Annotated in this window: 45 protein-coding genes and 1 rRNA gene; 13 read left to right on the forward strand and 33 right to left on the reverse strand. The window is 51.8% G+C overall.

The features are described 5' to 3' along the window. Window positions 1-255: 255 nt before the first annotated feature. Window positions 256-1,644, forward strand: a complete 1,389-nt coding sequence (locus T260_RS122990; protein WP_011232925.1) for an amino acid permease — start codon at window positions 256-258, stop codon at window positions 1,642-1,644. A gap of 148 nt (window positions 1,645-1,792) precedes the next feature. Here T260_RS122990 and T260_RS122985 read toward each other — a convergent pair whose 3' ends face one another. Continuing rightward, window positions 1,793-3,172, reverse strand: coding sequence for a DUF8451 domain-containing protein (locus tag T260_RS122985; RefSeq protein WP_023634555.1), 1,380 nt, complete (start codon window positions 3,170-3,172; stop codon window positions 1,793-1,795). 183 nt (window positions 3,173-3,355) lie between these two features. Between T260_RS122985 and T260_RS122975 the strand changes: the two genes are divergently transcribed. Both T260_RS122975 and manA read left to right on the forward strand, forming a co-directional pair. Beyond that, window positions 3,356-4,882: an FAD-dependent oxidoreductase gene (locus T260_RS122975; RefSeq protein WP_023634556.1), complete on the forward strand. Its 1,527-nt coding sequence runs from the start codon at window positions 3,356-3,358 to the stop codon at window positions 4,880-4,882. Window positions 4,883-5,073: 191 nt separating this feature from the next. Next, window positions 5,074-6,036 (forward strand): mannose-6-phosphate isomerase, class I, encoded by a 963-nt coding sequence (gene manA / locus T260_RS122970; RefSeq protein ID WP_023634557.1) that lies wholly within the window; start codon window positions 5,074-5,076, stop codon window positions 6,034-6,036. A 163-nt stretch (window positions 6,037-6,199) separates the two neighbouring features. Here manA and T260_RS122965 read toward each other — a convergent pair whose 3' ends face one another. Next, window positions 6,200-7,354 (reverse strand): glycerate kinase, encoded by a 1,155-nt coding sequence (locus T260_RS122965; protein ID WP_014197022.1) that lies wholly within the window; start codon window positions 7,352-7,354, stop codon window positions 6,200-6,202. 710 nt (window positions 7,355-8,064) lie between these two features. Here T260_RS122965 and T260_RS122960 point away from each other — a divergent pair. After that, window positions 8,065-9,303: a GGDEF domain-containing protein gene (locus tag T260_RS122960; RefSeq protein ID WP_023634558.1), complete on the forward strand. Its 1,239-nt coding sequence runs from the start codon at window positions 8,065-8,067 to the stop codon at window positions 9,301-9,303. Window positions 9,304-9,661: 358 nt separating this feature from the next. On the opposite strand, the gene rlmH is transcribed toward T260_RS122960, so the two are convergent. From rlmH to T260_RS122865, 20 genes are all read right to left on the reverse strand, one after another. After that, entirely contained in the window at window positions 9,662-10,141 is a 480-nt protein-coding gene (gene rlmH / locus T260_RS122955; protein ID WP_011232931.1) for a 23S rRNA (pseudouridine(1915)-N(3))-methyltransferase RlmH, read from the reverse strand. An 84-nt stretch (window positions 10,142-10,225) separates the two neighbouring features. Then, on the reverse strand, window positions 10,226-10,378 hold the full coding sequence (locus T260_RS1000000139190) for a CxxH/CxxC protein (protein WP_011232932.1): 153 nt from the start codon (window positions 10,376-10,378) through the stop codon (window positions 10,226-10,228). Between the two features lie 55 nt (window positions 10,379-10,433). Then, window positions 10,434-11,654: a S1C family serine protease gene (locus T260_RS122950; protein ID WP_011232933.1), complete on the reverse strand. Its 1,221-nt coding sequence runs from the start codon at window positions 11,652-11,654 to the stop codon at window positions 10,434-10,436. 101 nt (window positions 11,655-11,755) lie between these two features. Continuing rightward, entirely contained in the window at window positions 11,756-12,550 is a 795-nt protein-coding gene (locus T260_RS122945) for an MBL fold metallo-hydrolase (protein WP_011232934.1), read from the reverse strand. Between the two features lie 6 nt (window positions 12,551-12,556). Next, window positions 12,557-13,339 (reverse strand): two-component system regulatory protein YycI, encoded by a 783-nt coding sequence (locus tag T260_RS122940; protein ID WP_011232935.1) that lies wholly within the window; start codon window positions 13,337-13,339, stop codon window positions 12,557-12,559. After that, window positions 13,326-14,654, reverse strand: coding sequence for a YycH family regulatory protein (locus T260_RS122935; protein WP_023634560.1), 1,329 nt, complete (start codon window positions 14,652-14,654; stop codon window positions 13,326-13,328). The genes T260_RS122940 and T260_RS122935 overlap by 14 nt, the downstream gene beginning before the upstream one ends. Beyond that, window positions 14,647-16,476: a cell wall metabolism sensor histidine kinase WalK gene (gene walK, locus T260_RS122930; RefSeq protein WP_011232937.1), complete on the reverse strand. Its 1,830-nt coding sequence runs from the start codon at window positions 16,474-16,476 to the stop codon at window positions 14,647-14,649. Before walK ends, T260_RS122935 begins: the two co-directional genes overlap by 8 nt. 6 nt (window positions 16,477-16,482) lie before the next feature. Continuing rightward, window positions 16,483-17,196 (reverse strand): response regulator YycF, encoded by a 714-nt coding sequence (gene yycF / locus T260_RS122925; RefSeq protein ID WP_011232938.1) that lies wholly within the window; start codon window positions 17,194-17,196, stop codon window positions 16,483-16,485. A 188-nt stretch (window positions 17,197-17,384) separates the two neighbouring features. Continuing rightward, window positions 17,385-18,671 (reverse strand): adenylosuccinate synthase, encoded by a 1,287-nt coding sequence (locus tag T260_RS122920; protein ID WP_011232939.1) that lies wholly within the window; start codon window positions 18,669-18,671, stop codon window positions 17,385-17,387. A gap of 217 nt (window positions 18,672-18,888) precedes the next feature. Beyond that, a complete protein-coding gene (gene dnaB / locus T260_RS122915) occupies window positions 18,889-20,253 on the reverse strand; it encodes a replicative DNA helicase (protein WP_011232940.1) in 1,365 nt (454 codons plus the stop codon). A gap of 77 nt (window positions 20,254-20,330) precedes the next feature. Next, the gene (gene rplI, locus T260_RS122910; protein ID WP_011232941.1) at window positions 20,331-20,780 is read right to left on the reverse strand and encodes a 50S ribosomal protein L9; all 450 of its coding nucleotides are present in this window, start codon (window positions 20,778-20,780) and stop codon (window positions 20,331-20,333) included. After that, window positions 20,777-22,753 carry a DHH family phosphoesterase gene (locus tag T260_RS122905; protein ID WP_011232942.1) on the reverse strand — a complete coding sequence of 659 codons (1,977 nt, stop codon included), beginning with the start codon at window positions 22,751-22,753 and terminating at the stop codon, window positions 20,777-20,779. The genes rplI and T260_RS122905 overlap by 4 nt, the downstream gene beginning before the upstream one ends. A gap of 46 nt (window positions 22,754-22,799) precedes the next feature. Further along, entirely contained in the window at window positions 22,800-23,726 is a 927-nt protein-coding gene (locus T260_RS122900; RefSeq protein ID WP_011232943.1) for a YybS family protein, read from the reverse strand. A gap of 135 nt (window positions 23,727-23,861) precedes the next feature. Continuing rightward, on the reverse strand, window positions 23,862-24,098 hold the full coding sequence (gene rpsR, locus T260_RS122895; protein WP_008880812.1) for a 30S ribosomal protein S18: 237 nt from the start codon (window positions 24,096-24,098) through the stop codon (window positions 23,862-23,864). A 97-nt stretch (window positions 24,099-24,195) separates the two neighbouring features. Continuing rightward, window positions 24,196-24,690 carry a single-stranded DNA-binding protein gene (gene ssb / locus T260_RS122890; RefSeq protein ID WP_011232944.1) on the reverse strand — a complete coding sequence of 165 codons (495 nt, stop codon included), beginning with the start codon at window positions 24,688-24,690 and terminating at the stop codon, window positions 24,196-24,198. A gap of 30 nt (window positions 24,691-24,720) precedes the next feature. After that, a complete protein-coding gene (rpsF, locus tag T260_RS122885) occupies window positions 24,721-25,008 on the reverse strand; it encodes a 30S ribosomal protein S6 (RefSeq protein WP_011232945.1) in 288 nt (95 codons plus the stop codon). Between the two features lie 214 nt (window positions 25,009-25,222). Then, window positions 25,223-26,323: a redox-regulated ATPase YchF gene (gene ychF / locus T260_RS122880; RefSeq protein ID WP_011232946.1), complete on the reverse strand. Its 1,101-nt coding sequence runs from the start codon at window positions 26,321-26,323 to the stop codon at window positions 25,223-25,225. A gap of 239 nt (window positions 26,324-26,562) precedes the next feature. Further along, window positions 26,563-28,584, reverse strand: coding sequence for a molybdopterin-dependent oxidoreductase (locus tag T260_RS122875; protein ID WP_023634562.1), 2,022 nt, complete (start codon window positions 28,582-28,584; stop codon window positions 26,563-26,565). A gap of 57 nt (window positions 28,585-28,641) precedes the next feature. Next, window positions 28,642-28,839: a DUF951 domain-containing protein gene (locus tag T260_RS122870; RefSeq protein ID WP_011232948.1), complete on the reverse strand. Its 198-nt coding sequence runs from the start codon at window positions 28,837-28,839 to the stop codon at window positions 28,642-28,644. A 12-nt stretch (window positions 28,840-28,851) separates the two neighbouring features. After that, on the reverse strand, window positions 28,852-29,757 hold the full coding sequence (locus T260_RS122865; RefSeq protein ID WP_011232949.1) for a mechanosensitive ion channel family protein: 906 nt from the start codon (window positions 29,755-29,757) through the stop codon (window positions 28,852-28,854). Between the two features lie 186 nt (window positions 29,758-29,943). Between T260_RS122865 and yyaC the strand changes: the two genes are divergently transcribed. Further along, window positions 29,944-30,567: a spore protease YyaC gene (gene yyaC, locus T260_RS122860; protein WP_011232950.1), complete on the forward strand. Its 624-nt coding sequence runs from the start codon at window positions 29,944-29,946 to the stop codon at window positions 30,565-30,567. Window positions 30,568-30,639: 72 nt separating this feature from the next. On the opposite strand, the gene T260_RS122855 is transcribed toward yyaC, so the two are convergent. The 11 genes from T260_RS122855 to rpmH form a co-directional block, all read right to left on the reverse strand. Beyond that, entirely contained in the window at window positions 30,640-31,341 is a 702-nt protein-coding gene (locus tag T260_RS122855) for a DUF554 domain-containing protein (protein ID WP_011232951.1), read from the reverse strand. 54 nt (window positions 31,342-31,395) lie between these two features. Continuing rightward, window positions 31,396-32,265 (reverse strand): ParB/RepB/Spo0J family partition protein, encoded by an 870-nt coding sequence (locus tag T260_RS122850; protein ID WP_011232952.1) that lies wholly within the window; start codon window positions 32,263-32,265, stop codon window positions 31,396-31,398. Continuing rightward, entirely contained in the window at window positions 32,258-33,019 is a 762-nt protein-coding gene (locus tag T260_RS122845) for a ParA family protein (RefSeq protein ID WP_014197033.1), read from the reverse strand. Before T260_RS122845 ends, T260_RS122850 begins: the two co-directional genes overlap by 8 nt. Before the next feature lie 125 nt (window positions 33,020-33,144). Next, window positions 33,145-33,990: a nucleoid occlusion protein gene (gene noc, locus T260_RS122840; RefSeq protein ID WP_011232954.1), complete on the reverse strand. Its 846-nt coding sequence runs from the start codon at window positions 33,988-33,990 to the stop codon at window positions 33,145-33,147. Window positions 33,991-34,149: 159 nt separating this feature from the next. After that, entirely contained in the window at window positions 34,150-34,866 is a 717-nt protein-coding gene (rsmG, locus tag T260_RS122835) for a 16S rRNA (guanine(527)-N(7))-methyltransferase RsmG (protein ID WP_011232955.1), read from the reverse strand. A 23-nt stretch (window positions 34,867-34,889) separates the two neighbouring features. Further along, entirely contained in the window at window positions 34,890-36,779 is a 1,890-nt protein-coding gene (mnmG, locus tag T260_RS122830) for a tRNA uridine-5-carboxymethylaminomethyl(34) synthesis enzyme MnmG (protein WP_011232956.1), read from the reverse strand. 18 nt (window positions 36,780-36,797) lie between these two features. Then, complete coding sequence (gene mnmE, locus T260_RS122825; RefSeq protein ID WP_011232957.1) at window positions 36,798-38,186, reverse strand: tRNA uridine-5-carboxymethylaminomethyl(34) synthesis GTPase MnmE; 1,389 nt, start codon at window positions 38,184-38,186, stop codon at window positions 36,798-36,800. A 344-nt stretch (window positions 38,187-38,530) separates the two neighbouring features. Then, a complete protein-coding gene (gene jag / locus T260_RS122820; protein WP_011232958.1) occupies window positions 38,531-39,187 on the reverse strand; it encodes an RNA-binding cell elongation regulator Jag/EloR in 657 nt (218 codons plus the stop codon). Next, window positions 39,184-39,948, reverse strand: coding sequence for a YidC family membrane integrase SpoIIIJ (gene spoIIIJ / locus T260_RS122815; RefSeq protein ID WP_011232959.1), 765 nt, complete (start codon window positions 39,946-39,948; stop codon window positions 39,184-39,186). Before spoIIIJ ends, jag begins: the two co-directional genes overlap by 4 nt. 72 nt (window positions 39,949-40,020) lie before the next feature. Further along, window positions 40,021-40,386 (reverse strand): ribonuclease P protein component, encoded by a 366-nt coding sequence (gene rnpA, locus T260_RS122810; RefSeq protein ID WP_011232960.1) that lies wholly within the window; start codon window positions 40,384-40,386, stop codon window positions 40,021-40,023. A gap of 79 nt (window positions 40,387-40,465) precedes the next feature. Next, window positions 40,466-40,600 (reverse strand): 50S ribosomal protein L34, encoded by a 135-nt coding sequence (gene rpmH, locus T260_RS122805; protein WP_003253900.1) that lies wholly within the window; start codon window positions 40,598-40,600, stop codon window positions 40,466-40,468. Window positions 40,601-41,078: 478 nt separating this feature from the next. Here rpmH and dnaA point away from each other — a divergent pair, with 478 nt between their 5' ends. The 8 genes from dnaA to T260_RS122765 form a co-directional block, all read left to right on the forward strand. Next, complete coding sequence (dnaA, locus tag T260_RS122800) at window positions 41,079-42,431, forward strand: chromosomal replication initiator protein DnaA (protein WP_011229517.1); 1,353 nt, start codon at window positions 41,079-41,081, stop codon at window positions 42,429-42,431. Between the two features lie 172 nt (window positions 42,432-42,603). Continuing rightward, window positions 42,604-43,740 carry a DNA polymerase III subunit beta gene (gene dnaN / locus T260_RS122795; protein ID WP_011229518.1) on the forward strand — a complete coding sequence of 379 codons (1,137 nt, stop codon included), beginning with the start codon at window positions 42,604-42,606 and terminating at the stop codon, window positions 43,738-43,740. 188 nt (window positions 43,741-43,928) lie between these two features. After that, window positions 43,929-44,159, forward strand: coding sequence for a S4 domain-containing protein YaaA (gene yaaA / locus T260_RS122790; RefSeq protein ID WP_012820418.1), 231 nt, complete (start codon window positions 43,929-43,931; stop codon window positions 44,157-44,159). An 11-nt stretch (window positions 44,160-44,170) separates the two neighbouring features. Beyond that, a complete protein-coding gene (recF, locus tag T260_RS122785) occupies window positions 44,171-45,289 on the forward strand; it encodes a DNA replication/repair protein RecF (protein WP_011229520.1) in 1,119 nt (372 codons plus the stop codon). Between the two features lie 46 nt (window positions 45,290-45,335). Continuing rightward, a complete protein-coding gene (gene gyrB, locus T260_RS122780) occupies window positions 45,336-47,258 on the forward strand; it encodes a DNA topoisomerase (ATP-hydrolyzing) subunit B (protein ID WP_014194553.1) in 1,923 nt (640 codons plus the stop codon). Between the two features lie 150 nt (window positions 47,259-47,408). Beyond that, window positions 47,409-49,865 (forward strand): DNA gyrase subunit A, encoded by a 2,457-nt coding sequence (gene gyrA / locus T260_RS122775; protein ID WP_011229522.1) that lies wholly within the window; start codon window positions 47,409-47,411, stop codon window positions 49,863-49,865. Window positions 49,866-50,010: 145 nt separating this feature from the next. Next, on the forward strand, window positions 50,011-51,078 hold the full coding sequence (locus tag T260_RS122770) for an HD-GYP domain-containing protein (RefSeq protein WP_014194554.1): 1,068 nt from the start codon (window positions 50,011-50,013) through the stop codon (window positions 51,076-51,078). Window positions 51,079-51,405: 327 nt separating this feature from the next. After that, window positions 51,406-51,985, forward strand: a 16S ribosomal RNA gene (locus tag T260_RS122765); the annotation flags it as partial.

Below are 51,985 nucleotides of genomic sequence, written 5' to 3' on the forward strand. Positions count from 1 at the left end.
CTCACGCTCCATTCCAACGATTTTTCTTCCTTTTTCGACATAAGCCCCCTAAATCCCTGCCTCAGGGTGTACTTTTTTCACCGGCCTTCAAGGCAATTCATGTATTTTTAAATACTATTCAGATTATTAAATATATAATAACTTGAAAACATTGCTCATTTACAACCTCTTTATCCATCGGTTAGTATTATAATGTAAGCGCTTCAAAAATACTTTTTCAAAAAATATTATTTATTATCAAAAGGAGGAGAAACAATGGAGCAAAAACAGCCGCAATTGCATCGAGGCTTAGAAGAACGGCATATCTCGCTCATGTCGCTGGGTGCGGCGATCGGCGTCGGCTTATTCCTCGGTTCGGCGTCCGCGATTGAAATGGCTGGGCCGGCGATTTTGCTCGGCTATGCAGTCAGCGGCGCCATTATGTTTTTCATCATGCGCGCGCTGGGGGAAATGGCCGTCGAACACCCGGTCGCTGGTTCGTTCAGCCGCTATGCTTATCAATATTTAGGTCCGCTCGCTGGCTACTTGACAGGCTGGAATTATTGGTTTTTATGGGTGGTCACATGCATCGCTGAAATTACGGCTGTCGGCATTTACATGCAGTTTTGGTTCCCGGACACGCCTCGCTGGGCGTGGGCGCTTGCCGCCCTGGTGCTCATGACGTTCATCAACTTTCTCGCGGTGAAAGCGTACGGGGAGTTTGAATTTTGGTTTGCGTTAATCAAAATCGTGACGATCGTCGCCATGATCATCATCGGCCTTGGCATGATCCTCTTTGGCATCGGCAACGGCGGCGTCGCCACCGGCATCAGCAATCTTTGGAAGCACGGCGGCTTCTTCCCGCACGGGATCAGCGGCGTTTTGATGTCGCTGCAAATGGTCATGTTTGCGTATTTAGGCATCGAAATGATTGGCGTAACGGCTGGGGAAGTGAAAAACCCGCAAAAATCGTTGACAAAAGCGATTAACAGCGTCTTTTGGCGCATTTTGATCTTCTACGTCGGCGCACTGTTTGTCATCATGTCCATTTATCCTTGGAACGAAATTGGCGAAAAGGGAAGCCCGTTCGTGCTGACGTTTGAAAAAATCGGGATTCACGCCGCGGCTGGCATCATCAACTTTGTCGTCTTGACCGCCGCCTTGTCGTCGTGCAACAGCGGCATTTTCAGCACCAGCCGGATGCTGTTTAACCTTGCTGAACAGCAAGAAGCGCCGAGCGCATTCGGTCGGCTGACAAAGCGCGGCATTCCGGGCGCGGCCTTGATCGCCACTGCGCTTGTCATGCTTGTCGGCGTATATTTGAACTACGTATCGGAAAAAGTGTTCCAATGGGTGACAAGCATCGCCACATTCGGCGCCATTTGGACGTGGGCGGTAATTTTGCTGTCCCAGCTGAAATTCCGCAAACAGTTGAGCGCGGAACAAGCACAACGTCTCACGTTCAAACTTCCGCTTTATCCGTACAGCTCATACGTGTCGCTTGCCTTTTTGATCGGCGTTGCCGCCCTAATGGCGTATTTCCCGGATACGCGCATCGCTTTGATCATCGGCCCAGCCTGGCTGCTGCTTTTGACGGCAGTATACTTCGCCAAAGGAATGCATCGTCGCCAGCATGGCCAAGCCGAAGAAAAGCAAGCTGGATGACAAGTCCGATCAAAAGAGAGGGTGTCCCCATCCTTGCGGGACACCCTCTTTCTAAAACAAAAAGCAGGAAATGTGCAATCGCAGACCCCATCCTTCCGATCGGTCTATTTCCGTTTGGATCATGACTCGCTTTCACCCTCCAATCCTTTCATTCATCAACCGCTATGTAGGCTTGGCGCGGATGATTCGGCTGATCCGGGTATTTTAAGCGGATTTTCCCTTCCTCCAACAGCTTTCCTAAATAATTGTTGCGCAATCCATCCGGCGTCCGTTCGAGCAGCTCTGCCAGCTCTTTCAGACGCAGCGGCCGCTCGCGGCATAACCGAACGATCAATTGTTCCATGACCGCTGGAGCCAACCGTTTTTTTCGCCGTGCCAATTCTGCCATCTTCCATAGCCGTTCGTCGATCGTTTCCCCTTTTTCGTTGCTGTCATGCATACTGATGTCGTTGTTTACGGAGCTAAGCAAGCTATTTACGAACTTCAACTCTTTATTTATAGAGATCGACGCTCTATTTACGGAGTCAGACTCATTTTTTATGGAGTTCGACCCGATGTTTACGGAGTTTTTGGTTATATTTTCGGAGTTTTCTTCGTTGTTAACGGAGTTAGTGTCTATACTTACGAAGTTTAGTTCGTTAGTTATGAAGCTCTCGGTTTCCTGTCCACTGTCCGGATCCAGCCATTCGGGTTCCGGCTGTTCCAGCTGTCCAGCCGGTTCTGTTTCCATTGTTGCGCTAATTTCAGCTGGAAATTGCAGCGGACACAACACAACGATTGTACGGTCTGGATTCGTTTGCTGCGAGATATCGATCGGGCAAGCAAGCGCCTGTTCCTGCATATCGCACATTCGCTTGAGGCCCGATCCCGCGCGTTTGCATACGTCGATCAGCAAAAACATTTTAAAAATATTCGGGTTGCGCAAATTGCTCGTATGCCCCGCCATTGCCGCTTCAATCGGGATGCGAAACCGTCCCGGGTTGGCAAAGCGAAATGAACGATCCTCTTTTTCGACGGTGATGCCGCCTTCCTCCCCATAATCGGCATGAACGAGCGCATTGACGAGCGCCTCGCCAAGCAGAGCGCGCCCTTCATCCGACCAAACGTGACGCTCCAGCTCAGCCAACACGCGAAAATAAAAATCGTAAATGTTGCCCGACCATGTGCCGTCTTGTGATGTGAACCGCTTCGTCCATCCTGCCGCTTCACCGTCAGTGTGCTCTCGATATTCCAAAAAGTATTGCGGCAGCACCTCGGTGATGATCCGCTCCTCACTGAACATCAACAATCCCGCGAGCGTCAGCCCTTCTTTGCTGCTGTCGCGCAGCTTGCCCCACGCGCCGATTTTGTATAAAAATTCTTTTGTCTCGAGCCCGTTCCACGGATGGCCCGGTTTCACCCGAGCAAACCGCTCGCGGTAATGGCTGACGGTCTCGAAATTGAGCTCACTTAAGCTGTAATGCTCTAAAATCAGGCTGTCTGCCAGCGCATGGGGGCGTTCATGAAACGAATTTGTATATTTATTCACTCCCGATCTTCCTTTGACGTTATTTTTGCAAAACAGTTTGATTCTCTTTTTCTATTGTACCATCTTTCCTTCTCCTTGCGGATAGTTGCCAAAAAAAGAAAACGGTTGTGGATATGTGGAATAGTTCGCCCGATAAAAGGAAAACTACAGAAGACAACATTGACATGCAAGGAGGAGGTAATCATGTCGTCCCTTCCTTCCACCGTAGAGCCTTACTGGCGCGACTCCGTTTCGCTTCCGTCGTTTCCGAAGCTCGATGCGGACATTTCCGCCGACGTCGCAGTCATCGGCGGCGGCATTTCCGGGATTACAACAGCGTATTTGTTGTCGGCGCAAGGGGCGCGCGTCGCCCTTCTGGAAGCCGACCGGCTCCTGAACGGCACGACCGGCCATACGACAGCGAAAATCACCGCCCAGCACGATCTCGTCTATGATGAATTTCTCAACCATTTCGGTGCAGAAAAGGCGCGACTCTATTATGACGCCTGCATGGACGCACTCCAGTTTATCCGCCGCACGATCGAAGAACAACAAATAGACTGCGACTTTTGCGAGCAAGATGCCTATATTTATACGATGTCTTCCTCTTCTTTCCAAAAACTAGTGAAAGAATGGGAAGCGTACGAACGGCTCGGCATTGACGGCGCCTTCGTTGAGTCGATCCCGCTCCCGCTGCCGGTGGCGGCAGCGGTCGTGATGAAGAGGCAGGCGCAATTTCATCCGCTCAAATATTTGGCCAAGCTCGTCGATTCGATCACACAGGCTGGCAGTGCCATTTACGAACACACACCAGCGGCGGATATTGAACAAGGAAAAAGGATGACAGTCATTACGCGAGACAAAAAACGGGTTGAGTGCGACCATGTCGCCGTCTGTTCTCACTTTCCGTTTTACGACGGCGGGTTTTACTTTTCGCGCATGTACGCTGAACGGTCGTACGTATTGGGAGTGACGATCACTGAACCGTACCCGGGCGGCATGTATTTAAGCGCCGATGAACCGAAACGCTCGATCCGCTCCGCAGCGGCAGGCAGCGATACGCTTATCCTGATTGGCGGCGAAAACCATAAAACCGGCCAAGGCGTGCCGACGATGCGTCATTACGAGGCGCTGTCCTCGTTCGCTTCGCAGCTGTTTACGGTGAACGACATCCGTTACCGTTGGTCCGCCCAAGATTTGACGACGCTGGACAAAGTGCCGTACATCGGCCCGATGACGGCAGGGACGCCAAACATTTATGTCGCGACAGGGTACCGGAAGTGGGGGATGACGAACGGGACGGTCGCCGGGATGCTTTTGTCTGACCTCATCCTCGACCGCGACAACCGATACCGCGACTTGTACTCCCCGTCGCGCTTTTACGCTGATCCAAGCATGAAGCAGTTTTTCACGACAAACCTTGACGTCGCCAAACATTTGCTGGAGGGAAAGATCGAACCGGTTGTCCGCCGGCCGCAAGATTTGACGCATGGCGAAGGGGCGGTTGTCTCGGTCAACGGAAAGCGGGCTGGCGCCTATAAGGACGAAGCCGGGGTGCTCCATGTCGTCGACACAACGTGCACCCATATGGGTTGCGAGCTGGAGTGGAACAGCGGCGACCGGACATGGGACTGCCCATGTCATGGCTCGCGCTTCTCGATCGATGGCGATGTTATCGAAGGACCGGCGAAACAGCCGCTCGCGCGCATTGAACTTGATGACGCGAAGTGACGCGCTGACGCAGGACGGCGGCGCGTGCAGAACATCGTCGCAATCGGCATGTCGACCTTGAGTTCCAATGGGGGTTGGGAGCGTATGTTCCTAACTCCCTTATCGTTTTCATTTGCCGATAGCGCATTTCATGATAAGATGAAAATTAGAGTGGACTGCATGTTGTATGATGTTTTCGGGAGGGATGACGCATGGACCTTGAACCGATTTTTCTCACCCCTGTCTTCCAAGAACGGATTTGGGGCGGCACGAAGCTCGCCGAACGATTCGGCTACGACATTCCGTCTTCGCAAACAGGGGAATGCTGGGCGGTGTCCGCCCATCCGCACGGGCAGACGGTCGTCGCCCGCGGACCGTTTGCCGGGATGACGCTCGGACAATTATGGGAGGAACGCCGCGATTTGTTCGGCCACTTCCCGTCTGACCGCTTCCCGCTGTTGACCAAAATTTTGGACGCCAACGCCGACTTGTCAGTCCAAGTCCACCCGGACGATGAATACGCCAAAACGCATGAAGGCGGAGAACTCGGCAAAACAGAGTGTTGGTACATCATCGACTGCAAGCCGGGCGCCCAGTTGATTTACGGCCATTATGCAGAAACGAAAGGAGAGCTGCGCGCGATGATGGAAGCGGGGGAATGGGATCGTTTACTTCGGAAAGTGCCGATCCGCCCCGGCGACTTCTTCTATGTCCCAAGCGGCACGATCCACGCCCTTTGCGAAGGGACGCTCGTCCTTGAGACGCAGCAAAGCTCAGATACAACCTACCGCGTCTACGATTACGACCGCGTCGACAGCCAAGGGCGGAAGCGCGAGCTTCATCTCGAGAAAGCGATTGACGTCACGACCGTCCCGCATCGCGACATCGATGTCCACCCCCATGTCGCCGAATTTCCCGGCGCGACGGTGACGACCTTCGTGGAAGGAGACTACTTCGGCGTCCAAAAATGGGACGTCCATGACGCGTTCGCGTCAGAACAGACGAAACCGTTTCTCATCGTCAGCATCCTAAAAGGTGAAGGTGAGCTCGTTCATAATGAGCGGATATACGCGATCCGCCAAGGCGGCCACTTTATTTTGCCGCACCAATTTGGCCGGTTCACGATCCGTGGGATGCTTGAGGCGATCGCCTCATGGCCGCGGGCAGGCAAATAAACGACTGACTTCCTCAACCAATGGGTTGCAACATACAAAAAAGGTGTCCTCTTGCCTTTGGGACACCTTTTTCTATTGTCCACCCGAGAAGGGGACGGCTGAACAGAACATGCCGTTCAACAATAGGATTTCACCCATGAAGAAATCCCATCATCTTCCCCGCTTAGGAGAAAGATGTCCCTTTCATTTGACCGAGACGATACACAGAGGCAATATGCCGCGCCGTTTGTGTCACATAATGTTCTGCCTGCTCCAACGCTTTTTCAAGCGGCACGACGCCGGGCACGATCGTAAACAGCGCGTCGATGCCATGATCCAACACGACGGCGCTGTCGTCGCCCAACGACCCGGCGATGCCGATGACGGGGACGCCGAACTGTTTCGCTGTCTTGGCGACGCCGATCGGCGTTTTGCCGAACACCGTCTGTCCGTCAATCCGCCCTTCGCCGGTGATGACCAAGTCAGCGTCTTTGACGCGCTCCGCGAGCTGAACCGTCTCGATCACAATCTCTACGCCGCGCTTTAGCTCGGCCGGGAGAAACGCGAGCAGTCCCGCCCCCAACCCGCCGGCCGCACCCGCTCCCGGGATGTCGCCGACTTGTTTGCCGAGATCGCGTCGGATGACATCTGCGTAATGCGCCAAATTCCGGTCGAGAACGGCGACCATGTCCGGTGTCGCCCCCTTTTGCGGACCGAAAATGGCCGACGCTCCGTTCGGACCGGTAAGCGGGTTGTCGACGTCGCACGCCACGTCAATGCGGACTCCCCCAAGACGCGGGTCGAGACCGGAAAGGTCAATCGCATGCAAATCGGCCAGCGCGCCGCCGCCCGGACCGATGTCGCAGCCGTCTTCGTCCAAAAGCCTTCCCCCGAGCGCCTGCACCATGCCGGCCCCACCGTCGTTCGTCGCGCTGCCGCCAATGCCGATGATGAGGTGGGTGGCGCCGGCATCCAGCGCTGCAAGGATCAACTCCCCTGTCCCTCGCGTCGTCGTCACCAATGGGTTGCGCCGGTCGCGCGGGACAAGGTGCAGCCCTGAGGCGGCGGCCATCTCAATCACCGCCGTCTTCCCATCGCCAAGCAAACCAAAAAACGCCCGCACCGGCTCGCCGAGCGGCCCGGTCACTTCCGTTTCGACGATGCGGCCGCCGGTCGCATCAACGAGCGACTGCACCGTCCCTTCCCCGCCGTCGGCCATCGGCACCTTAACGTATTCCGCCTCCGGAAACACCGTGCGAAACCCACGCTCGACCGCCTCGGCGACTTTGAGCGCAGAAAGACTTTCTTTAAATGAATCAGGGGCAATAACGATTTTCATTCTTTTTCCCTCCTCTTTTGTCTCCATCCAAACCTTGGAAACGAAAAGTCATCGGAAACGGCTGTCTTGGCACAAACGATGACAATAGCCTCCACTATAAGTTGTTCGCCAACCGAAGCGCTGCTTCCTTTGAGCGCAAACAAATCGCCAACATACTTACGCCACGAACAAGTCATGGCTGCTCGTAGCCGCCATAAGCGGGAAAAGAGAAGCGCCAAACACCTCGGCCGCCGCAATCGTATTCGGATTCGGCGATATGATATTTCCGTCCTTTCCGTCGCCGACAACGCCGCAATCGCGCTAGCTGTACTGGAAGAACCACCTATGCTTTATCTGCTTCCCTTTTCATTCAGCGAAACAAGCACGATCCAGCTGTATGGTTCACGAAAGAATCGGCATCGATTGGAACCAACTTTCACTCAATATGTGTCAAATTTTGTGGAAAAAAGGCGAAAAACAATGCCATTTCGTCTATTTTCACAATTGTGTATATAGTACTATAATAGATGTAACCATATGTTCGTTTGTTCCAATTGGGAACATCTTGATTCTATAAAAAAGACGGTTTCCAAATTCACCGTTCGCCATCGGCGGCTATAATCCGTATTTTTGCTGAAAGCCACTGACATGTGAGCGGCCTTCCTCTTTTTGGAATCACTTCATCAACGCCGAAGTTGTCAGAGGTCAGATTTATAGGAGAGAGAGCTGTGATGTTACTCCGAGCACGACCGATGATTTTTGCTGTTTTTTCCGCATCCATTGTTGTTGTTTTTGTGTCAGAACCGCCTTCCTTCGATCGCACCTATGTCATCGCTTTGCTGTTTTATTGGCTGTTTTCCAGCTTGTATTCACACTTGCGCGTCATAGACAAAACGAAAAACAATATTCCCGTTGATTACGGCATTAACTACAGTTTATCCTTCTCCTTATTTGCCGGCCCGTTCGGGCTGTTTATCTTTGAAGCGTTGTTTCGCTTGACTGAACATATAGCAAAAAAATATTTGAAAACAGCGGAACCCGATGAATGGCTGCACACATTGTACAACATCGGCTCGTTTGTGACGTTCAATTCGCTCGCGTTTGCCTTATACAATCTCCTTGGTCCGCTGTTTCAGTCTATTCCGTTCATTGGCTTCTGGCTGCTTTTATTCCTGCTCGTCATCGTCGTTTCCTTTTTGACTGACTGTTGCCTGATCATCATTTTTTATATAACCGGCGACATTCAGACACAGCGCGAGGCGTTGGATTTTATTAAGACGAGAAGCTGGATGGACATGGGAAAAACGGCGCTGACAAACGGTCTGTTATTTCTCTTTTTGCAAGAACAGCGGTGGGATATGCTTTTGAGCTTATTTTTGCTCAATTACTTCGTCAGCCGCTCGTTCTTTTCCAAATCGCAAAGCATCCAGCATAAACTAGAACGCGACCACTTCGAGAAAATGGCCTACACCGACTTTTTGACCGGCATCCATAACCGCGCCTACATGGATCAAACGATCGCCAAGCTAAACGGATCCGGTGAATGGATTGGCGTCGTCGTCGCCGATATCGACAATTTTAAAACGATCAACGACACGTATAACCATGCCGTCGGCGACGAGGTGATCCGCCATTTCGCCTCAACCTTGAAACAGTTTCTCAAAGAGGGCGATTTTTTGTTCCGCAGCGGCGGTGAAGAATTTACGATGTTTTTGCGTAATCGCACATTTGAAGAGAGCGTCCGGCTTGTCGAGGAGATTCGAGAAGCAGTGCGCCATAGCACTGTGTTGGTCGATTATATGGCGGCAAAACGTCCCATTGCCTATACGTCGTCGTTCGGTCTTTACTTTTGTCAAGCAGAAGGAACGATGTCAATTGAAAAAGCGTACATTTATGCCGACCATTTATTGCTCCGTTCGAAAGAAAGCGGCAAAAATAAAGTATCAGCCCAATGCGGGGGAGTTGCATAAATTAGGCGGCTCTCCCCTGACTTTTCCTTAGCGCAACCCTCTTTTCCTGCTATATTTCCCTAAACGTCATTTGGCATAACACCTTAATCAAGATTCGCGATCTGTCAAACCAATGCGGCGCCCCTTGAGTGAATAACCTAAAAATTCCTTAATTGAAAAAGATTTCCATAAAATAATGAGACCGCTTCATCATTACACAAACGGTGATTGATGAAGGATAGCCGTTGTGCTGCATTGGCGGCAACGGCTATTTGAATCAAATGTCTCATACTTTATCCCCCATATTCAACCGTAATGGATAAATCTGCGATAGAACGTCTTCATCCCATCATGAAACTAAGAAATGGAAAAACCCCATTTACTTATGATACGGTTCCCCGCGGTTAATGCGAAATGCGCGGTAAATTTGCTCGAGCAAAATGAGGCGCATCAGCTGGTGTGGAAACGTCATTTTCGAAAACGACAGCGTCTCATCGGCGCGCGCCATCACTTGTTTGCTTAAGCCAAGCGAGCCGCCGATGACGAACACCACTTTGCTTTTGCCGTAGGTGGCGAGCTCATCGAGACGGGCGGCGAATTGCTCGGACGATTGCATCTTCCCTTCAATCGCGAGCGCGATGACGTGAGCGTCATGCGGAATTTTCGCCAGCAGCCGTCCTCCCTCGCGCTCTTTGATTTGTTCCTCCTCAAGTTCGCTCGCCCGCTCCGGCGTTTTTTCATCAGCGACTTCGATGATGTCGATTTTGGCGTATGCGGACAGACGCTTTGTATATTCATTAATTCCAGCGATTAAATATTTTTCCTTCAATTTACCCACAGCGACAATGGAAATATGCACAAACAACCCCTGCCTTATAAACAGCTTATCAACAAGATTTATCCACATATACACAACACATATCCACATGTTGTGAAAAAACTGTTATCCTCCTACGACATATACAGCTTGTTTCGAGCAAAAATAGCACTGTTTTTCGCTGTTGTCCACAGGCAGGAGATCCGGCGCCTGTTCCGTTTCATCTACATATTGATCAATGGCGATGTCGACATGTTCTTCACATGTGAATATCATCATTCTCGCCCCTCTCCTTGTGGAAAAAAGAAGGAGCGTTTTCGCTCCCTCCATTCGTTTAATACGACTCACGCGCCAGCTTCATCGTGACCGTGCGTTTTTTCCCATCACGATAAAACGTGACTTCCATCCGGTCGCCGATCGATTTTTTCGTATACAAATATTTGCGCAAATCAAGCACGTTGCGGATTTTTTCGCCGTCAAGCGCCACGATGACATCAAACTGTTTTAAACCCGCCTGTGCGGCCGGCGACATCGGCACGACTTGAATGACCGCCGCTCCTTCCGTTACGTTCGGCGGCAAATGGAGCGTCGCCTGCAAATGGTACGATGGGATGTCGCTCAGCGAGCGAAGTTCAACGCCCATGTACGGACGGCGCACTTGTCCGTATTTTTCCAAGTCCGAAATGATCGGAATGGCCGTGTTGATCGGGATCGCGAACCCGATGCCTTCAACCGCCTCTTGGGCGATTTTCATCGAGTTGATGCCGATGACTTGCCCTTTGATATTGACAAGAGCGCCGCCGCTGTTGCCCGGGTTGATCGCCGCATCTGTCTGCAATACTTCTGCGTTCCAGTCTGGAGCGCCGTCTTGGTCCAAATCGACTTCGACCGTCCGGTTCGTTCCGGAAATAATGCCTTGTGTCACCGAGCCGGCAAACTGCAAACCGAGCGGGTTGCCGATGGCAATGACTGGCTCGCCTGGCTTCACCGTATCGGAGTTGCCGAACTGGGCGACTTTTTTCACATGCTTCGCGTCAATTTCCAAGACGGCTAAATCCATAAGCACATCACTGCCGAGCAGCTTCGCCGGCACTCTCGTCCCATCTTTGAGGCTCACTTCGAGCTGACTGGCGTTTTCAACAACATGATGGTTCGTGACGATAAACGCCCGGCCTCCCGCTTTCTTGTAAATGACGCCCGATCCGACGCCAGCCTCGCCTCCTTGCGACCAGAAGCTGGCTTCTTGAATGTTGACAACGCCGACAACCGCATCCGACACTTGGTCGATCGCCTTTGTCACCGCCGTCGTCACATCTACGGAAACACTCTGCCGAATCGGTGGAGTTCCATTTTCCTCTGTTTTTGGCTCTTCCTCTGCTCTTTGATTCGGCACAACATCATACGGGAGGATATCCCAACGGGAAAGCGCCGGAATGGACATGAGGACGAGCAGCCCTCCTAACACGGCGCCGACAAGCGCGGAAACAAACGATCCGCTTCGCCGCTTCCTCCTCGTTTGTTCGTACGGCTCATAATGGTCGTCGTAGTATCCCATGCTCACCCTCCTTTCCACATTCGTCTCCATCCCTCATTATAATCATGAACAGGAGAAAAAATCCAACAAATGTGTCTCCCTCAGTTTCGGCAAAACGGGCTTTATACATACGCTAGTGCCGTCGCCCGACGCGGATCGGTATCATACAAACGAAAGCGGGCGCCGACCGCTAAGCCTTTCTGTTCCAACACTTGCGTCACGGTCATGCGCGCCAGCTCTTTCATATTGTTATCTTGGCTCAAATGGGCCAAATAAATTTGCTTTGTCCGGTCGCCGATCACGTCAGCAAGCGCCAAACCCGCTTCCTCATTCGAAATATGGCCGACATCGCTTAAAATGCGGCGCTTGACGCTCCATGGATATCTCCCCATCCGCAGCATGCCGACGTCATGATTGCTTTCAAACACGAACACATCCGCGTTTTCAATCGTCTTTTTGATCCGCTCGCTCACATAGCCGGTATCGGTGAGCAACGCAAGCTTTTTCCCTTCATAGTGGAAAACGTAAAACATCGGCTCGGCGGCGTCGTGAGAGACGCCGAACGATTCGACGTCAACATCGCCGAACGTCCTTACCGCGCCGAGCGGAAAGACAAATTTTTGCTCGGGCGGAATGTCGCCGACCGTTTGTTCCATCGCCCGCCACGTTTTTTCATTGGCATACACCGGCAGCCGATACTTGCGGGCAAGCACCCCGAGCCCTTTAATATGGTCGCTATGTTCATGGGTGACAAGCAGCGCATCAAGCTGCTTTGGATGGCGGCCGATCTCAGCAAACAACTCCTCAAGCTGCTTGCCGCTCAAACCGGCGTCAACAAGCAGGCGCTGGCGGTCTGTCTCAATGTAAAAGGCATTGCCGGTGCTGCCGCTGGCCAGCACACTAAATCGCATCGTCATGTTCTTTCACTCCAGCACATTTCCTTGATCATTGATCACTTGCCCTTCAAACGCATTGACGAAATAGTCTTCCTTCCGATTGACAACAATATGCCAAGTTGGAGTCAACACTTGGGATGCAGTAAATTGAACAAGCCCGTAATAGCCAAGCTCCACTTTCGTGACGCGGTCGCCCGGCTGCAAATGCCCTTTTCGGTACAACGTCTCAATGGCTTTAATCGCCGGGACGATATCTTGCTTCCGCTCGTACTTTTCCAAGTCGCTGAGCATCGTCTGTTCATACGACAGCGCTTCCCGTCTCCCGTTGACATGGATGACGAGCTTGCTGTTTTCATTGCCGTAAATCATCTTGCCGTCATACATTTGGTAGCAGGTCAAGATTCCTTGTTTTTCATCAAACGACCAAAAGGCATATTGCCCGCCGCCGATGATGTAGCGCTGCAAAAACTCACGCAGCTGGTATGGATCGTCAATCGGCAGCGCAACCGGATCGATGAACGTCCCTTTGACTTTCGTTTCTCCTTCGATTTTCACTTTTTGCCCGGGCAGCTTTTTTACATCCGCCATGGTGAATGAGCGGCTTTTGCCGCTGACATACGCCGCTTTCGTCACTTCTTTAGGCAGATCCACATACGTAATGCCGTTCGCCTCAAGCTGCTCTTCAATCGTCGTTTCCAAAATGACATCGAGCTGGCTGCTGTTTCGTTTTTCCATAAACTGATAGCCTAAAAAGCAGTCGAGGATGAGGAACACGATAATAAAAATCGTCTTCGTTTTACTCCAGTCCATTTGTTCCCCCTCCTCCCGCCTCATCGCCCATGTTTACCTTTTTCCACGTTTGTCCGTACAAGTAGAACCATGCCGGTTCAAGGCGGATGACTTTTTCCCGCTCCGGATCTTTGATGAGCTCATAGCCGATGGCGATATCTTTGATGAGCGATTTGCGAACGCCTTTCGTCTGTTCGAACCAGTTGACGACCTCATGGCCGGACGGCAGCGTTTTTGGTGTGCGGTTGCGATCCGCGATTTCAAGGCGGAAGAGCGGACGCTGGTATTTCATCAAATCGGACGCTCCCCACGTCTCCACGATTTCTGACATGCCGTATTCATTAAAGACTGGATAGCCGTTGACGACAAGCCGGAACGTGACTTTTCGATCCTCCTCGCTCCAGCGGGCGAAATGATACAGATCCGTCCAACCGCCATGCTCATTGACGAAATCAATGCTTTTTTGGATGATATGGGTTTCTTGCTCCGTTTGTCCCATATTCGAGACGCGCGCCGCTGGATTCACATACAGCAGCATCCGTTGAAGAAAATCGACGTCCATCAGCCGCGAACCGTCTGTATATTCTTCGCCAAACGGAATCAAATCTTTTTTGACAAAGCTTGGATCGCTAAAGAGCGCTTCTTTAAACTTGTCTGCGTCCAGCTCGTCGGTATAATATTGCAGACTGCTGAGCACCACTTCTTTTTCCGGCAAATACAACTGCTTCGTTTCGCTGACCGGATAAGCGAAATAACGCGGAAAATGGCTCGCTTCTTTCGCCAGCCGACCGATCGCCGATAAGGAGGCATCGCTGGCAATCGCTTTGTAAATTTTGCGCTTGTCGGTCGCGATGAAGTGGATGGGGAACTCGTCCTTCCCACCGAGCGGGACGAGCAGGCGGTCAAACGCCAAGCCGTCGAGCCCCCTGTCATCGATCGTGAAAATCAATCGGTATATGTCGATCGGCACCTCATCGGGGTAAATGATCTCAAGCCGCTCTTTGCCGTTTAAAAACGATAAAAACTTCCCTTGCGGAACAGAAGACGAAACATCTTCGAAATCATCAAGCGTCCATCTTCTCATTTCTTTCAGCACTTCATTTTTCTCTTCGTCTTTCGTCACAGCATAGGGGACGCCGTTTTTATGAATGAGAATCTGCTTTGGCTGCACGACCATCGCTGTATCCACTTGCGTATTGCTCACGGAGACGTGTTGAATGTATTCGTCGTTTTGCAGCACGTCGTATTTCGGATGATATGTCCATAAGGCAAACGTTAAGGTAATGCTGATGAGCACAAGCAACGTCAACACGATGGTTTTGATCGTTTCATACATCGCACCAGTCATCCTTTTGCTCGCGTTCTAGCGGCAGCGTAAAATAAATCGTCGTTCCTTTATGCTCCTTGCTTTCTGCCCAAATCGTCCCGCCATGGGCAAGAACGACTTCTTTGGCAATGGCCAGCCCAAGCCCCGTACCGCCCAATTTTCGCGACCTGGCCTTGTCGACCCGGTAAAACCGTTCGAAAATTTTTGCCAAGTCGGCTTTCGGAATGCCGACTCCTTCGTCGCTGACGCTGACAATAATTTCATCAGCAAGTTTGCGGACGCGAAATGTAATCGTCCCTCCTTGCGGAGAGTACTTCAAAGCGTTCGAAATAATGTTGTCTAACACTTGCGTAATTTTATCTTCATCAACTTCAATAAAAATCGCCTCGCGCGGAATTTTGCGAACGAACCGGATGTTGTCGCTTTTCGTCAACTCAAATCGGTCAATGACTTTATGGAAATAGGCTGAAAAATTGATCCACGTTTTCTTCAGCTTGTAGTCTTTGCTGTCAAGCTTGGACAGATGGAGCAAGTCGTTGACAAGCCGAATCATCCGTTCCGTTTCATTTTGCACGACTTGAATGAACCTCGGCGCGATGTCTTTATCTTGCCAAGCGCCGTCAGCGAGCGCTTCTAAGTAGCTTTTCATCGTGGTGAGCGGCGTGCGCAATTCATGCGACACATTGGCGACAAACTGCCGCCGCTCGCGGTCGATTTTTTCCTGTTCGGTAATGTCGTGCAAAACGACGATCAACCCGTTGACAAATCCGCCCTCTTTTTGAATCACCGACAACGACGCGCGCAAAATATACAGTTCCTCATCCGTGCTGAAATCTAAAATGAGCGAATCGCGCTCCTCAAGCAGCGTTTCAAACGTATACTGGTCGGCAATGCCAAGCACGTCGACGATCGAACTCGACAGCACTGTTTCACGTGAAACATTCAAAATGTTTAACGCTGCATCGTTAATGAGAATGACGCGCCCGCGACGGTCGGTCGCAATGACGCCATCAGTCATATGCGTCAAGACGGACTCGAGCTTGCGCCGTTCCCCTTCCGTCGTCGCCTGCGCTTCCTGCAGTTTTTTGGTCAGATTATTGAACGTCATCGCCAATTGGCCGATTTCATCATAGCCGTACACTTTGACCTTGCGGGAGAAATCTCCCCTCGTCATCGCCAGCGCTTGCCGGCGCATATCGGAAATCGGCCGGGTGATCGTGCGGGACAAAAAAATGCCGAGCACGGCGGTAATGGCGAGAGCGATCCCCGTCCCGGTCGCCAAAATCATATTGATTTGCCGCATTTGCGAAAAGACGTTTTCCATCGAGGCGATGACGTAAATGACACCTTTGATTTCGCCGCTCGTTTTGATCGGAGTCGACGAAATGTACATGCGATGACCTGTTTTCGAATCGAGCAGCATCCGGTCGACGATTTCGCCGGTGACGAGGGAACGTTTTACATAAATCTCGGTCGTCCGCTTTCCGACGATGTTTTGCATATACGGATTGGATGTCGCAAGCACTTTCCCTTTCTCATCGATGACGCGCACTTCGGAAATGTCTTGGGAAACGAAATCATGAAGAAGCGAACGGATGTCTTCTTCCAATGTCGGGCTTTTTTCATCGCGCTCCCGATTCATCGCCTGCTCGACGTTATAGGCGAGCAAGGTCACCCGTTCGTTTAATGAGTTTTTAAAGTTCTGCACAAGCTCCGTTTCCAGCTTGCGAACGAAGTACACGCCGATGATTTGCATGGCGACGAGAATCAGTAATACATAAATGATGACAAACTTAAAATGAATCGAACGGAATGGACCTACTTTTTTCATGCTGGCTCATGACTCCTGTTCCGGATTGCGCAAGTAATAGCCGACTCCCCGTCTTGTGACGATCCAATTCGGGTGGGAAGGGTTGTCCTCAATTTTTTCACGCAGACGTCTTACCGTCACGTCCACGGTGCGCACATCGCCATAGTAATCGTAGCCCCAGACGGTTTGCAGCAAATGCTCGCGCGTCATCACTTGGCCGATATGCTTCGCTAAGTAATGAAGCAGTTCAAATTCGCGGTGGGTCAGTTCAATTGTTTCCCCCCGCTTTTGCACGACATACGCGTCCGGACGGATGACGAGCGGGCCAATGACGATTTCATTTGTTTCGTTTTCTCCTTCTTCTTGGTTGGCCGTTTGCGCATGGCGGCGCAAGTTTGCCTTCACCCGCGCCAGGAGCTCGCGCGTGCTGAACGGCTTTGTCACATAATCGTCCGCACCAAGCTCCAACCCAAGCACTTTATCAATCTCGGAATCTTTCGCTGTCAGCATAATGATCGGCATATCATACTTTTTCCGCACTTCACGGCATACTTCCATGCCATCTTTTAACGGCAACATAATATCCAATAAAATCAAGTCCGGCATCGTTTCTTCAACTTTTTGCAGCGCTTCTTCGCCGTCGTAGGCGCAAATGACTTCATATCCTTCTTTTTGCAAATTAAATTGCAAAATATCGGCAATCGGTTTTTCATCATCAACGACTAAAATGCGTTTTTCCATCTCGCTCACATCCTTCCTTTTGCGATGGAATCCTATCATTACTAATTTACCATGTTATGAACATGAAATCATCCTTTGCCGATTGCCATTTTGAGGAGCCTATCAAAGAAAAAAGCATAGACGCGCGCGCATCTATGCCTGTCGTTTGCCTTGTTTATACGCTGCCTGCCACCGTCCACTGTTGCCGCTTACGCGTAGACGCTGCGGACGACGTTCGTTTGCGAACGGTCCGGTCCGACGGAGAAAATCGAAAGAGGGATGCCGGTGAGCTGGGAAATGCGCTCGACGTAATGGCGGGCGTTCGCCGGCAGCTCGTCTAGACTTTTCACCCCGGTGATATCTTCCGTCCAGCCAGGAAGTTCTTCATAAATCGGCTCGCATTCGGCCAACACTTTTAAGCTGGCTGGAAATTCTTCGAGCACTTGGCCGCGGTAGCGATAGGCGACGCAAATTTTCAACGTTTCAATGCCGGTCAACACATCGATCGAGTTAAGCGACAAGTCCGTAATGCCGCTCACCCGGCGGGCATGACGGACAACAACACTGTCAAACCAACCGACGCGGCGCGGACGGCCGGTCGTCGTCCCATACTCGCGGCCGACTTCGCGAATGCGGTCGCCGATTTCATCGTGCAGCTCTGTCGGGAACGGCCCGTCGCCGACGCGCGTCGTATAGGCTTTCGCCACCCCGACGACATGCTTGATTTTCGTCGGCCCGACACCGGCGCCGATCGTTACCCCGCCAGCGACTGGATTCGACGACGTGACAAACGGATACGTTCCTTGGTCAATGTCAAGCATGACGCCTTGCGCTCCTTCGAACAAGACGCGGCGCCCTTCATCGAGCGCATTGTTCAATACGACCGATGTGTCGCAGACGTATTTGGCGATGTGCTGGCCGTACTCGTAATACTCCTCAAAAATGTCCTCCAACCGGAAGCCTTCGACCCCGTACACTTTTTCAAGCAGCGTATTTTTCTCCCTCAAGTTGCGCTCCAGCTTTTCGGCAAACACGTCGCGGTCAAGCAAATCAACAATGCGGATGCCGATGCGCGCCGCCTTGTCCATGTACGCCGGCCCAATTCCTTTTTTTGTCGTGCCGATTTTGTTTGCCCCTTTCCGCTCTTCCTCAAGCTCGTCCAATTTCAAATGATACGGCAAAATGACATGAGCGCGGTTGCTGATGCGCAAATTATCAGTCGAAATGCCGCGCTCGTGCAAATACGAAAGCTCCGCAACGAGCGCCTTCGGATCGACGACCATCCCATTGCCGATGACGCAAATTTTATCTTTATAAAAAATGCCCGACGGGATCAAGTGCAGCTTATACTTTTCCCCGTTGAACACGATCGTGTGTCCGGCATTGTTTCCCCCTTGATACCGGGCAATCACTTCCGCATTTTCCGATAAAAAGTCCGTAATTTTCCCTTTCCCTTCATCGCCCCATTGCGTGCCGACAACAACGACTGACGACATGGCGAGCACCTCCAGTTTCCTCGGTCTAAACATTGTCAGTGTACCAGTTTTCAGCCATAAAGTCAATGAAACACGAACATTAAAAGAAAATATCGTCTTTTTTATTCGTTTATCAATGATCAGGAAGGCTCCCTCTTTAACGCCGCGGGTGTAAACGAGGAAATAGTCAAAGGCCAAAAGAACAAAAAGGCGCCCGCCGCCGGCAGCGCGGTCCGTCTTACGCCCCCGGTGGAATTTGCGCCTCATCGAAACGGCGCTCTAAGTTGACGAATTTATTGTACTCTTTAATAAAGGCGAGCTGCACCGTCCCGACCGGGCCGTTCCGCTGTTTGGCGATAATGATTTCGATGATGTTTTTGTTCTCGGAATCTTTGTTGTAGTAGTCGTCGCGATACAAAAAGGCAACGATATCAGCGTCTTGCTCAATGCTCCCCGATTCGCGAAGATCGGACATCATCGGCCGCTTGTCCTGGCGCTGCTCAACGCTGCGCGACAGCTGTGACAAAGCGATGACCGGCACTTCGAGCTCGCGGGCGAGCGCCTTTAACGAACGGGAGATTTCCGACACTTCCTGCTGGCGGTTTTCCCGGTTGCGCCCACTTCCTTGAATGAGCTGCAAATAATCGATCACCACCATGCCGAGGCCGCTTTCCTGTTTCAAGCGGCGGCATTTGGCGCGAATGTCGCTGACGCGGATGCTCGGCGTATCGTCAATATAAATGCCGGCGTTTGACAAACTGCCCATCGCCATCGTCAGCTTGCCCCAATCTTCCGGCGTCAGCTTGCCAGTGCGCAAGTTTTGGGCGTTGATGTTGCCTTCGGCGCAAAGCATCCGCATCACAAGCTGCTGGGCGCTCATTTCCAAGCTGAAAATCGCGACATTTTCGTTCGTCTTCGTCGCCACATTTTGGGCGATGTTTAATGCGAATGCCGTCTTCCCGACCGATGGCCGGGCGGCGACGATAATCAAGTCGCTGCGCTGAAATCCGGACGTCATCCGGTCGAGTTCAGTGAATCCGGTCGGGATGCCGGTGATGTCCCCGTTCCGGTTATGGAGCATTTCAATGTTGTCATACGTCTGTACGAGAACATCTTTAATATTTTTAAAGGCGCCTGAATGTTTCCGTTGGGAAACCTCCATAATTTTCCGTTCCGCTTCATCGAGCAAAACGTCAATTTCATCTTCCCTTGTATAGCCATCTTGGGCAATCGATGTCGCCGTGCGAATGAGGCGGCGAAGCAATGATTTTTCTTCAACAATGCGGGCGTAGTATTCGACGTTGGCCGCTGTCGGCACAGAATCGGCAAGCTCGCTTAAGTAGGAGACACCGCCCACTTCCTCCAGCTGCTCCAAAGCGGCCAGTTCCGCCGTCACCGTCACTAAATCGACCGGCTCGCCTTTATCAGCGACGCGAAGCATGGCGTGGAAAATTTTTTGATGGGCCGCGCGGTAGAAGTCTTCGGGAATTAATCGTTCCGAGGCGAGCGTCAGCGCAGTGGGATCCAAAAACACAGCGCCAAGCACGGCCTGCTCGGCTTCAATGCTTTGCGGAGGAATTCGTTCTGAAAAAAGTTCGCTCATCGTCTCACCGCCTTTCCCCCGTTTCATCTCCGTCGATAATGCCCCCGCCATAGCGGGCGGGGGCATCATTGCTGCCGTTATTTTTGTTCCTTGACGTGCACTTTTAAGGTCGCTGTCACTTCCGGATGGAGCTTCACCGGCACATTCGTATATCCGAGGGAGCGAATGGCATCAGCAAGCTCGATTTTCCGTTTGTCAAGCTTCAAGCCGTGCTGGGCCTGAAGCGCCTCAGCGATTTGCTTGCTCGTGATTGAACCAAACAAACGGCCTCCCTCGCCCGCTTTCGCCGGAATTTCCACCGTCAGCTTCTCGAGCTCTTCTTTCAGTTTTTTCGCATTGGCCAGTTCTTCCGCCGCTTGGCGCTGCTCTTTTTGTTTTTGCGCCTCGAGCGCTTTGATGTTCGCCGGCGTCGCTTCAATGGCGAGCCCTTGTTTGAACAAAAAGTTGTTTGCGTAACCGTCGGCGACGTCTTTGATTTCCCCTTTTTTCCCTTTTCCTTTCACATCTTTTAAAAAAATGACTTTCATGATGGCTTCCCCCCCTCGAAATAGTCATGAATGGCTTCACGCAGCTGCCGCTCCGCCTCTTCCACCGTCACTTCGGACAATTGGGCAGCGGCGTTTGTCAAATGTCCGCCTCCACCAAGCCGTTCCATAATGACTTGCACGTTGACATCGCCGAGCGAGCGGGCGCTGATGCCGACCGTCCCGTCGGACCGCTTGGAAATGACGAACGAAGCAACGACGCTGCTTAAAGTGAGAAGCGTATCGGCCGTTTGCGCAATCAACACTTGGTCGTGCACCTCGTTCTCGCCCCCTTTGGCGATGGCGATGCCATGCTCATCGATCACCGCCCGTTCGATCAATTTCGCCCGTTTGATGTAGTTGGCGATGCTTTCCCGCAGCAATTTTTGCACAAGCACCGTATCCGCTCCTTGGGCGCGCAAGTATGACGCGGCGTCGAACGTCCGCGAGCCGGTGCGGAGCGTAAAGCTTTTCGTGTCGACGACGATGCCGGCAAGCAGGGCGGTCGCTTCGAGCATCGTCAGCTTCATCCGTTTCGGTTGGTACTCTAACAGCTCGGTGACGAGTTCCGATGTCGAAGAAGCATAAGGCTCCATATAGACGAGAATCGGCGCCTCAATGAACTCTTCGCCGCGGCGATGGTGATCAATGACGACGATATGGTCGGTGCGATACAATAGCCGCTCTTCAATGACGAGCGACGGACGATGCGTATCGACGACGATCAAAAGCGTATCCTCGGTGACGAGCTCAAGCGCCTGCTCCGGCTTTAGGCATCTTGACCATAATTCAGCATGTTTTTTCATTTCCTCAAGCAACCGTTGCGCCCCGGCATCCGTTTTGGCCGGATCGACGACGATAAACCCTTCCTTTTGGTTCGATTGGACGACTTTTAAAACGCCGATCGCCGCTCCCATGGCGTCCATATCGGGATATTTATGGCCCATGATGAGCACTTTGTCGCTTCCTGCAATCAGTTCGCGAAGCGCATGGGAAATAACGCGGGCGCGGACGCGCGTCCGCTTTTCCATCGGGTTCGTTTTGCCGCCGTAAAACTTCACTTTTCCATTTCCTTGCTTAATCGCGACTTGATCGCCCCCGCGCCCCAACGCTAAGTCCAAGCTTGATTGAGCGAGCGCCCCGAGCTCCGGGAGCTGGGACACGCCGGCGCCGATGCCGATGCTCAGCGTCAGCTGGGCATGATGTTTTGCCGTCTGCTCTCGCACTTCGTCGAGAATGGAAAATTTGCTTTTCTCGAGCCGCCCAAGAATATGTTCGTTCAATACGGCAATAAATCGGTCGGATGACGTCCGCTTCAAAAAAATGCCATAGTCGTTCGCCCACCGGTTCAACACGGAAGTGACGAGGCTGTTTAGTTGGCTTTTTGCCTGATCGTCCATCCCTTGCGTAATTTCATCATAATTGTCAAGAAAAATAATGGCGAGCACCAGCCGTTCCGCTTCGTACTGCCGCTTCAATTCCAAATGCTCAGTAACATCAAAAAAGTAAAGAAGCCGTTCAGGGCGGCGAATGACCACTTTCAGCTGCTTTCCGTTCAATTCGACGATCTCTTCGTCCGTTTTTCCCCTTTTCACAAAAGCGGCCAACGATTCGGAAAGCTCGGCGAGAGAGCGGCCGACAAGCGTCTGTTCCTTAAAGCAGGCGGCCAAAAAACGGTTCGACCACTCGATTTCTCCCCCTTCATCGATGAGCATAATGCCGATCGGCATTTGCATCAACGCTTCCTCGCCTACTTTTTTCACCCGGTGCGACAAATTGGAAATATAGTGCTCCAACTCTTTATGCAAGGAGCGTTGCGCCCCAATGACATAATAAAGCACAAACCCGACGCCAAGAAGGGCGACGAGGCCAAGCAGCCATTGGAAGTAAAACAAGCCAATCGCCATAAGCACCGCCAGGGCGGCTAACGCATATAACGGATAGCGATACGCTTTCCTTTCATAAAAATGGGACATTCAAGTCAGCTCCTACACTGAAGAAATGACTCGCCTTATCCAATTATCATATGCGGCGGCGCAAATCAAATCCTAAATCAATTATACCGAATATCGCCACAAGATAAAGTAGAAAAGGCAGGAATAAGCAAACGACCGTCCCTGCCGCCACCACACCTTTGCCAACCCCTTTTTTGTAAGCGGCGTAGTAAAGAAACGAAAATCCTTGCACAATCATCGCCAGCTGCAACACATACGATAAGTTCAACACGGCGATATAGGCAAACGATCCTTCTTTGAACGGGAACAAGGAGAGAAGGAGCACAAAGACATACAACCACAATACAGTTTTCGGCCACATAAGCTCGCGAAACGGCGGCCATGAACCGACCGGCAGCTTCAGCCTCTTCATCACCGGCAGCGAGACGATGATCGTCGCGTACGCCAGCGCAAACGAAGCGATGACAAACAGCGTCGGAACCATATAGCCGATCAGCTTCAGCCCTTGTTCGAACTGCCTTTGCATCTCCAAAGGCGGCGCTTGTCCCATTCCCTTCATTAGATTCATTGCCGTGTCAAACGATTCTCGCACGAGCGCAAGCGTATCTTGGATCATATCGACGTGCAAAAATTGAATCGAGATGATGTAATCAAGCACGATATTCGCCAAAAATACAAGCGCGCCGACAAGAAGAACAAGATAACGGTTTTTCTGTTTCGAAAGCATCGCGCCGACTGCCATGCCGACGGTGCCGAACATAAGCGCCATCGGCAGCGACAAAAGCGAGCCGATCAAACCGGAGATGACAAGGGCCGCCGCCAGCAGCAACATAGCTGGAATCCACCCATGGCGCATCGTAAACACCATAAACGGAAGCGCTAAAAACAAAGCGGCGACAATCCCAATGACCGGCGCGTACAGCGCAAGCAAAAACAAAACAGCAAACAGTGCGAGCTCAATCGCCGCTTCGGTGAGGGCGTGCGTTTTTCGCAATGGACGTTCCCCTTTCTTTGTTTTTTGGTGATTTGACCTCCTTCCCCACTTTCACTCTGCTTGGGAGTGGGAGTCCGCTCAGTCAGAGGAGATAAAAAAAGCAGTAAGGATCCCCCCTTACTGCTTGCTTTCGGCTCACTCGTCCGCAACGTACGGCAGAAGCGCCATTTGGCGCGCGCGTTTGATCGCGACCGTCAATTTGCGCTGATATTTCGCGCTCGTTCCCGTTACACGGCGCGGCAAAATTTTACCGCGTTCAGAAATGAACTTTTTCAGCAAATCGACATCTTTGTAGTCGATATGCGTAATGTTGTTCGCCGTGAAGTAACATACTTTGCGGCGTTTGCCGCGGCCGCCTTTCCGTCCTGCCATGCTATTTCCTCCTTTCCGTTGCCATCGTTTCCTCATCGGTGGAATGGCCCGCTGCCTGCGCGTTGTTTAGAGACAGGGGCTTCAAGCGACTTGTTTATTAAAACGGCAAATCATCATCAGAAATATCGATCGGCTGGCCGTCATTGGCGAAAGGATCGTCATCGATGCGGCCAAACCCTTTTTCGTTCGGATATTGGTGGTTCTGATCTTGCCCGAATGGGAATGGATCCCCATAGTAGCCGCCTGCTGTTGCCCCTCGCTGCTCGCTCGTTCCTTTCGGCTCAAGAAATTGGACGCTATCAGCCACCACTTCCGTCACGTACACGCGCCGACCTTCTTGATTTTCATAGCTGCGGGTTTGCAGTCGGCCATCGACACCAGCCAAGCTCCCCTTTTTCAAAAAGTTGGCGACGTTTTCCGCCTGGCGGCGCCAAACGACACATTGAATAAAATCCGTTTCCCGCTCGCCCTGCTGATTTGTAAACGGACGGTTGACCGCGAGCGTAAACGTGGCAACAGCCACTCCGCTTGGAGTGTAACGCAACTCCGGATCTCTCGTTAACCTGCCGACCAAAATGACGCGGTTAATCATCAGAACCACCTCTTAATCATGTCGAAAAGATTATTCTTCTTCTTTGACGACGATATGACGGATGATGTCTTCGCTGATGCGCGCTAAGCGGTCGAATTCTTGCACCGCTTTCGGCTCCGATACGACATTGACGATCATGTAATAGCCGTCGCGGTATTTTTGAATTTCATAGGCTAAGCGGCGCTTGCCCCAATCCGTCACGTTCGTAATCTCCGCGCCGTTTTCTTTCAACACGTTGTTGAACCGTTCCACGAGAGCTTGTCTCGCTTCATCGTCCATGTTCGGGCGGATGATGTACATGATTTCGTACTTTCTCACGCTCGTCACCTCCTTTTGGTCTAAGCGGCCCTTCCATTCGAAGAGCAAGGAGCAATCACCATTACTCACATTTGTTGATTATACCATGACCGACAACGATAAGCAAGGCAGTTTGCCGCATTCCGTCGGCGCAAACATCTTCCATCCGTATGACCAAGCCAAAAACGGCCCCATGCCGTGACCTGCTGCATCCGCCCTGCCCTCGAACCGATGGTTACACGTTGAACCGGAAATGCATAATGTCGCCGTCTTGCACTTCGTAGTCTTTTCCCTCCAAGCGCACTTTTCCGGCTTCGCGCGCCGCCGCCATCGATCCAGCCGCGACAAGGTCATCGTACGACACCGTTTCCGCGCGAATAAACCCTCGCTCAAAGTCGGAATGGATGATGCCGGCGCATTGCGGCGCTTTCATCCCTTTGCGGAACGTCCACGCCCGCACCTCCTGCTCGCCGGCGGTGAAAAACGTCGCCAATCCGAGCAAGCTGTAAGCGGCGCGGATAAGCTGGTCAAGGCCAGACTGCTCGATGCCGAGCTCCTGTAAAAATTGCCGTTTTTCCTCATCGCTGAACTCAGCGATTTCCTCTTCGATTTTGGCGCAGACAACAATGACTTCAGCGTTGTCGCGCTTCGCAAACTCGCGCACGTCCTTGACAAACGGATTGCCGCTAGGGTCAGCGATATCTTCCTCGCCGACATTGGCGACGTAAAGCATCGGCTTTATCGTCAACAAATGCAGCTGCTTGACGACTTTCATCTCTTCATCAGTGAACTCGAGTGTGCGCGCCGGCTTGCCGTCTTCGAGCGTCTCCTTCAACCGCCGCAAAATGTCGTATTCAAACGCCGCCTCTTTATCCTTTTGCTTGGCGATTTTGCCGACCCGCTCGATTCGTTTGTCAATCGTTTCTAAATCAGCCAACACGAGCTCCAAATTGATCGTTTCGATATCGGCGAGCGGGTCGACTTTGCCCGCCACGTGGGTGATGTTTTCATCACTGAAGCAGCGGACGACTTGGCAAATTGCATCGACTTGGCGGATGTGAGACAAAAACTTGTTGCCAAGCCCCTCTCCTTTGCTCGCCCCTTTGACGATGCCCGCGATATCGGTAAATTCAAAAACAGTCGGCACCGTCCGCTTCGGCCGAAACATTTCCGTCAATACATCGAGCCGCTCATCGGGCACTTCGACGACACCGACGTTCGGCTCAATTGTGCAAAACGGATAGTTGGCTGACTCAGCACCTGCTTTTGTAATGGCGTTAAACAGCGTCGATTTGCCGACGTTCGGCAATCCGACGATTCCTGCTGTCAATCCCATTCGTTCCACTCCTCTTTCCCGTTCACATCTTTCCTCATTATATGGGCTGGCGCAGAAAATGACAAGCGCGCCGCAAGCGGGGAATGTTTCCTCTCCCACCCGCTTCAAAAAAGGCGGAAGTTTGCGCCCTTTTCCCAACACTTGAATGACAAAATCATCTTTTCGGATCAACAGCCTCAAACCGCATTTTGTCGTCGACCATATCTTTTTTCTACTGATCCGAAGCAACTGTGAACCGCTTACTTTGCTTCCGACGTGACTTTTTCAATATTGACCAAACAGTCATACAGCGCGCTGCCGCAGCCGTTATCCGACTCCAAATCGGACGTGAGGACGTTGACCGGCCCGCCGAACACTCCCCATTGTCCTTCGTCAATGTTGATCGTGCCTGGGTAGGCGCCATCAAGCACCTTGACCGTTCCCACGAGCGATCCACGGTCGTTGTAAACACGCGCCCGGTCGCCATCGGCAAGACCCTTTGCCGCAGCAACATCAGCCGCTACCTCAATGCGGACTGTCTGAAGCGCTGGGATGAGCGGATAATGTTGCGAATGATTCGAACGGAGCGGATGGATCGTCAACAGCCGATACGGATATTTGGCGGCTAGTGCCGGATTGGACTCCTCCGATTCGGCCGGATACATGATTTGCAGCCGGCCATCCATCCCTTTTTTCTTGGCGATGGTTGACGTAAATTCGTATTTTCCGCTTGGCGTTTGAAACCGGCGGTCGCGCCATGGCACCGGTTCGACAGGCAAAAGGACGCGGTGTTCTGTTTTCAATCGCTTCAGCGTAATGCCGTGATGCTCCAACGGCCGGAGCGCCATCGCAAGAAACTGCTCACGCGTATAGGCAAAATCATCCCCAAACCCGAGCCTTTTTGCCAGCTCCGTCCAAATCCACAAGTCCGGCTTCGCCTCACCCGGCGGGTCGACAAGCTTCGGCCCGTAGTTCAAATACGCATGGTACATCGATGAACAATAGACGTCTTCCTCTTCAAACGAAGCCGCTACTGGCAAAACATAATCAGCCATTGCAGCCGTATCGGTCATGAACTGCTCAAACACAACCACCGTTTCAACGGAAGCGAACGCTTTTTTCATCAAGTTCGTGTTCGGCACTTGAGCGAGCGGGTTGCCGCACGTGACGATCACCATGCCGATCGGAGGATCATTCGCCCGCAATATCTCTTCTCCCTGCTTCATCATCGTCCATGTGCGCGATGCCGTTTTCCGCTCTGGGAGCGTCAATGCGGCTTTATCAAAACACTCGCCCACCTGCAAGTTGCCAAAATTCGCCCCTCCACCCGGAATGCCAACGTTGCCGCTTGCGGCGACAAGGGCATCGATCCATCGGATTGTATTGCCGCCGTTCGCATAGCGTTGCATGCCAAGGCCAAGATACGTTGCGGTCGGCCGGTCCCCGTAAAGCCGGGCCAGCTCCGTCATTTGATCGCGGCTAACACCGGTATGCCGCTCAATCTCCGCCAACGAAATTGTCTGCAATAGTTGTTTGACATCATCAAACCCAATTGTGTGTTGCTTGATAAAGGCCCGGTCCTCCAACCCGAGTCGAAGCAGCTCTTTCATAATGCCCATCGCCAAAAAAGCGTCCATTCCCGGCTTGATGCATACGTACTGATCGGCGATGCGCGCCGTCGGGCCAAACAGCGGATCGATGACCACAATTGTCGCCCCGCGTTTTTTCGCGGCAAGCAACCGCTCGAATAAATGCATGTTCGTGCGGGCGACGTTTCGCCCCCAAATGACGATGTGGCGGCTGTTGTCGATATCTTCTGGCGCATGGCTGTAGGCGTTGCCAAAATCCCATGTCTGCGCCTCAATGCCCGCGCCCCAGCAAAGGCTGCCGATAAGCTCTGTTGCCCCACCATAACAATTAAAAAAACGGCGGTCCAGGTTTTTCAGCAGCCCGTTGTTGGCGTAATCATGGCTGTGAAGCACGGCTGTCGGCCCAAATTGTTCTTTCAACTTCCGCATTTTCCCGGCGATGTCATCAAGCGCCTCTTCCCAAGAAATGCGAACGAACTGCCCGCTTACTTTTTTCAACGGATAGAGAAGGCGTTCTTTGGCGTTTACCCGCTCTTTCAACATCCGCCCGCGTCCGCAAATGTTCCCTTTCGTGATGGGATGGTGTTCGTCGCCGTCAACCCGTACGACTTTCCCCTCGTTCACCGTCACCTTCAGCCCGCATACGTCCCAGCAGTTGAGCGGACATGATGTTACATGCGTCGTTTCCGTCATTTTCTCCCTTCCCCTTCGCAACAAAAGAGCATGGCCTCGCCACCATGATTCATTTGCTTATTCTTCATGCTTGACGAGCACTTTTTTCATTTTGCGGATAAACTCTTTGCGCGGCAACAAAACGCTATGGGCGCACCCTTCGCATTTAATGCGGATGTCAGCGCCCAAGCGAATCACTTTCCAACGATTCGTTCCACATGGGTGCGGCTTTTTCATTTCGACGATATCGTATAGGCCGAACTGTTTCTCTTCCATCGATCCACCTCCCTATGACAACGATTGCTCCCGTTGCGGCTTTGCCTCGGGCTGCTCTTGTTCGTCGCGGCGATGCAGCACAAGCCGTGGGTATGGGATTTCGATTCCCCGTTCGTCCAACAGCAGCTTTACTTCCTTGCGGATCGCCCGAGCGACCGCCAGATGGCGCATCGGCTTCGTTTCGCACGTGATGCGCAATATGACTTCCGAGCTGGCTAAATTTTGCACGCCAAGCAATTCCGGCGGGGCGACCATGTCTTCATACTTCGCCGGCAGCTGCGGAAGAAGCTCGCGGATGGCTTCCTCCGCCTCTTCAATGTCTTCTTCATAGGCGATGCTGACGTCAACGACAGCGAGGCTGTTGTGCAGTGAATAGTTCGTCACTTGAGTGATGCTGCCGTTTGGCAAAATGTGCACTTCCCCGGTCCAACTTTTAATTTTCGTCACCCGAAGCCCAATCGTTTCAACATACCCTTCAAAATTGCCAATGCGCACATAATCGCCGACCGCAAACTGGTCTTCAAAAATGATGAAAAATCCAGTGATGATGTCTTTCACTAAGCTTTGTGCGCCAAAACCCACGGCCAGCCCGACGACCCCAGCCCCGGCGAGCAGCGCTTTGACGGGAACGCCAAACGTATCTAAAATCATCAAGAGCGCAATAAAATATAGTACGTACGTAATGACGTTGTCGAGCAGCCGAACGAGCGTCGCCTCCCGCCGTTCGGAAATGCGGATCGGCGCCTTCTGTCGCACTTTGAACATGTTATGAACGGCAATTTTCAACACTTTCACCGCAATGGCGCATATGAGTAGGATAAGAACAATCTTCAGCGTCCCTTTTCCGATCTGGAGCCACAATTTCTCATCTATCAAAAATGCGAACAATCGGCTCATCGTTTTTTCCATCGTGTTCAACGTTGGCGACACCTCAATCTTTTTTCTTGTTCTGCGCTTTTATTTTAACAAGACCGGCCGCTGATTTGTAGCCCGATATCCCGTTATCGCGAAGAAAAGGCAAGAAAACGAACAATGAAATGTATATCATTCTTTTATTTTCCGTATACTGTTAATACTTTTGAAACGAAAGTAGGAGTGAAGCGAATGAGCATACCATCGATATTTTACTCATCCAAGGAGGAAAGGGACCGCGTGTTTTACGATGAGCAAGGGGCGGTGTCGTCGATCGCTTGGCGGGTCGCCTCACTGCTTCCCGACCCGCTCGCTCAGCCGGTCGCTATCGTTTGCATCGGCACAGACCGCTCGACCGGCGATTCGCTTGGACCGCTCGTCGGCACGATGCTCAAAGAGAAGCCGTTGGCTCGCTTCCACGTGTACGGAACACTCGAAGAACCAATCCATGCCGTTAATTTGGAAGAAAAGGTAGAAGCCATTCGACTCATTCATAACGATCCGTTCATGATCGCGGTCGATGCCTGCCTCGGGCGGCTGAAAAGCGTCGGCGCCATCACGATTGCCAAAGGACCCGTCCGCCCTGGGGCTGGGGTCAACAAACAGCTCCTTCCCGTCGGCGACGCCCATATTACTGGGGTTGTCAATGTCAGCGGGTTTATGGAGTTTTTCGTCCTGCAAAATACGCGCCTCCATCTTGTCATGAATATGGCGAAAACGATCGCCAATGGCATTTACGAAGCGGAGCGGTTCATCCTCCGAAAAGAGCGGCTCGCTGCCCCTCCGCTCTCAACAGACCGGCATTCATTATGGTAGGCAGCAAATCCCCCTCTTGGTCAGCTGTTCAAGGAGGGGATTTCTTTTCTGTCCGGCCAAAACAACCGGTCGTTAAACGAGTGAAAGAATGAAAACGGCGGCTGCCGTAATGAGAATGCTCGGCAGCAAATTGGCCACGCGAATGTTCGTCAAACCGAGCATATTGAGTCCAATGGCCATAATTAAAATGCCTCCGGTCGCCGTTGATTCGGCGATGAACGAATCGAGCACTTCCTTCGGCACAAACCGTTCGATTTGCGTCGCCAACAGCGCGATGCTCCCCTCATAAACAACGACCGGCAAGGCGGAGAAGATGACGCCGATGCCGAGCGTCGTCGTCAAAATGACACTGGCAAAGCCGTCTAAAATCGATTTCGTATACAAGACGCTATGGTCGCCGCGCAGCCCGCTGTCAAGCGCTCCGACGATGGCCATCGCCCCGATGACAAACAACAACGTTGCGCTGACAAACCCTTTAGCGATGCTTCCTTGCCCGTTTCCGCTCACTTTCACCTCGAGCCATTGACCGAGCCGGTTCAGCTTTTCCTCCCAGTTCCACCACTCCCCGAGAATGCCGCCGAAAACAAGGCTGAAAATAACAACGAGAAACTGTTCGCTTTTCATTCCCATTTGTATGCCAAGCAGCGCCACCGCAAGCCCAATCCCCCCCATCACCGTTTCCTTCACTCGCTCGGGGATGCGATGAAGCCATTTTCCAATCAACGCCCCGGCGATAATGCTCACTCCATTGACAATCGTTCCTAACAACACCATGATGTCCAACCCTCTCTTGCAAAAAAATAAACCGGCCTTGATCAAAGGGCCGACTTACTCGTCGAACCGCACATCGAGCAGTTCTAATATTCTCTCTAAATCTTCCGGAGAAAAAAACTCAATTTCAATTTTTCCTCTTTTCCTCGTTTGTTTAATCGTGACGTTCGTCCCGAATTTTTCGCGCAGCAACGATTCGCTTTCCCGAATAAACACGCTTTTTTCCGGCGGTTTCCGCTTCGATGTTTCACGTGAAACATTTTCGTTCGCTTGTTGGATCAGTTTTTCAAGCTGGCGGACGTTCAACCCTTCGCGAATCGTCCGTTCCACGATCGATTTCATTTTGCTTTTTTGTTTCAGCCCTAAAAGCGCGCGGCCATGTCCCATCGAAAGTGTGCCATCAATGAGCAGCTTTTGCACATCTGAAGGGAGGGACAACAAACGCAAATGATTAGCGATGTGCGGACGGCTCTTCCCAACACGGCTCGCGACTTCCTCCTGGGTTAAGTGCAGCTTGTCCATCAACATTTTGTACGCCATCGCTTCCTCGATCGGGTTCAAATCCTCGCGCTGCAAGTTTTCAAGAAGGGCGAACTCCATCATTTGCTCATCAGTCAACTCGCGCACCACGACCGGCACTGACGGCAAATTCGCCTCTTTGGCCGCCCGATAGCGCCGTTCACCAACGACGATTTCAAATCCGTTCGGTACACGGCGGACGATGAGCGGCTGCAAAATGCCGTGCTGCAAAATCGATTGCTTCAACTCCTCAATCGCCTCAGGCTGAAACGTTTTCCGCGGCTGGTACGGGTTTGGATGAAGGTCGTGAATGCTTACTTCCCGCACCGTTTCCTCTTTCCCATTAAGTTCATTGAGAGAAAGGTTGTCAAACAGCGCACTGATGCCTTTGCCGAGACCTTTAGCCACGTTCAAGCACCTCCTTCGCCAGTTCCAAATACACTTCCGCCCCCCGCGATTTCACATCGTACAAAATGATCGGCTTGCCATGGCTTGGCGCCTCACTCAGCCGCACGTTTCGCGGGATGATCGTCTGGTACACCTTTTCGCGGAAATACTTTTTGACTTCTTGAATGACCTGCAAGCCTAGATTCGTCCTTGCATCAAGCATCGTCAACAGAACGCCTTCGAGGCGCAAATCATAGTTTAAGTGCCGCTGCACAAGCCGGATCGTGTTAAGCAGCTGGCTGAGCCCTTCTAACGCATAATATTCGCATTGGACAGGGATGAGCACAGAATTGGCCGCTGTCAACGCGTTGAGCGTCAGCAAGCCGAGCGAAGGAGGACAATCGATAATAATGAAGTCGTATTTGTCTTTCAGCGGCTCGATCGCGTTTCTCAGCCGGATTTCGCGGGAAACGACCGAGACGAGCTCAATTTCTGCGCCGGCGAGCTGGATCGTCGCTGGAATGACGTATAAATTTTCGATGTCCGTCGGTCGAATGACATCTTTTGCTTTCATGTCGCCAATGATGACATTGTAAATGCATTCGTCCACATCGCCTCGCTCAATGCCGATGCCGCTCGTCGCATTTCCTTGCGGATCGGCGTCAACAAGCAGCACTTTTTTTCCAAGATGCGCCAAACATGCCGATAAATTGACCGCCGTCGTCGTTTTTCCAACTCCGCCTTTTTGGTTTGCAATAGCAATGACTTTTCCCACGATGCCACCTACCTCTATCTCTTCCTCAATCCATTTTATTTTAGCACGAAAACAGGAAAATGACTTTGTTTTCTGAAAGAAAAAACCCCATCAGCAGTGCTTGATGAGGCAAAAGGTGACTTTCGTTATTTTTTCGCGATTCGAATCGTAATTTGATAGTAGTCATCGAATTCTTCTTCTTCCGATTGAACGGACACCCCGCTGCTTTCGACCATGGAAAGCGACTGGCGGATCGTGTTGACGGCGATGCGCATATCGCGGCTGAACGCCTTTCGCTTCGGTTTTGGCTTCCGTTCCCCCGCCTCGAGCAGCTTTAACACCCGATCTTCCGTCTGCTTGACATTCAACTGTTTGTCGATGATTTCTTGCAGCAGTTTCAGCTGTTTTTCTTTATCTTTCAAGGCAATCAATGCGCGCGCATGACGTTCCGTAATCGCCCGTTGCAAGAGCGCCTCTTGCACCTCTTGCGGGAGTTTCAGCAGACGCAGCTTATTGGCGATCGTCGACTGTCCTTTGCCGAGCCGCTGAGCGAGCGCTTCTTGCGTCAAATCATGGAGCTCGATCAATTTGGCGTACGCCATCGCCTCTTCAATCGGCGTCAACTCTTCGCGCTGTAAGTTTTCAATGAGGGCGACGGAGGCGGTTTCTTTGTCATTTAAGTTTTTGATGATCGCGGGGATTTCCGTCCAGCCAAGCTTTTGCACCGCTCTCCATCTCCGCTCGCCCGCGATGATTTCAAACCGTCCGTTCCCGCATTCGCGGACGACGATCGGCTGGATGATGCCGTGCGTGCGGATCGTCAGCGCCAACTCGTCGATCTTCTCTTCATCAAACATCGTGCGCGGCTGAAAGCGGTTCGGAATAATGCTTTTGACCGGAATGTGGCGAACTTCCTCCCGCTCTTGCTTTTCCTCCATTTCTTCCTGTTCTTTTTCTCCAAAGCTGAACAAGCGCGAAAATGGATGCTTCATCCCCCTACACCACCTTTGGACATACTTGGCCAAAATGTCTCTGTCTCGCCCGGCATACGCCGCCTTACGGTCGGTTTTTTGGCGCGGGACGAAGGCGGGGAGCGAAACAGCTTGTTTCTCTCTTTCAGCCGGCAAAGCCCTCCCCCGCCCGCAAAGACGCTACTGAATCGGTTGTTTGTTCGGCGTTCCCGGTTTGCGCGGGTATTGGTTCGGCGTTTTTCTCATTTTTTGGATGAAAATGATCGTTCGTTCGCCTTCGTCAAACGGCAACGTGAACGTTTCCGTCGCCGTCACTTCTCCGCCAAGCACAGAAATCGCCTTGTTTCCCTCTTTCAGCTCCTCGAGCGCCGAAGCAGCTTTCATCGCAATGAATGTCCCGCCCATTTTCACGAGCGGAAGGCAAAGTTCGACAAGCACTGGCATGCGCGCCACCGCTCTGGCCGTGACGACGTCAAATGATTCGCGCATCCCCTTTTGACGGGCGAACGTCTCAGCGCGTTCGTGGTAAAGCGCCACGTCCGCAAGCCCGAGCTCGGTGATCAGATGCTCTAAAAAACGGATGCGTTTTTGCAGCGAATCAACGATGGAAACGCGCAAATGCGGAAAACAAATTTTGAGCGGAAGGCTCGGAAATCCCGCCCCGGATCCGACGTCGCAAAGCGCAAGCGGCGCTGAAAAGTCGTAGTAAAAAGCCGGGGACACCGAGTCGAAAAAGTGCTTCACATAGACGCCGGGCTTGTCCGTAATAGCGGTCAAATTCATTTTCTCGTTCCACTCAACGAGCAGTTCGTAATAGCGCTCAAACTGCGCAAGCGCCCGGGAAGAGAGGAGAATTCCCCTCTCTTCGAGCATGGTTTGAAATTGTGTCGCCTCCATAAGCCAATCCTTTCCCTCATTGTTTATTCATTCGACACGCGCGCGATTCTTCCTTGTTCCAAATACACTAATAATATCGAAATATCGGCCGGATTGACGCCGGAAATGCGCGACGCCTGGGCGATCGAAAGCGGGCGCACTTGTTTGAGCTTTTGCCGCGCCTCGGTTGCAAGCCCTTGGATGGCGTCGTAATCGATATCTTCCGGGATTTTTTTGTTTTCCATTTTTTTGAGCCGTTCGACTTCTTGCAACGATTTTTGGATGTAGCCCTCGTACTTGATTTGAATTTCGACTTGCTCAGCCACTTCCGGAGCGATCTCCTCGTCAGCCGGCGCCAGTTTTCGGATGTGCTCGTACGTCATCTCCGGGCGTCGGAGCAAATCGGCGGCGCGAATGCCGTCTTTCAGCTCGCTTCCACCCGCTTCACGGATGACTTCCTGCACTTTTGGCGTCGGTTTGATGATCACCGTTTGCAGCCGCTTTTTCTCTCGTTCGATCGCCTCTTTTTTCGCCAAAAATTTTTGATACCGCTCTTCGGAAATGAGACCGATCCGATAGCCGAGCTCGGTCAGGCGCAAATCGGCGTTGTCATGGCGAAGCAAAAGCCGGTACTCGGCACGCGACGTCAGCAGGCGGTACGGCTCATTCGTCCCTTTCGTCACCAAGTCGTCGATTAAAACGCCGATATAGGCATCAGAACGGCTTAAAATGATTTCTTCGCGGCCGAGCGCACGGTGGGCGGCGTTAATGCCGGCCATAATGCCTTGGCCCGCCGCTTCTTCATAGCCGGACGTGCCGTTGATTTGCCCTGCGGTATACAAGTTTTTCACAAGCTTCGTCTCGAGCGTCGGCCATAGCTGCGTCGGCACGATGGCATCATACTCGATCGCATAGCCAGCCCGCATGAGCTGCGCCTTCTCAAGTCCCGGGATCGTCTCGAGCAGCTTGCGCTGGATATGTTCCGGCAAACTTGTTGACAACCCTTGCACGTACACTTCTTCTGTTTCCCGCCCTTCCGGCTCGAGGAAAATTTGATGGCGCGGCTTATCGTGGAACCGGACGACTTTATCCTCGATCGATGGGCAATAGCGCGGCCCGGTTCCTTTGATCATGCCGGAGTACATCGGCGACAAGTGCAAGTTTTCATCGATGATGCGGTGTGTTTCCTCCGTCGTGTACGTCAGCCAGCACGGCAGCTGATCAGTGATGTATTTTGTCGTCTCGTACGAAAACGCGCGCGGCTCCTTGTCCCCCGGCTGAATTTCCGTTTTGCTGTAGTCGATCGTCCGGCTGTTGACGCGCGGCGGCGTGCCCGTTTTGAAGCGAACAAGCTCAAACCCAAGCTCTTCTAAATGCTCGGACAGCTTAATCGACGGTTGCTGGTTGTTCGGGCCGCTCGAATATTTAATGTCTCCGATGATGATTTCCCCGCGCAAAAACGTCCCGGTCGTAATGACGACCGCCTTGGCGTAATAATGCGCCCCCGTGTGAGTGATGACACCTTTGCAAACGCCGTCTTCGACGATCAGCCGCTCGACTTTTCCTTGCAGAAGCGTCAAATTTTCTTGATTTTCGAGTGTTTTTTTCATTTCCCGCTGGTACAGCACTTTATCGGCTTGCGCCCGAAGCGCGCGGACGGCTGGCCCTTTGCCGGTGTTTAGCATCCGCATTTGAATGTATGTTTTGTCAATGTTTTTTGCCATTTCCCCGCCGAGAGCGTCGATTTCGCGCACGACGATTCCTTTCGCCGGGCCGCCGATCGACGGGTTGCACGGCATGAACGCGATCATATCGAGGTTGAGCGTAATGACAAGCGTCTTCGCCCCGATGCGCGCCGAAGCTAATGCCGCTTCGCAGCCGGCATGGCCAGCGCCAACGACAATGACGTCATACGTTCCTCCATGGTAATCCATATGGCATTTCCTCCTCGCTTATTTTCCTAAACAAAACTGAGCAAACAGCTGATCAATCAAGCTTTCATGGACCGTATCACCAATGATTTCGCCAAGCAACTCCCATGCCCGGCGCAAATCGATTTGGACGAGATCAACCGGCATGCCGGCGTCAATGCCGGCCAAGGCATCCTCGATCGCTGTTTTCGCCTGCTCGAGCAAGGCGATATGGCGAGAGTTTGAAACGTACGTCAAATCGCCGGCTTCCAGCTCACCCCCAAAAAACAGGTCAGCAATCGCCTTCTCCAGTTCATCAATTCCTTGTTCATGCAACAGGGATGTCCCCACGACCGGCCGGCCGGCCGCCAGCTCCTTGACCCGCTCCATATCGATCCGCCGGGGCAAATCGGTTTTATTCACAATGACGATGGCGTCCATTCCCTCGATCATGGCAAACAGCCGCTCGTCCTCTTCCGTCAGCGGTTCATGATAATTCAAAACGAGCAAAATTAAGTCGGCCCGCTTCAACATTTGCTGCGAGCGCTCGACGCCGATCCGTTCGACGACATCTTCGGTTTCGCGGATGCCAGCCGTATCGATCAAGCGAAGCGGTACGCCCCGGACGTTGACATATTCCTCGATGACGTCGCGCGTCGTCCCCGGAATATCGGTGACGATCGCCCGATTTTCATGGGCGAGCGCATTCAAAAGCGACGATTTGCCGACGTTCGGCCGCCCGATGATGACCGTTGCCAGCCCTTCGCGCAATATTTTTCCTTGCGCGGCGGTCGACAGCAGCTTTTCAATTTGCCCGCGCACATATTCCGCCTTTTCCCGCAAAAGGCGCGGCGTCATTTCTTCGACATCATCGTATTCCGGATAATCGATATTGACTTCAACATGTGCCAGCGTCTCCAAAATCGTCTGCCGCAACTCGCGAATCAATTTTGACAGGCGCCCTTCCATTTGCTGTAGGGCGACGTTCATCGCTCGGTCGGTTTTGGCGCGGATCAGGTCGATGACTGCCTCAGCTTGAGATAAATCGATGCGCCCATTTAAAAACGCCCGCTTCGTAAACTCCCCCGGCTCGGCGAGCCGCGCCCCGTTTGCCAGCACGAGCTGCAGCACCCGATTGACGGAAACAAACCCGCCATGGCAGTTGATCTCGACCACGTCCTCGCGCGTAAACGTCTTCGGTGCGCGCATAACTGATACCATTACTTCTTCAACGACCCGTCCGCTTTTCGGATCGATGATATGCCCGTAGTGGATCGTGTGTGATGGAACGTCTTTGAGCCGCTTTCCGCTCGGGCTGCGGAAAAGCCGGTCAGCGATCTCAACCGCTTGATCTCCGCTCAACCGAACGATGGCAATCGCCCCTTCGCCCATCGGCGTCGAAATGGCGGCGATCGTATCAAATTCCGTCAAAGCTGTTCACCTCTCTTTGCTCCGCTTTCTCTATATCCACAGCCCGTTTTGGCCGCTTTTTTTCCTTGTGCATATTCACTTAGTTCAATTTTAACTTATCCACATGTGAATAACAATACAGCGCGCTCAACGCGGTTGTTGAAAAATATAAGCGGCGGCCGTCAAAAAAAAGTTGGTGGAAACTAGTGATTGCTTCACAATCATCTGGACGGATAGGCAAAAAAGACCGTTGCTGCGCTGTTTCCCCATTTGAAGAAGCTCTTGCTGGAGCGTTTCCCCCATTTCCATCGCCAATCTTCCAGGCGGCGCCAATACCGTAAAAAAAGAGGCCGCCTCTCTACAGTTTAGCGAGGCGCCTCTTTTTTCGGCGACATTTTGCCTGTTTTCGGAGCGACGACAATCGAACGGTGCGGATCAACGCCAACGGAATAGGTCAAGACGTGCTTGTTGTCAGCCAGCGCTGCATGGATGATCTTCCGTTCATGCGCCGGCAACGGCTCCAACCTTACTTCTTTTCCCGTCTTCACCGCCCGGGCGGCCAGCTTGTGCGCCAGTTCGATCAGCGCCTTTTCCCTTCGTTCGCGGTAATTTTCGACATCGACGGCAATCGACACGTATTCGTCAGCATGGCGGTTGGCGACGAGCTGCGCCAAAAACTGAAGAGCGTTTAACGTTTGCCCGTGCTTGCCGATCAATAGACCGACCGGCCCCCCGTGCACATGAAGCGTCACCTGCTTGCCGCGGCGGACGGCTTCGATGCTTGCCCCTTCCGCCCCCATTTGCGCGATGACTTGCTGCAAAAAGCGAACCGTCTCCTCAACCGGGTCGATTTTCAGCACGGCTTTCACAACCGCCGGCCGGCCGCCAAACAAGCCAAACCAACCTCTTTTCCCTTCATCGAGCACAACAATAACCGCACGCTCTCGAGGCACGCCAAGCTGCGCGAGCGCCAACTGCACCGCCTCTTCGACTGTCCGGGCAGTCGCGGTCACTTCTTTCACTTTTTCGCTCCTCCTGAATGGGCGGCAATCTCCGGCCCTTTAATGAGATACGTTTGCACAATGGAGAAAATATTTCCGACGACCCAGTAAAGCGACAAAGCAGCTGGGAAGTTGATCGCGAAAATGACGATCATAATCGGCATCATCCAAAGCATCATCGCCATTTGTGGATTTTGCTGAGCGGAGCCGGCCATCATGATTTTCTGCTGGATGAACGTCGTCACGCCGGCAATGACCGGCAAAATGTAGTACGGGTCTTTTTCGCCAAGGTCAAACCATAAAAAATTATGTTGGGCAATTTCTCTCGTCCGCATGATGGCATGGTAAAATCCAATTAAAATCGGCATCTGGATCAAAATCGGGAAGCAGCCGGCCATTGGGTTGACGCCGTGCTTTTGGAATAAGAGCATCATCTCTTGCTGGAGCTTTTGTTGAGTTTGCGCGTCTTTTGAGCTGTATTTTTTGCGGAGCGCTTCAATTTCCGGCTGAAGCGCTTGCATCGCCTTCGCGTTGCGCGTCTGTTGAATCATCAGCGGCAAAATCAATAAGCGGATCAAAATGGTGACGACAATGATGGACAACCCAAAGCTTCCGCCGAGCAGCCCGGCGACATATTTGATCAGCCAAGAAAGCGGATAAACGATATACTCGTTCCAAAACCCCTTGCTTTCCGGGGTGATCGGTTTGTGAATTTCCGTGCATCCGGCCAGCACAGCCGCTAACGCACCGAACAAAATGATGAATCTGATTCGCCTTTTCACCTTCTTTTTCCTCCCACATATACAAGTTCACGTATGTATTTTACCATTTTTTTTGCCGCGTGGAGCATTTTTTCAAGCCGAATGCGACGGTTGGCCTCCTTTTTTCAGCCCTCCGGATTTCCGGAGCACATGGATTAAACTTTTTTTTACTTCCGCATAATTCATCTCCGCCACCGGCTGCCTAGCGATAACGACATAGTCTTTGCCAGGGGCAATCTCCTCTTTCAATTCGAGGAAGCATTGGCGGATGTAGCGCTTGATTCGATTTCGGACGACAGCCTTGCCAAGTTTTTTGCTGACAGACAGCCCGATGCGAAAATAAGGCTGCTCCGGGCGGTCAAGCGTGTAGATGACAAACTGGCGGTTGGCCGTTGAAGCGCCCCTCTGAAACACTTCCTGGAACTCTTCGTTTTTCTTGATCCGATACTTTTTTTTCATTCTCCCCAAACACTCCATTTGCCTAATTTCCCGGCGGCAAAATATTGAGAAAAAAGACCACTGAAACTTCAGTGGCCTATTATGCAGACAAAACTTTTCTTCCTTTGCGGCGGCGGCGCGCCAACACTTTTCTGCCGTTTCTCGTGCTCATGCGCGCGCGGAATCCGTGCACTTTGCTTCGTTTCCGTCTATTCGGTTGATACGTCCGTTTCATCTATGACACCTCCCTAGGGAATAACAGTTACGGGCAGTCTTTCTCATTATATTGAACAATCTTAGCAAATGTCAACCGCCTCTTCGTTTTTCCAACTCTGATCAGCGCTGTGGATAAATTTTTTCTCCCTATCAACAATCCACAACATTTATCGACATTTTTTTCACATATTCAATGGTGTGGATAATGATTTTTTCACATCCCGTCCATTTTGTGGATAATCAAAAAAATCCCGTTGCAACAAGCCGCTTTATTTGCTATTATTATTGTGTTTTCACTATGGATAATTATGTGGATAAGAGGAGTCTATCCACATTTTGTGGATAGATTGTGGATAGTTTTTTCACAACGCGTTAATAATGTTACCCACAGATGGTGGATTTTGTCGAAAAGCTTCTTTATTTCCTTAATATGCTTTTTCCACAAACTTATTTTTTTAAACAAACGATCATCCTCTGACTTAAGGGAGGGGCAACGGGTGGAAAATATCCATGACTTATGGGATCGCGTGCTCGCGGAGATTGAACAAAAAATCAGCAAGCCGAGCTTTGAAACTTGGCTCAAGTCAACAAAAGCCCACTCTTTACGAGGTGACACGCTCGTCATCGTAGCCCCGAACGAGTTTGCTAGAGATTGGCTTGATTCTCGCTACTCTCATTTGATTGCGGAAACGATCTACACCATCACGGGCGAAGAATTGGCCGTCAAGTTTATCATTCCGCCAAATCAGGATGATGAAGAACTAGAGTTCCAGTCATCTAAGAAAAAGCAACGGAAACCGTATGAAGAGACAAACGATTTCCCACAAAGCATGTTAAATCCGAAATACACGTTCGATACGTTTGTCATCGGCTCCGGCAACCGGTTCGCCCATGCCGCTTCACTGGCGGTCGCTGAGGCTCCGGCCAAAGCATACAACCCCTTGTTTATCTATGGCGGCGTCGGACTTGGAAAAACACACTTAATGCACGCGATCGGTCATTACGTGATTGAACATAACCCATCGGCGAAAGTGGTCTATTTATCTTCAGAGAAATTTACGAATGAGTTTATTAACGCCATCCGAGACAACCGCCCTGACGACTTTCGCAACAAGTATCGGAACGTTGACGTCCTACTGATCGATGATATTCAGTTTTTGGCCGGAAAAGAACAAACGCAAGAAGAATTTTTCCATACGTTTAATACGCTGCACGAGGAGAGCAAGCAAATCGTCATCTCAAGCGATCGACCGCCGAAAGAAATCCCAACACTCGAAGACCGCTTGCGTTCGCGCTTTGAGTGGGGGCTCATCACCGACATTACGCCGCCTGATTTGGAGACGCGGATCGCTATCCTCCGCAAAAAGGCGAAGGCGGAGGGGTTTGACATTCCAAACGAGGTAATGCTTTATATCGCCAATCAAATTGACTCGAACATCCGCGAGCTTGAGGGCGCTCTCATTCGCGTCGTCGCTTATTCGTCGCTCATCAACAAAGAGATCACCGCTGACTTGGCAGCAGAGGCATTGAAAGACATCATCCCGAGCGCAAAGCCGAAGGTAATCACGATTCAAGACATTCAGCGCGTTGTTGGACAGCATTTCAACATCAAGATGGAAGATTTTAAAGCGAAAAAGCGAACAAAATCGGTCGCGTTCCCTCGGCAAATTGCCATGTATCTCTCCCGCGAACTGACCGACTGTTCGTTGCCGAAAATCGGCGATGAATTTGGGGGACGCGATCATACAACCGTCATCCACGCCCATGAAAAAATATCAAAGCTTTTGCAAACCGATACGCAGCTGCAAAGGCATATACAAGAGATTCAAGAAAAGCTGAAGCAACTGTGAACAACTGTCTCGGTTTTATGCACAGCTTATCCACATGTGGACAGGCTGTGCTTGCTTCGCTTTTTTTGTTTATCCACATACTAACAAGCCATACGACTAGTACTACGGTTTTTATTTTTATATTTTTATAATTTATTTCCGACGATCTAAAGAAACGGGGAGGAACAGCAACGTGAACATTTCCATTGACCGCGAAGCGTTGGCCAAGAGCGTCCAAGACGTGATGAAAGCCGTATCGACAAGAACGACGATTCCGATTTTGACCGGAATCAAACTAACAGCAACCGCCTCGGGAGTAACGCTGACCGGAAGCGATTCCGACATTTCAATTGAATCGTTTATTCCGCTTGAAAAAGAAGGCAAGTTGCTCGTTGACGTGAAAAGACCGGGGAGCATCGTACTGCAGGCGCGCTTTTTCTCTGAAATCGTGAAAAAACTGCCGCAACAAACGGTGGAAATCGAAACGGAAGACAACTTTTTGACGATCATCCGCTCGGGGCACTCAGAATTCCGCCTCAATGGGCTAAACGCCGACGAATATCCGCGCCTGCCGCAAATTGAAGAAGAAAACGTGTTTCAAATCCCGGCTGATTTATTGAAAACCGTGATTCGGCAAACGGTGTTCGCCGTTTCTACATCGGAAACGCGCCCAATCTTGACAGGTGTCAACTGGAAAGTTGAACATGGCGAGCTTGTCTGCACAGCGACCGACAGTCATCGCTTAGCCATGCGCAAAGTGAAAATTGAGTCGGAAAATGAAGTATCATACAACGTCGTCATCCCTGGAAAAAGTCTTAATGAGCTCAGCAAAATTTTGGATGACGGCAACCACCCGGTGGACATCGTCATGACAGCCAATCAAGTGCTATTTAAGGCCGAGCACCTTCTCTTCTTTTCCCGGCTGCTTGACGGCAACTATCCGGAGACGGCCCGCTTGATTCCAACAGAAAGCAAAACGACCATGATCGTCAATACAAAAGAGTTTCTGCAGGCAATCGACCGAGCGTCCTTGCTTGCTCGAGAAGGAAGGAACAACGTTGTGAAACTAACGACGCTTCCTGGAGGAATGCTCGAAATTTCTTCGATTTCTCCGGAGATCGGGAAAGTGACGGAGCAGCTGCAAACGGAGTCTCTTGAAGGGGAAGAGTTGAACATTTCGTTCAGCGCGAAATATATGATGGACGCGTTGCGGGCGCTTGATGGAACAGACATTCAAATCAGCTTCACTGGGGCCATGCGGCCGTTCCTGTTGCGCCCGCTTCATACCGATTCGATGCTTCAGCTCATTTTGCCGGTGAGAACATATTGACCCACCGCCCTCCTATTGGCGAAAACCATTCAGCTTCAAGGGCAAAAGCCGCCCGACAACGCTGCTTTTTCTCAAGTCCGATGAGAAGGCGGGCAACATCTATGCCCATCCTTCCCATCGGCTTTCTTTGCGAGTGGGCGGATTTTTCGGTAAAATAAAAGAATAGGCAGTTTGAAGGAAAGCGAGCGATGACACGGATGGAACAACGGGTGACGATTACAACGGAAACGATTACGCTGGGGCAGCTTTTGAAACTTGTGCGATTGATCGATACTGGCGGTGCGGCCAAATGGTTTTTGCAGGAACATCACGTGCTTGTCAATGGAGAACGGGAAAACCGGCGCGGGCGAAAGCTGAGAGACGGCGACCGGATCGACATTGAACCGTTTGGCACGTTCGTCGTCGTAAAAGCGGAGTAGGTGAAGGTTCGGTGTTTTTGACCAACTTAACGTTGACGAATTACCGGAATTATGAGTATGAAACGCTGAATTTTGGTGAGGGCGTGAACGTCATCTTAGGAGAAAATGCCCAAGGAAAGACGAACATGATGGAGGCCATTTATGTTTTGGCTATGGCGAAGTCGCACCGCACGTCCAACGATAAAGACCTTATCCGTTGGAATGAAGAGTATGCTAAAATAGAAGGAAGAGCGGAAAAACGAAGCGGGTCGTTAACGCTTGAGTTGCTTATTTCAAAAAAAGGAAAAAAAGCAAGATGCAACCATATTGAACAGCAGCGGCTCAGCCAATACGTCGGCCATTTGAATGTCGTCATGTTTGCTCCCGAAGACTTGAATTTAGTCAAGGGAAGTCCGCAAGTGCGGCGCCGATTTGTCGATATGGAAATCGGGCAAGTGTCGCCTGTGTATATACATGATTTGAGCCAATACCAAAAGCTGCTGCAACAACGCAATCATTACTTAAAAATGATGCAGGCGCGCGAGCGGAGCGATGAGGCGGTTCTTGATGTGTTAACTGAGCAGCTTGTATTGCTGGCGGCCAAAATTACGCTGCGGCGCCGCCAGTTTTTGTCGCTGCTTGAGCAATGGGCGATGCCAATCCACTATGAAATCAGCCGCGGCGCCGAACAGCTTTGCATCCGATACGAACCGTCGGTCGACGTATCAGAAAAGGCGGAATTGTCGAGAATAGTAGAAGCATACAGTGAAACGTTCGCCGCCATGAGGGAACGGGAAGTTCAGCGGGGAACAACGCTGGTCGGCCCGCATCGTGATGACATCGCGTTTTTCGTGAATGGAAAAAACGTGCAAACTTTCGGTTCCCAGGGGCAACAACGTACAACCGCGCTAGCGGTCAAGCTGGCAGAACTTGAGCTCATCTTTTCCGAGTTAGGCGATTACCCCATTTTATTGCTGGATGATGTGTTGTCAGAACTTGATGACTTTCGGCAAACCCACCTCCTTGATGCCATCCGGAAAAAAGTGCAAACTTTTGTCACAACAACAAGCATTGACGGCATTAAGCACGATATCATTCAAGAAGCGGCTATTTATCGAGTCCATTCTGGTTCGGTAACCGCTCCTTCTTGACCGCGAGACCGTTGAACGTTTGCAAAGAAAGCGTAGGTGATCAGGCATGACAATGGAACAACGGGTTGAGCAGACGTACGATGCAAGCCAAATCCAAGTGCTTGAAGGCCTTGAAGCGGTCCGCAAGCGCCCGGGGATGTACATCGGCTCGACGGGGCCGAAAGGACTGCACCATCTCGTTTGGGAAATCGTCGACAACAGCATCGACGAGGCGTTGGCGGGCTATTGCACAAACATCGATGTGACGATCGGCAAAGACAACAGCATCACCGTCGCCGACAACGGGCGTGGCATTCCGGTTGACATTCACGAGGCGACCGGGCGTCCCGCCGTCGAAGTCATTATGACCGTCCTTCATGCCGGTGGGAAATTTGGCGGAGGGGGCTATAAAGTGTCCGGCGGCTTGCACGGCGTTGGCGCTTCGGTCGTCAACGCCTTATCGGAATGGCTCGAAGTTTACGTCTATCGGGATGGAAAAATCCATTACCAGCGGTACGAGCGCGGAGAACCGTGCACCGACTTGCAAGTCATCGGCGAGACAGACCGGACCGGAACGACGACCCGTTTTAAGCCGGACCCGGAAATTTTCACTGAGACGACCGAATTTGACTATGAAACGCTGGCCACTCGGTTGCGTGAGCTCGCCTTTCTAAATCGCGGCTTAAAAATCACGCTGACGGACGAACGGGTTGACAGCCGAAAAAACGAATATGTTTACGAAGGCGGCATTCGTTCATACGTCCGTCATTTGAACCGAACACGAGAAGTGCTGCACGAAGAGCCAATTTATATCGCTGGCGAGCGTGACGGCATTGCCGTAGAAATCGCCTTGCAGTACAACGACGGCTATACGAGCAATATTTATTCGTTTGTCAACAACATTCATACGCATGAAGGCGGCACACATGAATCTGGCTTTAAAATGGCGCTGACGCGCATTATCAATGATTACGCTCGCAAGCAGCAAATTTTTAAAGAAAACGACACGAATTTGACTGGCGAAGATGTGCGCGAAGGGCTGACGGCCATCGTGTCGATCAAGCATCCATCGCCGCAGTTTGAAGGGCAAACGAAAACGAAGCTCGGCAACAGCGATGCGCGCACGGTGACCGACGCTGTCTTTTCCGAACAATTTGAAACGTTTTTGCTTGAAAATCCGACGATTGCCCGAAAAATCGTCGAAAAAGGCATGATGGCGGCGCGGGCGCGGCTGGCGGCGAAAAAAGCGCGCGAACTGACGCGGCGCAAAAGTGCGCTTGAAATTTCCAATTTGCCGGGCAAACTGGCTGACTGTTCGTCAAGAGACCCGTCGATCAGCGAGCTGTATGTCGTCGAGGGCGATTCGGCCGGCGGCTCCGCGAAACAAGGGCGCGACCGCCATTTCCAAGCGATTTTGCCGCTGCGCGGGAAAATCCTTAACGTGGAAAAAGCGCGCTTGGACAAAATTTTGTCGAACAATGAGGTGCGGGCGATTATTACCGCCCTTGGCACGGGCATTGGCGAAGAGTTTGACATCTCAAAGGCGCGTTACCATAAGGTCATCATCATGACCGACGCCGATGTTGACGGGGCCCATATTCGCACGCTTCTTTTAACATTTTTTTACCGTTATATGCGGGAATTGATTGAACACGGCTACATTTATATCGCTCAGCCGCCGCTGTATAAAATCGAGCAGGGAAAACAGGTGCGTTACGCTTACAACGACCGCCAGCTTGAGAAAATCCTTGCCGAGCTGCCGGACCAGCCAAAACCGACGATTCAACGCTATAAAGGATTGGGCGAAATGAATCCGGAGCAACTTTGGGAAACGACGATGAATCCGGAAACGAGAACGTTGCTGCAAGTGAGCTTGCAAGACGCCATTGACGCAGATGAAACGTTTGAAATTTTAATGGGCGATAAAGTTGAGCCGCGCCGCCAGTTCATCGAAGAAAATGCCCGTTATGTGAAAAACTTGGACATTTAGGATAAAAAAAGAGGGAATCAGCCGCCCTCCTCGCTTCACCTTGCCGACGGGGACACCCGGCGCGCGAGCGAAGCGGCGCCCGCCGTCCGTCCGCGTCCGCCTGGCCGGGCGGTCCGGACTGGAGGAGGTTTCAAAGGGAGGTTTGAACGAATGGCAGAACACGAACAACCGCGCATCCGCGAAGTGAACATCAGCCAGGAAATGCGTTCTTCGTTTCTTGACTATGCGATGAGCGTCATCGTTTCGCGCGCCCTGCCGGACGTGCGCGACGGGCTGAAGCCGGTGCATCGCCGCATTTTATATGCCATGCACGACCTCGGCATGACTGCCGATAAACCGTATAAAAAGTCGGCTCGCATCGTCGGCGAAGTGATCGGGAAATATCATCCGCACGGGGATGCCGCCGTGTATGACACGATGGTGCGCATGGCGCAAGATTTCAACTACCGCTACATGCTTGTCGACGGACATGGCAACTTCGGATCGATTGACGGCGACGCGGCAGCAGCGATGCGCTACACGGAAGCGCGCATGTCGAAAATCGCCATGGAGCTTTTGCGCGATATCAACAAAGACACGATTGACTATCAAGACAACTATGACGGTTCGGAAAAAGAACCGGTCGTGCTGCCGTCCCGGTTTCCTAATTTGCTTGTCAACGGTTCATCCGGCATCGCTGTCGGAATGGCGACGAACATTCCGCCGCACCAGCTTGGCGAAGTGATTGATGCCTTGTTGGCATTAAGCCAAAATCCGGAGATGACGGTTGCCGATTTGATGGAATACATCCCAGGACCTGACTTTCCAACCGCTGGACAAATTATCGGCCGCAGCGGCATCCGCAAGGCGTACGAAACGGGTCGCGGCTCCATTACATTGCGCGCCAAGGCCGAAATCGAGCAGCAGCCAAACGGCAAGGAAACGATCATTGTGACCGAGCTCCCTTACCAAGTAAACAAGGCGAAACTGATCGAGCGGATCGCCGAACTTGTGCGCGACAAAAAAATTGACGGCATCACCGACTTGCGCGACGAGTCGGATCGGAGCGGCATGCGCATCGTTATCGAAGTGCGGCGCGATGCCAACGCGAAGGTTGTGTTGAACAATTTGTACAAACATACGGCATTGCAAACGAGTTTTGGCATCAACATGCTTGCTTTGGTAAACGGCGAGCCGAAAGTGCTGAACTTAAAAGAGTGTTTGGAGCATTATTTAAACCATCAAAAAACCGTCATCCGCCGGCGGACGGCGTTTGAGCTGAAAAAAGCCGAGGCGCGTGCTCACATTCTGGAAGGGTTGCGCATCGCCCTTGACCATTTGGATGAAGTGATCGACCTCATCCGCCGCTCACAGACAACGGAGGCGGCGCGCGAAGGGCTGATGGCGCGGTTCTCACTCAGTGAACGGCAAGCGCAGGCGATTTTGGATATGCGCCTGCAACGGTTAACCGGCCTTGAGCGGGAAAAAATCGAACAAGAATACCAAGACCTTGTCCGTCTGATCGCAGAACTGAGAGGCGTATTGGCCGACGAAGAGAAAGTATTGCAAATCATTCGCGATGAACTGAGCGAAATTAAGGAGCGGTTCAACGATGAGCGGCGCACGGAAATCGTTTCAGGAGCCGTTGAGCAGTTCGATGACGAGGATTTAATTCCACAAGAGCATGTCGTCATCACGCTTACTCATAAAGGCTACATCAAGCGCTTGCCTTTATCGACGTACCGGAGCCAAAAACGCGGCGGACGGGGCGTGCAAGGCATGCATACGGCGGAAGACGATTTTGTCGAACATTTGCTCATTACGTCGACTCATGACACCGTGCTGTTTTTCACGAATAAAGGGAAAGTATATCAGGCAAAAGGCTACGAGATTCCGGAATTCGGCCGCACAGCCAAAGGGCTGCCGATCATCAACTTGCTTGAGCTCGATAAAGATGAGTGGATCAACGCCATGATTCCGATTGAAAGCGAGTTTAGCGATGAACGCTACCTCGTGTTTGCGACAAAGCAAGGAATTGCCAAACGTTCCCCGCTTTCAGCGTTCGCCCATATTCGCAACAACGGGCTTATCGCCATCCATTTGCGCGAAGGGGATGAACTGATTTCTGTCCGGCTGACGGATGGCAAAAAGCATTTGATCATCGGTACGAAAAACGGCATGCTCATCCGTTTTCCGGAAACCGACGTGCGGGCGATGGGCCGCAGCGCGACTGGAGTCAAAGCGATCACGCTTGATGACGGGGATGAAGTAGTTGGCATGGAAATTTTAGAAGACCATCATGATGTGCTTGTCGTCACGAAAAAAGGGTTCGGCAAGCGCACTCCGGCCTCGGAATACCGCGTGCAAAGCCGCGGGGGCAAAGGATTGAAAACGTGCAACGTCACGGATAAAAACGGTCCTGTCGTTGCGGTGACAACCGTCGTCGGCAATGAAGACGTCATGGTGATCACGACCGGCGGCGTGCTCATTCGCATTGCCGTCAGCGATATTTCTCGGACGGGAAGAATCGCCCAAGGCGTTAAGCTCATTCGCCTCTCTGGCGAAGATGGGCATGAGTGCGTCGCTACGGTGGCGAAAGTGCCTGAGGAAGAAAGGGACGAGGAATAAAGAAGAAGATCATTCAGCCTAACGGAAACGGCGCTTCGCCTATAGGCGCGGGGCGTCGTTTTTCTGTTTCAAAAGCCTGCCATCGCGGCCAAAATCATGTTACGATAGAAATACAGAGAAAAAAAGACAAAGGGGGCACTAATCGATGGTCCGTGTGAAACGCTCCCAGCTTCGCGAAGGATGCGTGCTCGCTGAAGATGTGCTCGGCAAGACGAAACGTCCAATTATACCGAAAAACACCGTGATCACGAAACCGTTGCTACTCGTACTTGAAAAATTCCTCGTTGAGGAAGTGGACGTTGAACCATTGCTTGCTAACGGTGAACCATTTCCCAACGTCGATTCCGCATCAACGGCGGTTGCCAAACAGCCGATGGCCTTCTACTTAGAGGCGGTCCAACGATACAAAACATGGTTTCAATCGTGGCAAGCCGGTTTGCCGGTTGATATCGGCGAAATCAGAGGGGTCATCATTTCGCTTTTTGAACGAATGGCGGGCCAAAAACGGGAGTTGCTTATGTTGCATCATTACGCAACAAAGGACGAATATTTGCACCATCATGCCGTCAGCGTCGGGCTGCTCGCGGGCTTTTTGGCCATGCAGCTTGGATACAGCGAAGGGGAATGCCACCAAATCGCCCTTGCCGGTGTGCTAGCAGACTGTGGCATGGCGAAAGTAAGTAAGAGAATTTTGACAAATCCGTCGGCGCTCACTGAAGCCGAGTTCAATGAAGTAAAGCAGCACCCTGTCTTCAGCTACCGCATGGTGCAAAAAATCCCTGCGCTAAACCATGGGGCAAAACTTGCTGTGTTGCAACATCATGAACGAAATGACGGCAGCGGCTACCCGCTCGGAGTAAAAGCAGAAAGAATTCACCCTTACAGCCAGATCGTTGCCGTCGCTGATGTCTACCATGCCATGACTTCAGAACGGTTATACCGTCGCAAACAGTCGCCGTTTCGGGCCATTGAAACGATGCAAAGGGAGCAGTTCGGCAAACTGAGTACAGAAGCTGTCGCCGCGCTGGTGAACAATCTCATCGGCCTACAAACAGGAGCCGTCGTCAAACTCTCCAACGGCGAAATGGCTGAAGTTATGTTTATTCCTTCGGACGAGCCAGCCCGGCCGATCGTCAAGATCATCGAAACCGGACAGTTGCTGTCACTAAGCGTTCAGCGGGACATATATATCGAGGAAATGGTGCAAGGTTGATCAGTGTCAGTTCCAAAAAATACTATTGCCTAAACAACATCCACATGATACAATCAACATTGCTTGTGACGGTAAAGAAATAAAAAAGTTGTTGACTTTTCGTTGTCCATGGGTTATTATTTAATAGCTGTCATCATTAAGGGACAGCGAAAAAGCTCCTTGAAAACTAAACAAAACGCAAGCGTCATAAGAAAAGCTGAGGCTCGCGGGTCGCCGCGATGGGCAAATGTTCTTCGCCTGCAGGGATTTACAATCCCGAAGGCGAAAGTTATTTGACCCCGAGAGGCGGCGGGCCGAAGCTGGACAATGCGAAAAGCCAATCAACTTTCTTTGGAGAGTTTGATCCTGGCTCAGGACGAACGCTGGCGGCGTGCCTAATACATGCAAGTCGAGCGGGCNTTTGGTCAGCGGCGGACGGGTGAGTAACACGTGGGCAACCTGCCCGCAAGACCGGGATAACTCCGGGAAACCGGAGCTAATACCGGATAACACCGAAGACCGCATGGTCTTTGGTTGAAAGGCGGCCTTTGGCTGTCACTTGCGGATGGGCCCGCGGCGCATTAGCTAGTTGGTGAGGTAACGGCTCACCAAGGCGACGATGCGTAGCCGGCCTGAGAGGGTGACCGGCCACACTGGGACTGAGACACGGCCCAGACTCCTACGGGAGGCAGCAGTAGGGAATCTTCCGCAATGGGCGAAAGCCTGACGGAGCGACGCCGCGTGAGCGAAGAAGGCCTTCGGGTCGTAAAGCTCTGTTGTGAGGGACGAAGGAGCGCCGTTCGAAGAGGGCGGCGCGGTGACGGTACCTCACGAGAAAGCCCCGGCTAACTACGTGCCAGCAGCCGCGGTAATACGTAGGGGGCGAGCGTTGTCCGGAATTATTGGGCGTAAAGCGCGCGCAGGCGGT

Source organism: Geobacillus thermopakistaniensis (assembly GCF_000498995.1).
Taxonomy (GTDB): Bacteria; Bacillota; Bacilli; order Bacillales; family Anoxybacillaceae; genus Geobacillus; species Geobacillus thermoleovorans.

Bases quoted from the DNA above. Each gene is read 5' to 3' on its own strand.
- T260_RS122870 (WP_011232948.1), bottom strand. From the start codon at position 28,839: ATGGAAGAGAAACAGTTCGGCCTATACGATATCGTCGAAATGAAAAAG.
- noc (WP_011232954.1), bottom strand. From the start codon at position 33,990: ATGAAGCATCCATTTTCGCGCTTGTTCAGCTTTGGAGAAAAAGAACAG.
- yyaC (WP_011232950.1), top strand. From the start codon at position 29,944: ATGAGCATACCATCGATATTTTACTCATCCAAGGAGGAAAGGGACCGC.
- rsmG (WP_011232955.1), bottom strand. From the start codon at position 34,866: ATGGAGGCGACACAATTTCAAACCATGCTCGAAGAGAGGGGAATTCTC.
- walK (WP_011232937.1), bottom strand. From the start codon at position 16,476: ATGAAAAAAGTAGGTCCATTCCGTTCGATTCATTTTAAGTTTGTCATC.
- T260_RS122940 (WP_011232935.1), bottom strand. From the start codon at position 13,339: ATGGACTGGAGTAAAACGAAGACGATTTTTATTATCGTGTTCCTCATC.
- T260_RS122975 (WP_023634556.1), top strand. From the start codon at position 3,356: ATGTCGTCCCTTCCTTCCACCGTAGAGCCTTACTGGCGCGACTCCGTT.
- T260_RS1000000139190 (WP_011232932.1), bottom strand. From the start codon at position 10,378: ATGATGATATTCACATGTGAAGAACATGTCGACATCGCCATTGATCAA.
- yycF (WP_011232938.1), bottom strand. From the start codon at position 17,196: ATGGAAAAACGCATTTTAGTCGTTGATGATGAAAAACCGATTGCCGAT.
- gyrB (WP_014194553.1), top strand. From the start codon at position 45,336: ATGACAATGGAACAACGGGTTGAGCAGACGTACGATGCAAGCCAAATC.
- ychF (WP_011232946.1), bottom strand. From the start codon at position 26,323: ATGGGATTGACAGCAGGAATCGTCGGATTGCCGAACGTCGGCAAATCG.
- T260_RS122855 (WP_011232951.1), bottom strand. From the start codon at position 31,341: ATGGTGTTGTTAGGAACGATTGTCAATGGAGTGAGCATTATCGCCGGG.
- T260_RS122920 (WP_011232939.1), bottom strand. From the start codon at position 18,671: ATGTCGTCAGTCGTTGTTGTCGGCACGCAATGGGGCGATGAAGGGAAA.
- T260_RS122945 (WP_011232934.1), bottom strand. From the start codon at position 12,550: ATGACGATGCGATTTAGTGTGCTGGCCAGCGGCAGCACCGGCAATGCC.
- T260_RS122935 (WP_023634560.1), bottom strand. From the start codon at position 14,654: ATGTATGAAACGATCAAAACCATCGTGTTGACGTTGCTTGTGCTCATC.
- manA (WP_023634557.1), top strand. From the start codon at position 5,074: ATGGACCTTGAACCGATTTTTCTCACCCCTGTCTTCCAAGAACGGATT.
- T260_RS122770 (WP_014194554.1), top strand. From the start codon at position 50,011: ATGGTCCGTGTGAAACGCTCCCAGCTTCGCGAAGGATGCGTGCTCGCT.
- rnpA (WP_011232960.1), bottom strand. From the start codon at position 40,386: ATGAAAAAAAAGTATCGGATCAAGAAAAACGAAGAGTTCCAGGAAGTG.
- T260_RS122950 (WP_011232933.1), bottom strand. From the start codon at position 11,654: ATGGGATACTACGACGACCATTATGAGCCGTACGAACAAACGAGGAGG.
- T260_RS122960 (WP_023634558.1), top strand. From the start codon at position 8,065: ATGTTACTCCGAGCACGACCGATGATTTTTGCTGTTTTTTCCGCATCC.
- ssb (WP_011232944.1), bottom strand. From the start codon at position 24,690: ATGATTAACCGCGTCATTTTGGTCGGCAGGTTAACGAGAGATCCGGAG.
- yaaA (WP_012820418.1), top strand. From the start codon at position 43,929: ATGACACGGATGGAACAACGGGTGACGATTACAACGGAAACGATTACG.
- dnaB (WP_011232940.1), bottom strand. From the start codon at position 20,253: ATGAGCGAACTTTTTTCAGAACGAATTCCTCCGCAAAGCATTGAAGCC.
- rpsR (WP_008880812.1), bottom strand. From the start codon at position 24,098: ATGGCAGGACGGAAAGGCGGCCGCGGCAAACGCCGCAAAGTATGTTAC.
- T260_RS122965 (WP_014197022.1), bottom strand. From the start codon at position 7,354: ATGAAAATCGTTATTGCCCCTGATTCATTTAAAGAAAGTCTTTCTGCG.
- T260_RS122875 (WP_023634562.1), bottom strand. From the start codon at position 28,584: ATGACGGAAACGACGCATGTAACATCATGTCCGCTCAACTGCTGGGAC.
- T260_RS122905 (WP_011232942.1), bottom strand. From the start codon at position 22,753: ATGTCCCATTTTTATGAAAGGAAAGCGTATCGCTATCCGTTATATGCG.
- mnmG (WP_011232956.1), bottom strand. From the start codon at position 36,779: ATGGATTACCATGGAGGAACGTATGACGTCATTGTCGTTGGCGCTGGC.
- rplI (WP_011232941.1), bottom strand. From the start codon at position 20,780: ATGAAAGTCATTTTTTTAAAAGATGTGAAAGGAAAAGGGAAAAAAGGG.
- T260_RS122990 (WP_011232925.1), top strand. From the start codon at position 256: ATGGAGCAAAAACAGCCGCAATTGCATCGAGGCTTAGAAGAACGGCAT.
- rpmH (WP_003253900.1), bottom strand. From the start codon at position 40,600: ATGAAACGGACGTATCAACCGAATAGACGGAAACGAAGCAAAGTGCAC.
- gyrA (WP_011229522.1), top strand. From the start codon at position 47,409: ATGGCAGAACACGAACAACCGCGCATCCGCGAAGTGAACATCAGCCAG.